Here is a 44,996-nt window from a genome sequence, read left to right on the forward strand (position 1 = left end):
AACGAGGCGACGATCGCCAAGTACATCAGGGAGCAGGAGTCCCACGACATCGCACTGGACAAGCTGAGCGTGAAGGAGTACGAGGACCCCTTCAAGAGGGGGTGATGCTGCCGGTTCGACCGGCGCGCCACGGGTCAAGATGCACTAGGCCTGGACGAAGTCCGGGCCCGCGCCTTTAGACGCGAGCCCGGGGCCCGTGGGTTATACCCTAAGAGCAAACCACCCTTTTTAAGGGTGGTTCTGATTTGGAATTGCGATTTGAAAAGGAGATCACCTCCCAGTTGGCGTTCAAAACCAACCGGGAGGATATACTCCGCGAGTAATCCATCCTACGGGATGGATCCCCTTACCCAAACGGAGTGCCATTCATTGGGGTGCTAGATCCCCTGCCCGTTCGGTGGTTTCCATAATAGACGAGATTTCACATATGCGTAATGGGAATCTACGATTCACACGGTTACAACAATTCGTGATCCGAGGGGGCGGCTGGACTTTGAGGCTCGATCGGGGAGAACGGATCCTCAGCAGTGGGAAAGACAGGGCATAAGGGCTGTTCCTCAAAATTGAGAAATTTTCGATTTTGAGGAACAGCGGGGGTTGGGTTCGGCGCATGAGCGCCAGAGGACGAGGAAAAGAATAATAAGAAAAAGATAAAGAAGAAAAAGAAGGAGGATAAGAAGGACAAGGAGAAGAACATTTCCGAGAAAAATTGAGACAAAAAAATAAGGTCGGGGTTGGAGCCCGACCTTATTCCTGAAATCCGCTTCGCTTGGAATCTCTACTTGGTTTAGAAGGATATAAGCAGAACGGATAGCGAAGGGAGAAAAAATAGCTCGGCGGGCACCGAGCTATCAATTCGAATGCACCTGCGTTGCCCGCGTTCCGAAAGTGTGACTACCTGAGGAGCGGGTTTCGCGGCGCGATTCGATTCTACTCGGTAGGTCATTTGTTTTGCAATACATGTCGTAATTTGAGGGACCGCTTCCCATGAACCCTACGAGGGTGAATAAGGGTCTTCTAGATTTCGCGCATGCGCTGCCGTAATCGCAAATGCGAGGAGGATTTACGTTCAATGGTAAAGGGATAAGGGGCGTTTGGAAACGGCGGTTTAAAATGGCTCTCGTTCGGTTTTTAGCAAAGTTAGATCGATGGCTACCTGATGTTTCTTACGAAACGAGGCGAGCGGGTCGATGAGGATATTTCCAATTGGCGGGGCGATGAGGCGAGGAGTCTTTCCGATATCGATGTGAGCAAGTCCATCCCCTTCATCAAAGATGGCGGCGATGGGTATTGTTCTCTTGCAGATTACAACCGATATCGATTTAGCGAAGCTATTGCCGATGCCGGCGATTTAATCGAGGCTCTCTATGAGAAGATGTATGGAAAAACCGTCGAGTTGTCAATCAAGGGCGGGGACTTGGTCGTGAGCGAGTCCGTCGGTTGCATCGGAGAGATGGAAGACCATATCGTTAAGCTCGTCGACACGGATTTCGTCAATGAGATTGAGAATCTCAGCGGCGAAGAGCTGGACAAGCTCTACGGCGAATACGGCTTCAGTGTAAATACCGCCCCTGAAGATGTCATCGTTGCCCTTGCAGAAGAGCAAGGACGTACACAGGATGTCGCGTCGGCAATCTGCGAGGTCTACGGTTGGGAGGTCGACAGTAGGGTATCGCAAAAAGTTGTCGAGTCGCTCGATGAGATCTGCGATGCGAAAAGCGCTGAGGCGGAGCTTGATTGCAGGGAATGTGAAGAGATTTCCTGTGAACAGGATAGAGGACCGAGATGCTAAAATGAGCGTCGAGAACCCCTTCCGAAGCCTAACGCCCTAGCGGAGTGCCATTCATTGAGATGCTAGAATATGAAGGAGATTCAGAGTTATCCGTACATGGCCCTAGCGGAGTGCCATTCATTGAGATGCTAGAATGTGAAACTTGCAGGCCTGATTGTTCACGCAGCCCTAGCGGAGTGCCATTCATTGAGATGCTAGAATGTCCTTCGAATTTATGACGCTATCGAGTAAGCCCTAGCGGAGTGCCATTCATTGAGATGCTAGAATACCCTCCGCTGAAAAAGCCCCTTTATCAGGGGCTTTTTCATTTTATAATTCTGTAAAACGGTATTTGGCACCCATAAACGCCTTTCAAGAAGGCCATTTTTCAGGAAAAGGTCGGCGGAATTCGGCTTCGAAATATCGTCTTTTCGGATGAAAATCGCCATCTCGTCTCAACCTTCCTTCCCTGTTATTCGAAAAATACTCAATCAAATATGGCGCATTGGTGAATAAAATCTGCCGATCAGGCAATAACATTATCGATTAGTTGTCTACATACGTAAAGACCCCGTCCATATCTCATAAGATACCAGGAAACGGAGCCAGCTATGTTATTGACGGTCACAATCAGCACCCCGAAGTACCTCTGCGTTCAGGACAAGTGCCTTGTCATCAAGGAGCGGCATGAGGATAAAGTCCTCGATAAAATACCCCTATCCGACATCTGGGTCATCATAATCGATAACCCCCAAGTCTCGATCACGGCCTCTCTTATGGGGCAAGTCAATGATGCAGGGATAGGTGTTCTCTTCTGCAGCTTCAATCATATGCCCAACGGTCTGGCACTCCCGATAGGCGCCCATTCAAGGCATGCGGAAATCGTGGAGCATCAGTTAGCTATCTCGAAGCCTCTTAGAAACCAACTCTGGGCGAAAATCATTCGCAGGAAAATTGAGAACCAAGCGCGTTGCCTTGAACTTTGCGGTGGTAAGGCATGCGATGTCGAGAAAATCCTCAGCTATGCCAGAGATGTTCAGAGCAATGATAAGACGCATCGGGAAGGTGCGGCCGCCGGCGAATACTTCTCCAAATTGCTCCCCTACGGACCGCGATGGACGGGCCCCATGACCGCGTCATTGAATTTTGGGTACGCAATCCTCAGGACGGGCATCGCGCAATGCGCCGTCTCGCATGGATGGCTCGTATCGCGCGGCATCCATCACCATAGCGCCGAGAATGCATTCAATCTAGTTGACGATCTCATCGAGCCATTTCGGGCCGTCGTAGACCTCATGGTGGTCAAAGAGAATATCTTGGCGCCGCTATCGAGAATGAACAAGGAAACGCTGACGAAGGTCACATCGGTTGTGGTTCTGTTGGACGATAAGGAAATGCCCGTCCAGACGGCTATCGACGTCTATTGCGAATCCCTGCGAAGGGCAATCGAACTCAAGGATTCCGATCAGCTTCTGCTGCCCACGCTCAACGGTTTGGAAATGGCAACACCGGATAGCATGAGAACGAGAGGAAGGCTATGAGAATCATGAGACTCCTGGTGATGTTCGACCTTCCCACGAAGACGAAATCAAACAAGGATGCCTATACCAAGTTCAGGCGGTTCCTAGAAGACGACGGGTACATCTGGGAGCAGAACAGCATCTACTCCCGCAATCTCCTCAGCAGGGCATCTGCGGAAGCCCATGCGGAGCAGCTGAGGAAAAACCTCCCGCCGGCGGGTCATGTCGTGGCGATGCAGTTCACAGAGAAACAGTATGTGGACAGGGAGATTCTTGTCAATACCGGATGCTCTGGACCAAACGGGAATGAGACTCCGGGAACGCAGCTCTTCCTTACGTTCTAAAACGAGAAGGGGAAGGCACTTCAGTGCCTTCCCCTTCCTATGGCTTTCCATTATCGGCTAGCAATGGGCCCTTCGATCGGTGAGGAATTCAAGCCAGCAGAGACCTAGGCAGTCCTCCTGCATGATCTTCAATTCGTTAGTCCACTTTGATAAGGTCGGGAATTTTTCGGTCGCTAGCGGTCCGGACTTCTGGAAGGAAATCTTTCCTCTTGTGTCGTACATATATACGGAATTTGTCGATATATGATAACCAAAATAACGACCTGCTTTGCCGTTCTGAACCAACACATCTCCGCATTTTAAAAATAGCTTGCGCTCACTTCCAGTCAGAGAAATCTTCTCCCAATAGTCAATAGAGAGGTCTTTCGAGAACTTTCGGATGAACGGCTTCTCGGTCTTTCGCTTCTGTACGTCGATGTAGTAAAGGGGATCCAGAAGCCAACGTGAGGTCGATTCGTCATAAACGGCTAGCAAGCCGTACTGCCCATCGTAAGCCCTGGCAGTGCCTTTGCCGTCCTTCCATGCGGTAGTACATGGCCCTGCCTCGCCCTTTTTCTTCTTGATGAGGTCTTTGCCCTTCTCATCAATTCCCTTGTAGGAATAGGCGTTCTCCTTGAATAACGCTCCTGTGGCATTACGAGTCGGTGAATAGGTAGGCACGATGCATGGAATCCACGCATCGACCTGATCTTTGAACTCGGGATAGGGCAAGGAGCGATTCAGTAGGCGGTCGGCATCTCGGTGCGTGGCGTGTTCCTCGCTGATGAGAGCGATGCTCCTGACCACCGAAGGCGTGCAGGCGGCAATCACTGCGGCATCAACGGCATGGTGACGGTCGTCATCTCGATCCTTTTTGCCGTTCTCATCAAGGATGCCGATACGCCAAACTCGACGCATAAAACCCGTCGCTGCGCCCGAGACGCAGAAGACGTGCCTGCGCCCATCATCGGGGAACGGAAGGCAGTCGGCGAGCCATTTTGCCACATCTTTGGACATGTAGCGGGTGTCGTTTAGGTTTCGACTGATGAAGGAGTCGATGTTATTCGTGAAGTTGACTTCCTTCAGCTTCGCGAGTTTCTGAGAATAGTAGTGCTTCGGTTCCTTGTCCTTAGCCCAGACATTCATGCGGATGCAGAATTCATCCCAGTTGGGCGCGGTCGGCTCGCCCGAGGTCATCCACTCGTAGGGCGTTCGGTTCGCCTTATCTCGGTTCGATTTCGTGAGAACAAGGACCTTGTTGGTTTTCGAGTTGTCGCACGAACGGGAGAACGGAAGGACGTGGTCAACCTCGACGTAATCCTTCTCGGTCAGCATGCGACCGAAATCAATCCCCTGCCCCGTGTAGGGATCCTTTCCGCCCTGCTCGTTGTAGAGACGGACCTTCTCCAAGTCTCGACCCCGCACGTGATCGGCATCGGAAAGGCCGAGATATTCTACGATATCGTCTTTGGCCTTCTCGTTTACCTTGCGGTTGTAGATGTTACCGCTCGTGATGAGTTTCTTCTCTCGCTTCGTGTGTTTAAGTTCATTCGCCACCTCTACGCGAATCGTATCGGGTAGACCGTAATGCCTGATTATCGAGTTGATGATCTTGCGAAGCTGGGCGCAGGAACGTAAGACGACTGGGTTGGTGCAGATCGGAGAGTACTTCGAGTAGGGTTTCAGGAGACCGTCATCGGGTGTATTGCGTTTAGCTGCGAGAGCCTTACGCGCGTCATACAGACCCGTCGCGACCTCGGCATCATAGAGACGTTTGATATTCGTGTCCTCGAATGCGCCGCGAAGCATCTGGAGCGCCTTCGGGCTCGTCGAGCCGTACCCCGTGAAGAGCTTCGAGCCATAGGGCAGCTCGAGGAGCGATTCCATGTCCTCTTTCGAGAGCCCATCGGTGAGCTCGGCAATTCGCGTGGCAAAGGCCTCCGATGAGGATGCAAACGTGGCAGCGGAACATATCGCATCTGCGAGGTCGATATCATCGTGCAGGCGATTGAGCAGGGCAGGATTCAGGTCATGTAGGGTCGAGCAGAGCGTGTTCCATGCGGGGAGTTTCACGCAGGCATCCTTGCCCTCGTCCGATTGGCGGATGCCGGCGAACGTGTCAGTGTCGGCAAGGTCGAGCTTCTTGCGCAGCTGGGACCACTTCAGCGGTTTCGGATTCTTGGAGACCTTGAATAGGTCGTGGACGATTTGGTTGCGGACTGAAGGCTCGATCTGCGTGGCGGGTGCGCCGATATGCTCGATTTTAACGTTCGCGAGCGTCTGGTAGGCGCGAACTATCTCGGATGAAATCGATGACTGTGGGGCGCGTTTGACCGGCTCGCCTAGGTAGGTGCAGTAGCCCACCTTTGAGTAGATGATTCGGTCCCTTGTGGTCGTATCCGTGAGCCAACGCAGGGCCGCAAGGTACTCCCCCTCAAGCGATTCCGTGGCAAGTCCGTTTCCCAGCTCGCGCTGGTGGCGGAAAATGGCATGAACCTCGTCCACCACCATGTCGATATCAATGCAATGGGTGTAGTCATCTTGACGGTTGCGAATCCTGGGCTGCGTCACGAGGTATTGGGCGAATGTCTCGTAGCCGTTGGCCTCCATAATCTCGGCGTTGACCTTCAGGGCCTTCTTCACCTTGCCGACATCTTTGTCGTTGTCGGCCTTGCCGTGGTCGATGTAGCCGCGGCGGTTGGCGAACGCATAGAGGACGCGGGCGAGTTCGCGGTTGCTGAGGACCTCGGTCAAGCCCTTCACACGCAGCTGGATGTTATCCTGTTCGCCCTTTCGGATGGAGAACCATTCGGCGGTCGCGCCCTCGGGGATGATGCCGTGCGCCATGAGGATCTCGCGGATGTGCTTCTTCCTCGCTGCGCGGCGGGCGATATTGCGGCGTTGCGAGCGTGCCTGACGCCTTGTAGACGCAAGACTCGTCTGGTCTTTCGGATTTCTCGGGCAATCGAACAGATGCGTAGCCATGAGGACGATCTCTTGGTTCAGCTCATCCATGAGGCAGATTCCGATGTCGGCGATTCCCATGTCGATGCCGAGAATCAATTTTCGGGGCTTGGAGCTGAATTGCTCGGGTGACATCAGGGCCGTCTTCACGAGCTCTGTGTCGAAGCCGAGTTCGCGCGGGTCTTCAAATGCTGCCATATTCACTTCCTGTCTTTCCGAGGCGCTTGGGGTACGCCTGCCGGTACATCAATAATAGTATAGCCTCCCGTAACGGCGGAAGGCTATATCAAGGTAAGGTTTTACGGCCGAATATCAATTGAAATCGACGACGGGGACGTTTACCGCGGACGGTGCGACTTTGTATTGGGCAACGCTGTCGAAGCCGAAGGGTTTGGCGATGAGGTTCATCGGGAAAGAGGTCACTTTCCTGTTGTAGCCCGCCACGTCGTCGATATAGCGCTTGCGCTCGACCGAGATTCGGTTCTCCGAACCCTCGAGTTGCGTCATCAGGGTCTTTACCTGTTCGGAGGACGCGAGTTCGGGGTAGCTTTCCTTGACGGCGGTCAGGAGTACGGTCGTCTGCGCGTTCAGCTCGTCATCGGCGGCCAGCTTTCCCGCTTGGGTATCGGATGTCTCGAACTGCTTGCGGCTCTCGGCAATCGACTTGAAGATCTCCTGTTCGTTTTGCATTTCGCCTTTCACGGATGCGACGAGGTTCGGGATGAGGTCAGCGCGACGCTGCATCACGTTCTCGACTTGCGCCCAGTCGGCGTCGACCGTCTGCCTTGAGGCGTTCAGGGAGTTATACATCCCGCCGCCGATTGCCATCCCCAAAAAGAGGATAACGACGATGGCAAATACCGCCACCATCCACGGCTTCAGCTTCGGTGTATTCGAGCTGCGCGGATTTGGCATCGCGATCGCCAACACGATGATGCCGATAAAGAGGATCCACGCAATCACGGTCGCGGCCAAATCGGGCTGTTCCTCATCTTGTGCGTTATCGTTGAAATAGGTATCGATATCGGTGTCGGGTTGAATTACATTTGCCACATCCCGCGCGAGGTCTTTCACGCCAGCTTTGATGTCGCCGTCTCGGTAATAGCCGTGGGCGCTGTCGAGAATCTTCGAGCAGACCGAATCCGTCAGCCTGTCCTCGAGACCGTATCCGACCTCAAGCCTATCCTAGTGGGTGCTTTTCACGAACGTGTAGAGTACGCCGTTGTCCTTTTTGGAGTCACCCGCGCCGAGCGCTGAGCCTGCTCAATCGAATAGTCCTCGATAGTCTGACCTAACGGCAGGTTGTCGATAGTCACTACGTATAGCTGTGCACCATCTGCTTGGCTCTCCAACGTCTCGTTTAGTTGCGTCAGGGTATCGGCAACGGAGTAGTCAAGGACATCGGCTCCATCATAGACATAGGGTGAATCGGGCGTGAAAGACGGCTGGCTCGCAGACCTTGCCGCAATAGATGACCACGCCGCAGCGGCGAGGATAATCGCCACGAAAGCAATCAGAAATGCTTCCCAATGCCTGCGGAAAAAAGAGGACCTGCGATTCGGAAATTCATCGCCCTCCGAGTACGTCCAGACTTTGATCTCCACTTCCCTACCTCGCATCCTTCAGCAGAGCCAGGGTGTCGGTGGAATCAATGGTTTGCAGGTTCAATTTAGCTGCGTACCAAGGCGCCGATTCGGTCGAGACGATGTAATAGTCGAAATCGCCTAAGGCGAGGTAGGACAGCTTTGCATTCTTGGATTGCATGCCGTCCACGTAGTCACGGTATGGGGAGACGACTCCCGCCGTACCCTTATCGTCCCAGAGCTCAGGTCGCAGGTCGAAAGGAACTTTCAACCCTTTCCATTCCAGGTAGTTGTAGATGACGGGATCATCGGCATAAATAACGGGGTCGTAGATGCCGCTTTTGACAATCTCCCTCACAAGGGAACCTGCCGAGCGTTCGGAGGCCTGCCAGCAGGACTGTCCTCCATTCGCGACACAGACGCAGCAGTTCGCAACAAGCGGGCCGATTGCGGCAAGGAGGGCAATCAAGGCAGCAGTTTTTGCCGCGTGATGCGATTTAGATACGGAAGGGTCTTCGGTTCCCGTCAGCAGGCTCGCGAAGACGAGGGCGGATGCAACCGAGAAGATCCAGACGTTTCGCCAATGGAGCATCGTCGCGACCAAGGCGGCAATGAGGATGGCCAGCAGCGGGACATCGATCCGCTTGCGCCCGATGGCGGCGGCAAGTGCTGTGGGAATGAAGCCGACCGCGAAGAAGACAACGCAGAAGCCGTTCGTCGCCTCGAAGGCGGGCTTCATCTCCGATATCACATTTGCGTAAGATGCAGCACCCATCGAGTCGATCACGTAGCGGACACCGTCGACGCCGTACGGGTTCACGAAGGCGGCGAGAAGCATCGCAGGCAGGGCGATGGTTAACGGGAAGATCTCGGCCAGCATCTCATCGGGGGTGGTGGTTTTGAAATCGGATAGGTCGCGGGGAAGAAGGAAGCAGCCGGCGAGGAAGACATCTAGGAGCCACATGGCCGACTGCATGTTCACATGCAGCACCGTGATCGCGGGCAGGGCGATGAGATAGCGCCAGTCACCGGTACGCTGCCAGCGGGTGCAGGCGCCGACGGTCAGCGCCATGCATGCCATCGACCATGCGGTAGGACGGACGGATATATAGATTCCCGCCCCGAAAAAGGCTAGGCCGATGCAGAACAGCAGGCGGGGCAAAGTCAGGCGTTTATCGCCGAATCCTTGGATTGCAAAGGCCAGCGCGAGGGCAACGATGGCGGCGAGGAGGACCTGATAGAGTATCGTGCCGGCATATCCTGCCAGGGTATACGAACCGTAGAGCAGCACATCATGGAGCCACTGCTGGATGACAATCGGCCTGTAGGACGCCAGTGACCAAGGGTTGGTGTACGGGATGCCGTTCTCGACGATTTGCTTTCCCGTTGCGAGCAGGAACCAGCCATCGGAGTCATACGATCCGTTTCCCTGCATGAGAAAGCCTGCAGTGGACATGACGCAGGCAAGCAGAATGAGGAACAGGCGGTCGCGCTTCCCGTCTTGCACGAAAGGTAGCAGGAAGACACGCAGAACGGGGATGCGGAACGGCAGGGCGAGCTGGGTGTCACGTTCAGTCGGCATTCTGCTCCTCCTCGAGTGGCATTCTGACAATCTGCACGCCCGAGCCGCGACGGCAGCGGATAGACGAGCCATCCTCGAAGCGGACTATCGGGGCGCGGCCGGTCGCGGTCGATTCGATTTCGATTGAGTTGACGTAGAGCTTCGCCCCATCGGGGAGGCGCAGCTTCATGTCTGGGACAATCACGATTCCATCGTCGGTCTGGGGCAGCTCAATCAACCCGCGGTCAACGGCTTCCAGAAGCGTCGAGGCCGTCTTTGCGTTCGCCTTCGCCTCGGAGTCCTCGTAGTAGTACTGGCTGCGGAGCTCTCCGTAAGCCGCGAGAAAATCATCGACGGCTTCTTCGAGCTCCGTCGTGTCGATCTGCCTGCGAAGCCGAGAGATAGCCTCGCTTACCTTGACGGCCGCCTTCATCGAGACCACCTCGACCAAGCGCTCATCTGGTTTTTCGTCTGGGTGTCGTTACGCTTCCGCAAACCTGTCATCTCCTGTCAGAACGTGCGGAGAGACGGTCCGAGTCATACCGAGTCAGTCAAGCGTAATCAAATTGGAATAGATAGCCGTGCCTCGCACGGTCGGGCGGTATATTCGTCTCTCCTGTTTCATGGCGCTTGGGGTCACGCCAACACATTCAAAATATCATGAATCCGACGGTCGTGGCAAATGTCAGACATCGAACAGAGAGTCCTCATCGTCATCGAATCCGTCATCATCATCGTCCACGGCGAAATGCTTTCCGAGGGAGGAGTTAGAGGTTGAATCGGAATGTTCGGGGGCGGCGGAATCGGAAGGATATTCCGAGTCCTCTCCATCATCCGATTCGATAAGTTCTGCACCGACTATTCCCTCGGCGTTCTTCGCCTCGTCCAGCTGAATCTCCTTGTATGCGTCGAGCGGGTAGCCAATAAGGTCGCAAATCTCTTCTTCGCTCATCAAGGGGTTAGCCTTCTTCATATACTTGAAGACGAACACCGCTTGGGAATTCATCGAAGTGACGTTGCTGTCCGTGTAGGAAAGCACGCGCTGAGCCTCGAACCTCGCCCCGTTGATGAGCCAATCGCCCGTACCCTGCCGCCAAAGGGCATCCACCGTCCCGTTCGCACGCTGTACGATGATGCGGGAAATCTGTTTGATGCCTTCTCGGGAGCAGAGAAGCACGGAGGTCCCCAAGCGTCTCGATGCAGAGGTGAGGCTGACGGGGTCCCCTTTCGAATCCGTGAGACCTGGAATATCGACCCGCTGTCCCTGGGGCGTTGCGTCATACCAATAGAAATCAAGTCTCAGACCAACCTCGTCTACGAGGTCGAGCCGTAGGTCGAGCTCGGTCATGACGTTTCGGGCCGTCTTGTCGCCCGCACTCATGGCGTTGGTGGCGGTGAAGGCGCTCGTGTCGAACTCCTTCATGCGTCCGTTCTTGTATTCGATAGCAACAATCATGCCTACTCCTTAGTGATGTTTGGTTTTCTGAATCTCGGTCGCATCTTCCTGATGCTGAGAATTGCCGGAATTGGAGGAAGTGCCCGTCGGATTGTTTGCAGCAAGACCGCCGTAGCCCTTCTCGTCGCGTACATCCGCCATCGCATCAAGGATCTCCTCCTCGGTCATCTTCTTGCGACGGCCATCACCGGTCGCGGAAGACTTGGGATACTCGATGCCGAGCGAGCTGGCAAGGGAAGATGGATACTCAACGTTAGAACCGCGAACTGTGCGGTCTCGCGGAGCAGCATCATTTTGCTCAATGGTTGTTTTCAGGCGTCCCATGAGTTCCGCTCCCTCACGGGTGCATGGTGTTGCCGCCTTGGCGATCGCCATCGCAGCGGAGCGCTCGTCCTCGTTCATCCAGCGCTCGCGACTGACGAGTCCTTGAGCTTTTTGGCGTTGGCTGGCGTATTTTTCTGCCATCGTCTGCTCTATCGATATTGCGGAATACTGCTTGCCCAACGTCGAGCCTTTGACTTTTCTGGATTCGGGGTCACTTGGATGGTGATAGACGATGTCACCGTTACGGTTGTAGTTGACTTGGATGCCGAGCTCGCCCAACTTCGATGCGAAGTCGGTCGGACCTTTGGAGATTCGCATTGCAATGTCTACGCGGTCGCGAATGTCGTCCTTCCAAGACCAGCCTTCTCGTTGTTCAATTTGGCGCTCCGCCATGGTATCCGAATCGCCAAAACCACGCGGGACGACTAGGCGCATGACGCGACCGTCTTCGGTTCTCATGGTCGTGTAGGACAGGCTGGCGGGCTCGTCGGAGCTAGACGGGTCAGTCATGTCGGCATCAGAGCGCGGGTTTGCAGCTGCGTCCGTGCTATAGGTCTCGGGAATCAACCTCTCGACTGGACGGCGCTCGTCCAGTCGGCTTTGCATTGCCTCGCCGAAATCCTCTACCTGAGCGCCTTTCGCTTCGTTGGCGAGAAGGTTGTCGAGCGCCGCCATGGCGCGGTCGAGCCTCTTGCCGCGCGAGACCTCCAAGCCCCTCGCATCCATTTCGGCTTGAGTGTACGACTTGCCGTCGGTGGCAAAAGCGTGCCAACCTCGTTCGAGTGACATGGTCTGCAAGTCAGCCCTCATAGCCTGGACGACCTTTGTCGTGAGTAGACCTGAGATGCGGCGCTTCGTCTCGAGCTCGGTATTGTTGATAACGATATGTGCGTGCAGGATGCCCTGCTTTCCCTGAACTCCACGCGCCTTGTTGTCATCGTGGTAGGCGATGGCTACCTCGAAGCGGCCGATGCCCTCCCCTTCCGGTCCTCGGGAGTCGAACCACTTTGATGCCCACTCATTTACGAAGTCGCGGAAGTCTTCGAGTTCTACGCCGTTGTCCTTTTCGTCGAGTGAGATGATCATGTGTTCGTAAGTGCGGACCTTGGTGTCCTTTTTGACCGGCACGTTGTTGCCGAAAATCTCGCGCGTTCGGTCCATCACTTTCGCCCAGTCGCGACCCTTCCAGTCGCGGTCGGTGAGGTTGAGGAAATCCTTATCGAGAGCGCGATCGTTCTTGAAGAGGTAGTAGCGAATCCATTTGACGGAGCTGTGACCGGAGAGTGGCTTCATATAGGTCATGAGTTGCCCCCGTCCTCAAATTGGTCGGGTCGGGGTGTGCCGTGTTTTTTGCCGCGAACTCGTCGGCGGCGCTCGGGTTCGGTTTTATTGACAGGGGCCTCGGTTTGAACCAAGCCGAAAGCAGTCAGGTTGACGGACGGTTTGGCGGACAGGGCCTCGGCATCGGATGCGAGAGTCTTGAGGCGCTCATAGATCGCCCTGTTCTGCTTTGAGAGGCGCTCATAGAGCTCAACAATCTCCGTTCGCTCATCCTGCGAGAGGGCGCGATGGTTGCCGTACTTCTTGATGATGCGATTTAAGGCACGGACAGCCTGGTTGTAGTTGACGCCGATGGCGCGGACCTCGTTGGAGATTGATTCGAGCATGCTGTCGGTAATGGCTTGGATTGCCATACTTTCAGTTTGGTTGCCGGAGAGTGCGAGGACCAGGTCTGGGCCGAGCGGACGGGTGAGCGATTCGGAGCCCGGCGTGGCATGGCGGATGGATGTAAGGTCGAGCATGACAGGGAGCGCGATGAGCGTGCGGAGGTAGTCGCTGCGGCTCGCGTTGAGGACATCGGCTCGGGCGTCCAGAGCAGTCAGGTCGGCAGTCGGGAGTCGGACCGTGACGCGACGGGTGGCGGGTTGTGAGGCGTTTGGAGGCGGCAAAATGTCGGACATGCTGGCCGTAGGCATTTCGTGTGGCTGGCTGGGCTGCGCTTGGGTCGACATGGAGGTCGGCGTTTGGGGCTGCAAAATGTCAGACATCTGAGATGCATCGGGGCTAATGCCTGACAAATTGGGCGTGGCAGTCTGGGATTCATTTTCATCTGTCGAAATGTCTGACATTTCGTATCTCCTTAACTACGGCCGATGGTGAGCTTCGCGAGCAGGCCGTCCGTCAAGCGGATCTAAATGTCTGACAGCCTGTCTGACATTTCGCTTGACGGGAGCGAGCGGAGCGACGCGATTACAGGCCGCTAGCGGCCCCAGCTGCGGCTTTGCCGCAGGTTCAATGTCTGACATTCCTAATGTCTGACGTTGAACGAAGCTGGCGTGCAAAATGGCCTTATGGGTAGTTTGGGGCACGTTTTTTGGCGGGCTCAGGTGTTGCCGCAGCGGCATCCACAATTGGCAAGGCCGTTTTGCACCTGCCGCCTGACCGCAGGGCAGGCGGCCGCGCCGCGGGGTAATCGGTCCCTGCTTGGGGCAATTTCTGCTATTCCGTGGCGTGTGGTCGGGACGTTGGGAAATGTCTGACAGGCTGCTATTGATTGCCTAGGTAATGTCTGACAATCCCACAGCCGAGGAGCGTAAATGTCTGACAGGACATAAGGTTCGTGATGAATGTCCGACAAAGAAACAGATGGGGAATAGGGCTAACAAAGAGGTTACGGACGATAAAAGTAGGTGTGTTCTGAAGATGCACTTGGCAGGAGAACGTAGTAATCTGCGATTCGGATCAGGTGGCGCACTTCCCTATTTGGTGAGTGGTTTAGTAGTCTGGGATCGAGTTCTGATGTGTGTGCGGCAATTAGTAAGTTATATACGAGTTCCGATTTGAACGAGACCGAGAATAATTCGACAACAAACTATTTGTAAGGTTAATCGGGTTCTAGCAATAAGATCTGAACGCTGATCTGGTTGTTGTCCGGGAGTGAAATCGATATTTGCAAATGCCTTTGTATTAACTTGGAAAATCGGTAAATGGATTCCGTGCAACGCAAAACGATGGTGCGAACGCTTCGTGTTTGATGATTGTTGGCGAAAAGAAAGTCAGTTCTTTCAATTTAGAAGCGCAAATTGACTACGTATTATTGAAGGGCGGGTAGCTTAAATAGAAAAGAAAAGCGCTTCGCGTACCGATTGATGCACACCGTAAATCAAAAACTGGTTGCAGTTCTGAGACTGAAAGCGTTATTCGATATAAAGGAAATCAAAAACTGCTGGAAGTTTTATTGCACAGAAATATGGGTTATTCAAGTCGGTTGCGAAGCTATTTTCGCCTTTGGATAAAAAGAATAAGAACAAATAGTGATACTGCGGAGTGCCATTCAAGGCACTCCGCTTGATTTGCAAATTGCTTTAAATCGCACGCAGGGTAATTCCCGTAACTATAAATTACAAACTGAAATCAGCGTGCGTAAAGGACGGAAGTAATTGCTGAAGATAATAAATGAGCGGTAAAAGCATGTGGACATGGGTGAGCTGATAGGCTTCCGTTCTCGCTTTTGCCTATGACTCAGGCATTAACTTCTGCCATATTTGATGGGAAGCAATGGCAATCCTAACGAGTGAGTAGATAGATTCCGTTTGATTCCTAAAAAGCAAACGGGCAAAAATACGCAGAATACAATCCCGAATAGGCTGCGCAATTCAAATGCATCGGCATTTCGGTGGAATTAAAAGAATAAGAATAATAACAAACAGCGATGCCGCGGAGTGCCATTCAAGGCACTCCGCATGCCTTTCAATTAGTCTCTAGTTGTTATTTGATTGGTTTCTGGACTGCAATTTAGAACTGAAATTCGGTCTGCCCTATAAGAATCTCAGCCCTACTGAATACATGTTCGCGGTTGTTTTGAAGCAAAAGCAGTGCATCGGCAATTGAAAATCTTTAGGACGGTGAATTGAAATCAAATAGCAAAGTAAATCTAAATCATCGTCTGAAAGCCTGTGAAGATGCTCAACCTATTCATGCATGAAACAGGCGGCAACAAAAATGTCGCACCTCGGCTGCGAAATTAAAAAAACTATCGGCCGTATATAGTCCTGCCTGGCTCTTGTGCAACGAGCCGATGAACATCAATTCAGCTATCAAGACTGCTTTTGAAGAAAGAAAATGGGTCAATCCAAAATGAATTGACCCAATAACTTGAGGCTGGAAATATATAAGAAGTGAGGGTACAGATAATCCTAAAGGAAGAACTGATCGTCCTTTTCTTCCTTTTCAGACTGTTCTTCAAGTTCGAAATCAACCTTCCAATCGCCGCGAACGACACGGACGATAATCAAGCCGATCGCAAACGCTACGATAACGAATACGTAGATCGCCTCGAACATAAACAGCTTTTGGAATAGATAAACGGCTGCAAGCGCTTCTGCCTTTGCCGCCGAAGCCATCCATTCATGCTTGATAACCTCAAAGAAGATGATAGATGCAATCGAGAAGACAATCGATCCGATCGATACGCCACTGAGAAGTTTGCAAAGAATACTCGTGCGTATCGCGGCTGAAATATCTTCGACCTGCTTCTCAAGTTTAGCATGGATGCTATCAATGAACTGCTTTCGTTTATCAGCCCGCCGCTGCTTCTTCTCGGCTCGCGCCTGCTTCTTTTTGAGGGCGTTTTCCTCTTTAATCTGCTTTGCTTCGAGTCGTTCGGCCTTTCTTTTCTCAATTGCTTCGGCTCGGAGCTTCTCCTCGTGGCGCTTGTGTTTGGCTTCGATTCGGTCGATAATCTCACGGTATTCATCATGTGAGACGATTTTTAGGTCGCTCGTGCCGGGGCGTTGTAAACCGGGGCGACAATCTGCGCAGGCCTTACCGCAGGAAAAGAGTTTCGTTCGGGAACAGCCACACTCACAGCGCTTGCATGGAGAATAGAGTCCGTCGCAGTTACGGTTCTCGAGTTCGGTTTCGACTATCGCCTTTAAATCCAAATCAACCAGTTTCTTGCGCTTCATCTGTTGCTACTCCACCTTGCTGAGGTCGATGCAGTATGGGGCGATTCGATAGCCGTTGGGCGCCTCTTTTGTTCCGACCCTGTCTTTGTATTTGAAGAGGAGGACACGATGACCGACCAGGTCACGTTCCCAAATCTTCTTTACCGCGCTCTTATGGTTGGAATCAACGCGCTCGGAACGGATCCTCTCCTCCTTTTCTCCGTTGTCCGCTTGGAACTTAATCAGGTAACGCTTCGAAGATTCCTCGAACTCAATCGAGTTAATCGTTGCTGCGATTCGCACTGAATGAGCAACCATGGACGGCAGGGACCGCTCTGCGGTGAGGCGATCCATTTTCAGCAACTCCTGAGCGACGGCAAGCTCAAGGTCGTCGTACTTTCGACCACTCAAGAGCAGGGCGAAATACGCCATGCGAATAGCTGACGGGTCGAATTGGGTGTCGTTATCCATCTGTCCTCCTAATGTTGGAATTGGCATCTACATCTTGGGACAGCCTGTATATATTCAAAACGATTTGCCGCTGCGGCAATCTCACGAGCGAACCGAGGGCGATTGAGGGACGATTCGGCACTGTTTTCAGTGCTTTTGGCAGTGGTCGGGCAACGGCCGATCGCATTGTCGCGTCTAGGAAATAGCTAGAATGGCTATAATCGGAATAGACTATCGTATATCTGAAAGAGGTATCCAGTGCTTGAACGAATTGGTTCGTCCGACGCCATTCGCTATATGGTTCAAGATTGCGGCATGACACTGCAGGATGCATCGATTAAAACCGGCAAGCAGAAGGGCAGTCTGTCGACGCGCCTGCACAACAATACGCGATTCACCATCGATGAGTTTGTCAAGATCTGCGATGCGTGCGGCTGGCAGCTCGTGCTTAAACGTGGAAACAAACAGTTCGACCTGCGTGGGATTGACGAGAACAAACCGCGTGCCGATGTGAAAAAGTAGCGCTCGGATCAACTTTCATCGCGCTTCTTCCAGTAATTGCATCGGTTTGAATGGGCAGTCTCGAACTCATGGCCGTCCCTGCGGTGGCATATGTACTCAACTGTTGTATCTTCGGGACGGTGCAAATCGTCCCGAACGTTTCCGTTGCAAGTGCAATAGAGGCAGTCCGCGCATTTACGTTTTGCGTTTTCGGCTTGTTCCAAGGAGCGCCATTCTGCTCTGATCATTCCATCACTTATGGTCATAGATTGGTCACTTTCCATTCATCATCCAATAGAAGCGATGCCGCAGCATGCTTCGCGCTGGGTCTAGCCATTGGGTTGCAACTGTTTCAGCCCACAGGACGGTCTTAGACGTATGCGAAATCTACAACAGTCTTGCCGTCGGCCATGAGTCGCTTGGAGGCAGCCAGGGCTGCAAGGTTGTCGATACGTTCCCGTTTCGAAAGGGTTCCGAGACGGGTCATAGGGTGATACGGCATCGGATTGGGCTTGCTTTCGAGAAGTTCGGCGGTTCGGTACTCAATCGCATCAGCGTAATCCTCCAGGAAGTCCCATGCCTCATCTACCGGCAGCATTGTGTCGCGCTTGGGGTTCTTCCAGTCTTTTACCGAACGGCCTGTAATGCCCAATCCCATTGCAATCTCGGACGTCGGCACTCCCAAGATATCTGCCCAGGCTGAAAACTCGGCCTTAGGGTCGAGGTCGGGGAAATCATCCAAGTGCTGCTCAATCCATTCATCATCGCGGCACGCATAGACAAATGAGTACTCTATATCTTTAGCATCAAGTTGGTCGGCGACGAGGTGACTCGCTAGATTGTAGAGACCCATCGGTTCGGTCTCGGGCAGATCCTCGTCGCGATACCAGCGAAAGATATGTCGGCCGAACTTCTCGGCAGACTCATTCGCCTCGTTCAGGCAATGCATTGTAAGGTTTCCGAGCTTCTCGGTTTGGTCGTAGACCCAATCAAAGGCGTCCTTGACCGGAACGCAATCGAGCTCGGGGTCGAGCCATTTGCGCACGCTCGACACGCGAACACCGATGCCTCGTGCGAGGTCTTCGGGCTTGAGCCACAAGTTATCAAGCTGGGCCTGCATTGAACATTTGAAATCGAACATAATCGTTCCTTCCTGTAGCGGGGTCGCATGACTCGTTGCAGTCATGCATATCGTCTAATTCTATCAGTACGATGGCGAACCAACTCCACTCAAATCGGCGCTAATTTTCCTATGGCCATATATAGGAAATGGATGGGGAGGGCATCACCCTCCCCTATTTGGTGTCGGTCACTATGCGCAGGATGCGATGCGGTCGCCCTGACCGAAGCTGTAGCCGTCTTGCCTGCCGGCATCCTCGATTGAGTGATCGGAGGAGACGGTAATGGGGCGGGGCTTCATCTTTTTGCAGTTCAGTTCGTCATTCATGTAGCGGTTGACGCTCTCGGGCACCACGATCGCCAAGGCCATGGTCTCGTCCTGCTCGAGCTGCTCGCGGTAGGAGTTCTCGAGCCCCTGAATGAAACCGAGGCAATAGCTGTTCTTGACGCCCGCACGGCGCCCAATCTTGGTTCCATCCTGCTCGAAACGTTTGTCGCAGAACTTCTTGAAACACTTCTCGATCGCGTGCTTGGTGGCGCGGAAACAACCGGCTGCGACCGTGGCGTCCTGGGACTCGCCGACGAAAACGAAACAGGTGCCGGTCACGTTGCGACGGCCGCTCCAATAGTCATATGCGCCATGGCTCGTCTGCATGTAGCAGCGGCAACGGTAGTTCTTCGCGATGACGTATGCGAGGACCTTGACCCACTCCGGCACGCGCTTGCCGAGGTCTTCGGCAGACTCGTTGACCTCGGGGACATTGTCGTTGAGGTCGATATCATCGATGGTCATGTTGTTCGCGGCAAGGAGGCGCTGGAGGGCAAGGGATGCCGCCCTGGCTTCGCCCTCGGACGTCGCGCCGTCAATCATGGCGAGAATCTTCTTGAGCTTGGAATCGATAGGGTTCATGGGGTATCTCCCTTCGGGTGTGCGAAACGCCTTTCGTTTCGCTTATCGAGATATAGTATAGTTGAATATGGATAGGGATGCAAGATCTATTGCGAAAAACGAGAACAAAAAAGCGGTCGCGAAACCGCCTTTGGGTTAACTTTGGTGCGGTATCATCGGTAAAACGAACTTAGACAGCTCGGTCAATTTGATATAGGCGTAGGGATCCCAATCGTCCTTTCCGTCCCTGCATGCAAGCAGTTTCTTGAGCCTGGTTTGGGCTTTTGCCTGTACCTCACGCCGATTGTATCCATAGTCATCGCAAAGGTTCCCGACAATATCGAGAATCTCACGTCTCCCAGTCGCGCGATTCTCGAGATCTTGAAGCATTTCGTTCTTCAATTCGATCCCGTAGAGCTCATCACCGAGAAGTTTTACCAGCGCGTCTTTCTTGAGAACTAGCATCAGCTTAGAACCACCTTTCTGAAACATGCAAAGTCTCCCGCATGCACGCCCGTATCGTTCAATTCACGTTTGATTGAGGCTGTCGACGAGGGGAGACGCCGCCAAGTCGATATAACGGCGCCTCCCCTGCGATGAAACCTAATACAAGTCTGCCGCTCGGAATTGGGACTCGGCGAGCCAATAGCCAGCCGATTGACCTAGCTCCTCGGCGGCCTGCCTTGCGACACGCATGGCACCGTTCTTAGCCGTGCTACTTGCCGCTCGGTCGCCTGCATCGGCGGCGTCCCAACTCTCGACTATGTAGGCCGCGATTGTCTCGATATAGTCCTGTTTTAGCATCGGAAGTGTCTCCCTTCGGGCTTGCGGAACGCCTGTCGTTCCGCTTGTGGAATATATTATAGTTGTATTTGGGGCGGATTGCAAGATCTAGCTAGGAGAATAGCATGAAAGAGGCGATCTTTCGACCGCCTTATATCTATGCTGCGTCCAAAACAATTTCTTTGCCAGTGTCTGTTTGCTTACAAACAAACGGTCGGTCGGAATCATAGTTATCGGTAACTCCCCAGCAACTGAAGCACAGACCATTCTCGTCTGCTTCTTCACTCAATACGTCCTCGACCAGCGCTTTAAAATTGGGAAGTGCCGTCTCATTCGCCGTATCCTTATCTGCGTCCAAGATTTCTTTTCTCTTGGCGATGCACTCAGAAATATACTGTTCTGCCAAGGCACAAAAAGCATCTGTGTATCGAACGTAATTCAACATATTCAATCCTTCCAAATTGGTTTGCGGAACGCCTGTCGTTTCGCTTGTTGCATATAGTATAATTAAATTTGGATTTGGATACAAGATCTAGCTGGGAAATGATATGGAATAAACGGCTTTGGGAGCCGTCCTTTCCGTTCTATTGTGCATGTTCTGTCAAGGAGGTCAGTACGATTTTTTGGTTCTCCCCTTTCAGCTCTCTTTTGGCTATCGAGCGGAAGTCCTCGGTATAGTCGGGGTCGTTCCCGCTGCGCCAGTCCTCCGGCATCTCTTACCAGGCACTCTCATAGTCATCTGACGTGCAATCGTCTATATAGAAATAGAAACCGTTCGTGTCTTTCAGCGCACGCATGGTCTTATCGAGATCTGCGTCCTTAGACATATCCAAATCAAAGAACCATGTCCTGGTCTCGGTGTACATCACGGTCTTCTTCATTATCGGTTCCTCTCAAGGGGCTGGAAACTTATGTGATCGCTACCGAACTAATGTAATTCCATTAGTTCGGTTCATGCTGCATGTTCATGCCGTGACCGCATATGCGAGGCGGTCACGGGCAGAGGGGCATCGGATAAGCCGATGCCCTTTTCTCTCGATATCGGAGGAATACCACTTCCTCAGCGCTCTCTATTCCCTGTCGGGATTATTTCGCTCGAAGCGGTGGAAAGCCTGAAAGACGGGGCTTTCCCCGTCTACGTCAGCTGTGCGCCCATCAGCAAGGGCAGCTGCGAGCTCCCTGACCCCATCAATGAGTTGATTTGCAGTCGAAACGCCGTATATGTCGTAACTCGAGAGGCAGTTCCATATCTCGAAGCGCTTATGCCATGGCATCGACGTGGTTTGACTATCAACGAGCGCTACAGCTTCGGACGCGATTTGCTCGCCGAAATCTTCGGCGGCAAAGGCGAGAAATGCGTCTCGAGTATCCGACACGAAATCCTCGGCTGTGTAGGTCGACGTCACGGAATAATTGGACTCAACAATACCGGTCTCGCTATCTTTTGTTTCGGTAAGGATGCCAAACACAAGCTCTGGGGCGGCTATATCCTCTAGACCGCGTCGGTTGCAGAATACGACTTCGTGTCGGTAGATGGTCTCCGCCAGGCGCTGGTACCCGCGAAGCTCTCGCCTCGCGAAGTTCAGGCTCGAGCGAAACTCGCCGCTTCCAAAAGCCCCGCTAACCTCCCGATCGCCGATAAATGCTGTTGCCAGATAGCTTTTCGTAGCCATGTCAATTCCCTTCTACTAAGGTCTGCGAAACGCCTAACGTTTCGCTTGTTGACATATAGTATAGTTGCTATATGATAGGGATGCATGATCCTCTAAGAAAAATATAAGGAGTACCGAGGTATCGATACTCCTAGCAACTATTCCTCTTCAAAATCGAATGCATCGGCAAAGTCTCTGTCCAGCAATACAGCTTCCTCCTCGAGCGCCAGATGAAGGTCTGTTTTGGACAGGGCCAGATTAACCCCGCAAAGGGCCAGCATGTCCGCATCGACCGGAATAGCATAGGCATCAAACTTCTCAAGTAAATCGAGGTCACCGGCCGCCAATGCCTGGAAGTCCTGTGCTGCCTCGCGTCCCCGCCCCGGCAAATACCTCGAACAGCGGCGGAAAACCGAATCTCTAGAATCAAAGGGGTAAATTGCCGCGCCCACGTAAATGCTTCCGTCCTGTGATTTATAGGCGACGACATTTGCTCGGCTGTAGGCATCCGAATATTTAAAATCAACTACCATACGTACCGCCAATCTATAGACTGCTGGATAATTCCATTGCGAAAAAACGCGGAACGGCTATCGTTCCGCCAGTTGCATATGTCAAAAGGCGGGCAATCTTTCGACCACCTGCCTTTTGGTTCCTACTGGTCTCGACGCTGGGCCATGAATTCGATATCCTCGATGACCACCTCGAGCTTGGTACGATGCTGTCCTTCCTTCTCCCACTGGGTGAAGCGGAGCTTCCCCTCGATGGCAATCTTGTCGCCTTTCTGCATGTGCTTGGAGACTGCCTCGGCGCGGGTTCCGAACATCGAGCAATCGACGAAATTGGGGTAATCCTCCCACTCGCTGGTCTGCGCGTTGCGACGGCGGTCGTTGACGGCAAGGCCGATCGAGAGGACGGGGGTACCGCCTGCGGTAGCGCGGAGCTCGGGGTCACGGGTGAGGTTACCGGAAAGCAGAACGCGATTGATAGACATGGTGTGTGTTCCTTCCACTAGGGTCTACGGGATGCCTTTCATCCCGCTTGCTGACATATAGTATAGTTGAATATGGGCAGGGATGCAAGATCAAATCGAGAAAAGATCGAAAAAGGTTTGGAGTAATCGAACTGAGCTCAAGGGTTCAAGGTAGTGTATCTAATGGAAGAGGGCGAGCACTACCGATCGCCCTCTAGACTATCTATGCAGTCCTCGTGTGTCCTACCTATCCAATCACAACGCACTTGGGAACACGGTAGTAAGCGCAGTCCTCATCGGTAAGCACGCCGACAAGATCGGCAAAGGTTGTGTATCCATCGTTTTTCTCCGGGTCATTCGGTGTGAAAACACGGGGGACATAAATCATATTACCCTCCGCGTCAGTCGACAATCCCACAGGCATCCTCGCTATAGACTTGTCGATAGAGATCAGTTCGTTCAGCCTGGACATCAGCTCGCGCACCGTCATGGGGCGGATCAGGCCGTCGTCCACCCTGGTCACGTACCTGGAAATATCGTTCGCGTTGGACATTTGAAGTTCCTTCCTCTGAGGCTTACGGGACGCCGTTCGCCCCGCTTGTTGACATATAGTATAGTTGTATATGGATAGGGATGCAAGATCAACCGGGAAAATAGGATGAAAAGGGCACAGGATAGGCCGATGCCCTTTTGTTGGGACTAATTGCCAAACAGGTCGCGGTAGCTTTCGTCGTTCCACTCGGCAATCGGGTCATCGCAGCTGTCGTCGGACTCGACCTCAGTCTCGAGCGAATACTCGCCGCAGTTCTCGAAGTCATTCCAGAAAGCATCGCTCTCTATGATTCGACCCAAACGCTCTAGGGCATCATTCTCGTCCTTGCCCTCGACAACGACCAGACCTTCACGATGCTCGGTGACCTTGATGGTGAAGTTCTTCATGGGGGTATCTCCCTTCGGGTTTGCGGGATGCCCTTCATCCCACTTGTTAGATATAGTATAGTTGAATATTGGCAGGGATGCAAGATCCAACTGGGAAATCGTTCAGAAAAAAGGCGGCCGCGAGACCGCCTTTTGTGTGAAATGAAGTTATTCCAGACCCCAAACGCACTCCTCACCGAGTTTTTTAAGCATCTTGCGGGTTAAGTCGTCCTTTGCGTAATCGAGTGCGCCGTGGATCTCCGAATTATCGTATCCAGGCTGCTGGCAGGCCTGATACTCGTAGCACTCGATGCAGCCGTACTTCTCGCCGAGAGTGAAGGGCTTCCCGTCCTGCTTCTGCGTGAGCTTGAACTCATGGGCGCGGGTATGCTTGCCGTAGTACTCGTTGACGGAAGCGTAATTGGCATCGAGAAGCATCTGCCCGACAATCTGGCCGCAAGTCGCGGGGTTGTACTTGACGCCCGACTCCTCGTCCTTCAAGCTCGCCGGCTCGAAATCGGTGTCTGCCATTGCGGCGACGATTGCGGAAATCGTGAGATCGGAAACGACGTAGCAGCTCATTTAAGTACCTCCAAAAGGGTCTGCGGGATGCCTTTCATCCCGCTTGTTGACATATAGTATAGTTGAATATAGAGTGAAAAACAAGATCGATTTCGAAAAATGGCATGAAATAAAGCGGCACGGAAACCGTTTATCAAAGTACGATTTATTCGCTATCACGCAGCGATTTCAAAACCAAATCTCGAGCCTCTCCCTCGAGTTCCCTATCCGCGACCTTTCGAAAATATTCGGTAGCATGATCGCAGCATGTGCGCTTTTCGCCTGATGATAGTTCATCCCACTCGCTCTTATATTCATCCTCGGCGCGGTCGGTCAGATAATAATTAAAACCCTCGGTTCCAACCAACGCCGACAATGCCTCCTCGACCTGTGCCCCCTCGTCAACATCGAGCTCGAAGTACCAAGAACGAGTTTCAGTGAACTTAAAGACTTTCTTCATGCCTGTTTCCTTTCCAATACAAGGCGTTCATGGAGATGGATGAGCGCCCACTAAACCAGATGCCCTTTAAAACTCCTGTATCTGCGAGAGGTCGATTAGGGTGTCCAAGACGCCGATCTGGTCTTCCAGAATATCCAAGTCATGCTCCACCTTCTGGAATATATACTCCCCAAAATCACAGTCCTTGGAGTGCAACCTGACCTCAAGCAAAAGCCCGATTCTCTCCATGGCCAGACGCATCCGCTCGTAGTTCACAAGGATGCGATCTCGAAAAACGCCCTCCTCAGGTTCCTCAAGCACTTTAATCTTACCGATCATGCGATGCGCCTCGTGGTTCAAGCCTCGAACCCTGGCAATCGTCTCGATTTCCTTTCGATTCGGTTGCATCATATCCTCCTTTTACCCGTGTGCGCCAGAGCGCACACGGCCATCAATCTACTCGTCGGTTCCGAACATCAAGGCACCGATACCTGCGGTGTAGTGGGAATCGAACCAGCGCCAGACACCTTCGACTAGCGGTTCGCCCTGCTCGAAGATGAACCAATCCGTCCCCAAAACGCCGTCCAGCTCGTCAGGGGTGTAGTCAATCGGAACGTTTCCCAGCTCGCGCCATTTGCGCTCGAGAAGCTCATCCGTGTAGGCAGTCATTGGGTACCTCCAAAAGGGTTTGCGGGATGCCTTTCATCCCGCTTATTGACATATAGCATAGTTGAGTATGAGCAGGGAAGCAAGATCGGTCAAGGTAAAAGACACGAAAAAAGGCGATCTCGCGACCGCCTTTTGTTCGGAGCTAGCTGTTATCCTTGAGGACCTCCACAGCATCGTAGATGATGGCCGAAATATAATTGCCGAATCCGGTCATCTGATTGCCATGGAAACAATGCCTCGGCAGGCGCTCGAGGTGCGCGGCGAGGCATTCAAGGTTCTCGATTTCATTCGCGCGAATGAGACGCTTCTCGGCTTTAGACAAGGATTCTTCGAATTCAAGGTTCTTGTCCCTCATGAGCGTGTCGAGATCATAGCCTTCACCGGGCTGGCTCGCCAAATATTCAGCCGCTTCCTTGCATTCCTTTGCAACCTCATCCAGGCTCATCATTTCCTCAGTCATTGTTGTTTCCTTTCTCTGTAGGGTAATAGTCGATAAGGTAGGGAGCGCCGTTGCACTCCCCCTGTCGGCGGTTACAGCGAGCAGCGGTAGGCTTTGACTACTTGGCTGGCGCACTCGATGCCGTATGCGGCAATAGCCCAAGAGATGGGCAATACGATGCAGTTCAGATAGAGGTAGTAGAACTGGCTGAACCATGCACCGAAAGCAAACGCCGCCGCGCCGATCAGCGCCATGACAATCCTCGGGAAGTAGAAGAGGAAGTCATCCAATTTGCGATCCATAGGGTATCTCCCTTCCGGGTGTGCGGAACGCCTTTCGTTCCGCTTGATGACATATAGTATAGTTGAATGTTGGCGAGGATACAAGATCAAAATGAGAATAATAACAAAGAGATTTACGAAAAGGGCATCCATTAAAGGATGCCCTTTTGAGTATGACTAAATGTCAAACTATATGTCTCAAAGGAGGCCGATACGGTTCCAAGGCAGGTAGCGCATGACGCAGATGCCTATCACGCTGTCCTCTGATATCGGGCCGAAATAGCGGGAATCTGCGGAATTCTCCCTGTTGTCGCCCATGACCCAAATCTCGCCCTCGGGAACTTTATAGGGGTAGGATATATGCTTGCCCTTTCCAAGGTACAGCGGATAGGAATCGCCCTTCGCGTAATCCTCCGTGATTTTCTTCCCATCGATATATACCGATCCGTTTTTCATATCGACCGTCTGTCCGGCGCAGGCGACAACACGCTTACATAGGACGTCTTTCTCGGAGCCCTTTTCGGGGTTCTCGAAGACGATAACGTCCCCCGCAGAGGCGGTTTCACCCAACTCCAGGGTAATCTTCTCAGCTAGCACGCTATCGCCGACTCGAAGCGTATCGCACATCGATTCGGTGGGGATGCTGAACGGCTCAATAACGAACGACCTTATCAGTAGAACCGTGCCGATAGCCGCTAGGATTATCGCGGCGTAGATAACGGCGCCCCATGGAATAGGTAGGCGCGTCTCGTTTCCGGGCTCTTCCAAAACAACCACCTAGTCCATAAGGCCTTTCATGCCGATTGCAGTCAAGCCGCCTGAGCCCGTGCTTTGCTTTAAGGCGCTCTGAACCACCTGTTTTTCATTGAGGTAGCTGGCCGAGTCGGCCGGGCTGTGACCGCAATCGTCCTCAACATCCGATTCATGGAAATAGACATACGTTCTCCGAGCCATGACCGAAGGATGCATCCTATATCCAACGGCCTTCGCTTTTGGCGCGAAACCGCGATTGAGCCACTGGTTCAGCGTGCGGAAGCTCGCCCCCAGGTCAGCAGGAAGGTGGTTCTTGATTGGGAGCTCATCCTCCGCATTGGCAGTCACGTCGCGCCCCATAAAAGTCACCGTTGTGTACATGTATGAATCTCCGTTCTGAAATCAAATCAATTTACTTTCGTCGCTTCGCCCGTGGCGTAATCAATCCTGTAGCCAGGCTGAACGTTATAGCAGTAGACATCGAAATCGATGCTCTTGCCCTTATCCGCCAAGGAGTACGCCTGGATGCGGACACCGCGTGCGACCAATTCGCCGTCACGGAAATCGGGGGTCACCTTGTAGTAGACGCGACCGCCGCCGGCAAAGATAAAGTCGCACACCTGCATCTCATAGGGCAGCATGCCCTCGATGTTCATATAGCGGGTTCCCGTGATTAGGTTGCGCTTCTCGGCGTTCATGCCAGACAGGCACCAGGCTACCAAGTGGCAGCGATTGTACAGATACTTGCCATCAAGGGAATCGTCGCGAACCGTGTGCCAACCGGAGGGCCTCACCATTCCGATTGAGCCACGCTTCTCCCCTCGTGCGGGAGCCGTCTCGAGGGAGATAACCATCTCCACGGAGCCGCATCGACCGGTCGAATCGAGATCTGGGAGAATCGGATCAGTAGGTGCCGTTTTAGGTGACAAACCACTCGTATCCGAAAGCGTTACAGACGGGTTGCCGGTGTAGCCAGGAATCGAAATCGGCTGACTTGCGGTCGAGGTTACATCAGAAGAATGGGGAGCCGTGACAAACTGATTGGCAGCGGAGACACCGAAGAATCCAGCGCCTTGAGCCAAAAACGAGGTGCCTACGGCAAAGAAGAGCGCGATGCCGAACTCTAGCAGCCGCCTGACTTTCGAGTTAGAGATTTTCACGGGCGCCGCTCATTTCAGTTGGTCGGGTCATTGGTCTCGCATCCTTTCCTATCGATAACCAGATGCGTCTCCCCGGCCTACTGCGCGACTCTTCGGCAGGGCAACGCCTGCCTGCAATTCCGACGCAGCACGAAATGTCCTTCCGGAACTGCGCCTAGTCTTCTCCTGTCCGATGCGTCTTGGGGAAACGCATTAACTGACGTTGATTTTAGCACAGGAAAACGGCACGCCGTCAGTTTCCGTTGCAGATAACGGCATGCCAACAAGATGCGTCCATGAAATTATGGAATCGGTGAACCTTGGGGAACGTCAATTCTGACTAGCCTGATCGGATTGTCGAACTCTTTTGCAAGAGCGAAACTCTGGGCGGTGCCTTTGCTGTGTCCGTCCCAAAAGGCGATAACGCCTCGCTCGGGAAAGGTCGAGATGTAGGCATGCATCTCGCGGTTCCTTACGTAACCTGCTCGTTTCCCATATCGGGACCAATCGGCGGAGAAAATCTGCAACGGGTAGCCATGACTATGGGCATAGCGCTCGGCCAGCGCATCGGCACCCGAGCAGCCGCCCGAAACGATCTCGATATCGGTCTTGTCGGCGAGAAGGGCATCGCACTTCGCCTTGAAAGCGTCGTAGTCGGTATAGCCCCTGCTCCCGATTATCATGCAATGGAATGTCATTTGGAAACATCCCTCCATATGGGATTGCGGGACGGAAGACGTCCCGCTTCAGTCATATAGTATAGTTGAATACGAGCAGGGAAACAAGATCCATGCGGCAAAAGAACATCAAAAAAAGCGATCTCACGACCGCCTTAGAAAACGCCCGATCACGCTGCCTGCGCACTAAGAGAAATCATACTCACCCTGGGTGATGCTACCTTGCGGGACGTGTATTCGTGTCTCCTGCCTGCTGAAAGACAACTGATCGCGCGACCATTCGCCAACTATGGGCAATGCATAGTTTAAACGGACGATTTCATAGCTATTGACCGTCTCGACTCTCGCATCCTCGGCATCCGCGTCCTCGTACACTACCACCGTTTTGGCAGGGTAGCATCTTCTCCGATAACCCCCATCATCTTGCTTCACCATCAGGACGTACTCATCGGTTGAGGTAAGGTATCCGAAAGAAAGCGCCGTTGCGCCCGATAGGCTAGATTCCGTCTTGAGCGAGGCAAGGGAGTGGGTCCCTGCAACCTCAGTTTTCTCCCCAGCCGATTCAATACTTGTCGGAACTAGAGCCTGAAACAGAACGCAGATAATCGCACCCACGGCAACGACCGATGCGATATATATGCGGAAACGTCTATCGGATGATTTTGAATCGGGTGCGAGCAGACTAAGTAAACTGACTGCGCAGACGAGAATCAGTGCAAGAAATACGTATCTAAACCAATTCATCCGCGCCCCTATCGCTCGGGGTCCATCTTGCGTTCCATTGACGAATCAACAGAATCCGCGCGGTGTCCTCAGCATCGTCTATTGAGTCGGCAATGCCGTCTGGGCCAATCATGTGCATGTTGCAGTCGCCGCAGTTCATTATCATGCGGACGTCGTAGACAGTAACGCCGTCCGTGCCGTCATACATATCGACGTCGTAGCGGCTCGGTTCTATGTCAGAGTTGCCGCAGAAAGGGCATGGGAGTATATCCAAGACTTTCTCCTCTCAACAGGATCTAGATTGAGAGACAATCTTCCGCAGGCGGTTGGAAACGTCGTTTCCCGTCCCGCAGATAGACTTGCCCTCCCAGTAGACCACCGACGTTATCGATTCAAGGTATTCGGCAAGGTCAATGAGCACGGCGGGGTCGACGACAACGGCATCGCCATGCGAGCCGCGAATACGATTCTCATCATCAGTATTCAACATTTTCCAGTCCATCCACTATCTCGACAAGCCGACCATCCTCGTACCTGTAGGCCATATATCTGCAGCACCACTCACGCCAGGCTCGGTAAAACGGTTGGCTATTCTGCGAGTCAGCCCAGCCGCAGAAGCCTATGAAGCCGTCGGATTTGAAACTCACCGCCTCGCGACCGTTCCACTGACCGGGACAGTCGATTTTCAGATATGCCTTAGCAATGCCGCCATCGGGGTTCATCTTGTAGCAGAGGCTATCGTCCTTGCGCCGAGGAATCGTGTAGCGCGGAGTCTCGCCCTTGCGACATGATTCGGCGCACGCGAGGGCAATATAGCCCTGCAGGGCATCGAGGTCATATGGCTCGATGTCCGCATACTTCAATTTGAGGATTTCCCATAAGTAGCGACATTCCATCGACGTCATGTCAGCAGAACTATCCAACATCGTTACCCCTCAGTCTTTTCAATCACTCGGCCGCAGATGGGGCAATGGCGGTAGAAATAGGCGCCGTACTCCCCCTCGTCATGGCCGCATTTGTCGCAAAACCATACAGGACCCTCGAAGTTTTTCGATTCGTCATCCTGCCCGCGGACATATCTGCATGTCATCACGTCAATCTTGTCGGCTAGGTCTCTTGCGGCACATTGCTCGACTGCGGGGTATTCCTCGTTGTAATACTTCACGTCCAAGCCAAAAGCCTTGGCGAGGTCGCAAAGGTCCAGCAGGCCTCGTCGGCCCAGAGTATCGCCGTCCGATATTTCCTCGAAGACTGCGTCCGAGACTGCGTTGCGGAGGGACATGGCGATATCGAGGCGAGCATGCCGTGCGAAGCCTGAATCACCCACAGGGCGATCGATATAGTCTGCAAGTGTGAGCGCGTCGCGTCTCTCAATAAGGAGTTCCCCTTCGGCACTGTGGCATTCAATGCCCAGCTTAGACAGCGCAGCGGTGACATTGACGTATTCACTGACAGGCTTGGGACCTGCAAGTGCAAGGGAACGGAGCGCGTATGCCATCTCGCGGTTCACGTTGGTTAGGTTATCCATATAGAGTCTCGTCCTTCTTATCAGTCTTGACGGGCTTTAGTGTCGCCTGGAATTACCTTCAAAAGCGTTCTTTTGGGCATCACGACCTTGCGTCCGCAATAGGGGCAGTTCTTTAAGAGTTCGACTCTCCATCCGCCCTCGCAGCTATCATCGGGCAGGCGGACCTTGCCGAGAGGTCCGTCCGCCCCGCAAGCGGAGCATGTGAAATGTCCAGTCTGCGGCCCATTAAGGTTCTCGCAGATGCCGGGGTCAATCATGTTCGCGAGCAGGTCCAGCGTATCCTCATCGGTAAAGGGCATCTCGTCGGCAACCGTCTCCTCTATAATGCCGGCGATTGAAGCGGGACCGATAGGTATACCCGCCGCGCCATGACAGTGCGAGTTGTAGCGGAGCCTTGCGGCAAAGTGGATTCGGGTGTCGCTATCAGGTAGCGGTGTCTGCGATTCGTAGATATTCATTTCGGCTACATCCTGTCCATCGAAACGCTTGGGGAACGTTCGCATTAACTATAGTTATTATAGCTAATTCTTGCCGCAAGAGTCGGCAGAGCGTAAATCAATTTGAATATAACCGGTAGGCAGTACCTAGGGGAGCGGGTGCCGATTGTCTCGGGGTTGAAATTGGGTTGCCCACCACGGTCTATCGGACGTGCCTTCATGAGGATTGGGAAATGACCGGTAGACCTCAAGCTCCCACTGCCTACGATCCGACTTCGCCACCGCATCCAGAATCAAACCGGTGGCAAGCGCCAGGGCGCAGAGAAACATCAAGGCCGCGGCGAGAATCGCGGTCGGGAAACGCGGCACGATGCCAGTAGCGGCGAACTCGTGAATGACGGGGAGACCCAGCGCCATTCCAACGATGAAAAACAGAAGCGCAACCAGGGAAAAGAACCTCAGGGGTCGGTAGTCCTTGAAAAGGGTGCCGACCATTGCGACGACCTTAATGCCGTCGGACAGGGTATTCAGCTTCGACTCCGATCCCTCGGGCCGGTCCCGATAGTCTACGGGGACGCTTTGGATGCGCCACCGGCGGTCGACGGCATGTATTGATATCTCGGTCTCGATTTGGAAGCCGTCTGAAAGAACGGGGAACGTCTTGACGAAGGGCTTGGACATGGCGCGGAAACCCGTCATGACGTCGGCGTATTCGTAGCCGTAAATCCACTTGATCATGGCGCGGACCAAATCGTTGCCAAAGCCATGGAACGCACGCCTATTCTCCTTGGCGTACGTCCCGTTGGACAGCCTGTCACCGACTACCATATCGGCTCGTCCGCTTAGAATCGGTTCACAAAGGGCTTTCGCTGCCTGGGCAGGGTAGGTATCATCGCCATCCACCATGAGGTAGCAGGCGGCATCGATATCTCGGAACATCTGCCGGCAGACGTTTCCCTTGCCGTGGCGAGGTTCGAATCGGACGGTCGCGCCGTGCCCCATTGCGATAGCGGCGGTCGCGTCAGTCGAGTCGTTGTCATAGACGTAGATCGTCGCGGCTGGCAGCTCGCGTTTGAAATCGTCGACCACCTTGCCGATGGTCTGGGCCTCGTTATAGCAGGGAATGATGACTGCAATCTCGTCTTGATCCACCCAGAGCACTTCCCTATTTGATATCGAGATAGACACACGGAGAACTCCATGCGCCGCCCGCGCGAGTTGCGATGTCAATATAGCTGCGCTTTGAGCGGATAACCTCAGCCTCGGCTATATCGAGCGGCAGGCGAAATAAATCCTCGTGGTCGATATAGGCCGAGCACCTCACCCGTCCGCCAGCTCGGATAATCACGAGTTCGTAGACCCTGGTCTCATGTCGGCAGTATTCGATAACGGTCATGATCAGCCTCCTTTAACTTCCCTATTTGATATCGAGATAGACGCATGGGGTATCCTCTAAACCGCCTGACCGGTTCGCGAGGCGAATCCAGCCGCGCTCTGCGCCGACAACCTCGGCATTGGCTATATCGGGCGGCAGGCGTAATAAATTCTTGTGTTCGATATAGGCCGAGCACGTCACCCATCCGTTATCTCGGATAATCACGAGATCGCGCCACTTGGCCTCTTCGCGACAATACTCAATAACGGTCATTTATCTATCCTTTCGAAAATTTCGCCCGCAAATCGGGCAATAGTTGATGGGAATATAAGCGCAGTCGATGCCGTTGTCGTGGGACATGCTCAAATGCACCCCTTGCGGGTCATTGACCTCGAGTGCGAGCTCTATCCCCTCAATCAGGTCCATATCCCCACAGACATCATCGATATCGTTGAGGAGCTTGGCGCGGTACGGGCTGCACCACGGGCAATAGTCGTTCGAAAAGACCCCGCGCGATGTACGGTAGGAGTATGCGCTGTGGTTCACCATTCGGAACAGGAGCTCGGAGACGGATGCAATCCGGCTGCTCCCCGGGCCGATCCCGAGGTCGAATTTTTTCTGCAGACGCCCGCGGGCGTCCGGGCAGAAGACCGCCGCGTCCTTGGGGAGCTGTCGGGTCTCATAGAGCGTCTGGGCGAGATCAGGCGGGCAGACGAGCCAGTTCGCATCGCCCCGGAACGTCAGGCCGTGTCCGCTCTTGAAGTCATTCATACACGATTTGACCTCGACGAAGACGAATTCACCCCGCTCGATGGATGATGGGAACGGTGAGTTCCGCGCGGGCCTGAAACCGACAAAATCGACGCGATGGACATCGTCCACCCACACCTCAGACGAGACCAGGGAATACTCGCGGCGCAACCGAGCCAAAACGCGCTCGGACAGCTCCTCTGTCGTCTCTTCACGCTGTCCCAATTTATGCCTCCTTATTCCGCATGGCGTGTATTCCAAGTCTTGAGGGCTGCGATACAGGCGTTGTATTCATCCTCGCCCTCGATAATCGATTTGCGCTGGGGACCGTCTATCTCGGCGGTGCAACCTCGACATTTGCAGGTGGCAGATGAAAAGTAGAGCGTAGGTACGCCCTCGACATACGAGGTGGCTCCCTGTCCGTAGGGATAGATAGTCACCTGCCTGCTACCGCAGAACGGACAGGCTTTAGCATCGTCGACATCCATGTAGGAGGTATTGCGACAGCCGATAAAGGCCGTCCGTTCCAGTTTGTATCTACGCTTCGGCATCACTTGCGTCCCTGTAAATCATGGTAGCCGAGTCATTAGGGCGGCGGGTATCCCATGCCCGCTGCAACTGCTCAAGGGAGTCGTAGCCGCCCATCTCGATCGGACATTTGGCGGCGACAGCCTGCTCGATATCGGTGTGCTCGATTTCCCAGCACGGAGCCCCGTCCATCCATGGAGCCCAACGGGGCGCCACCGTGCCGCCGCAGAAGGGGCAAGTCTTGAGCTTTATGGCGTTTCGGCGCTCGCGAAGCTCCTCGGGCTCCATGCGGGGAAAGGGATCGATCGGGTTTGAATTCGGTTCCATTCGGATACTGCTTTCTATAGGGGGAATGGCTATCAACTTGCGTCCCAACGTATGCCGTCCCAGTGGGTGGAGCGGCGCGGCGGGGTCGGCTGCGTGCGATTAGATGCTGAAAACGGCTCCGCAGCCCAGGCAGTACGCGGCGAAGCGGGTGTGATATGGGATGCCGGTACCGCAATTCGAGCAGGAGGAATGTCCGTTTTTCGACTCGATGGTCGCCGTCGGGCGGGCGATATACGCTGCAAGCAGTTCGTAGCAGCTGCGCTGGCTCATTGGGTCGAAATCGTCGTCGCAGGTCTCCTGCAGGATGTCCTCAAGGGGACGAGGCGCGGAACTCGATTCGGATTCCTCTTTGAGGACCTCTGCGAGTTCAAATCGGTCGCTATCGGAAATATCGACAGCAGTCAGCTGACTCATATCGGATCACCAATCTTTTTTATAGGGTTAGGGAAATTCGCCGGTATGCCCGCCGCGGGGGACTCTATGGCGTGTCGAAGACCATTGTCTGTAGGGAGGGTGAAAAGGGGGTGTGGGGAGTAATGGAATTCAACAGAGTCCGCCGCGCCGAGCATGCCGGCAGCTATATGGCGAGGGGGCTGCGGCGCCGTCTTCCACTCAGGCACGTGTCACATAAGGAAGGAAAGGAGTCAACAAAGGGGGTGTCGGGAAAGCGTGAACCCCGACCCGTGAAATAGAATCGATCAAATACGAGGGAGACGACGCCGCAGCCCCTTCGCCAGCCAAGGACAAAGGAGCAGGGCCATGGCGGCGGCATAGCCTGATATGACCGCCGCGAAATAAAGAAATGTCGCAAGCAGAGAAGGTGACGGAACCCTGGCGAACCAAATCGAGCAAGGCCTTGCGCTCCTTTCGGACGGCTGTAGCCTTCTCAAGGTTCGCGCGGCGCTGTTCATCGGTCAGAGCGGGCAGCTTGTTTGCAGAATCGGACATAGGGTCACTCGCTTTCGAATAAATCTTGGTATTGCTCGGGCGTCAACTCGCAGATGAACGCCTTAATTTCAGCGCGGTTCTTGCGAGAGACGGTGATAAAGGCATAACAGGGAGTCTCGGGGTCATCGGGATTGGGGGCGGTCGCTACCGCGAGTAGCTGACCTGCGTGCCGCAGGGTTTTGGCGATTGTCTTCATCCCCTTCGGAATGAGAGCGTCTTTGGGCTCCAAGACCCGCTCGACCTGCCAATCCCGAAGCGAGGTTCCGGTAATATCCTCAATCTCGTCCATTTAAATCCCTTCCCTATCGAGTTCATCGAGTGCTTGGATGACGATATCGGTCGCTATCGCCCAAAGATCGCGCATGCGGATGTGGTGGGTGACGGCTGCGACCTTCATGCGGTCTACTGCCTTGGAATCAATCTTGAAGGAGACTTGCGTCTGGCGCGGGAAATCTGCCGCCGCATACTCCTTGGAGTAGGCCGCTTTAATCGCAGCCGCCATCCCCTTCACGCATTCATCGCCAAAGGGATAGGGGCCTGCCTGCCTGGCAGTCTCCGCGGGGCGTGCGGACGCACGTCCCGAATGGCGGTTCAGCATGGCTCGTTTCGCGTCAGCCGTGAGGTCCATGCGATTCTTCGATGGTGCGGCCATGGCTACTCGCCGCCCAGATACTCGTCCACAAACTTGCGGAACTCGGCCACGGCGGCATCGTTGGGGCGGAAGCCGAACAGCGGCTCCTTGTTGTTCGCCGCGTCCTCAATCGCCTTGTGCTTCATCGGACGCGCCGCGTAGAGCTTCGTGTGGCCAAGCTCGGCGATTGCGGGAAGCTGCTCGTCGGCGGCGCGGGATGCAACCTCGTCCTTGCTGTACTTGTTGAGCAGGATGCCGTCGATATTGAGGTCGGGGTTGAACGCATAGTCGGCTTTGATGGACTCGACGAGGTCGTAGACGTTGCCGAAACCGTTAATCGAGAACATCGACGGCTCGGTTACGATAACCACGTCATCTGCCGCGACGAGGGCGTTCAAGGTGGAAAGACCGAGGGACGGGGGGCAATCGATAACGATGTAGTCGTAGACGTCCATCGCAGGTTCCAAGGCTCGCTTCAGGCGAAACTCGCGGCCGAGGCCTTGAGAGAGGACCGAATCGAGGTCCTTCATCGCGATATCGCCGGCGATAATGTCGCACCCGTCCATGAACTGGACGCAATCAGAGAGGGATGTCTTGGGCTTCTCGAGCAGATTGAAGACCGTGGGGACGGCAGGAGCGGTCTCGGCCTTCATCCAAGTCGTGATGTTCGCCTGGGCATCCATATCGATCAGGAGAACGTTGAACCCGCGCTCGGCCATGCCCTCGCAGAGGGCCTTGCTTGCGGTGGTCTTCCCAACCCCGCCCTTGTTGTTGATTACTGCAATCGTCCTTGCGACCTGCGCCACGCCATCGGCACCCATCATCGGACTCCCTTCGGATTCGTGCGACCCCGAACGGAATTACGAACATAGATAGCCTAGGTGATGGGCAGCACGCCGCCCGTCACCTTACGATATTTATAGATGTCGCGTAGTCATCTTCCTGTCCGTCATCCAGCGCTTGGGGAACGCTTTTGACTTAACTATATGATAACAGCCTATCGGCATAATGCAAGCATTATCTGAGAACTATCGGCGCGTCGTTAGTATTTGCGTGGGATGGGTCACATCGGCAAAGAAAAGCCCCCGCAACCGTTGTGGCGCGGGGGATAAATGATGCGGGTACTATAAGCGATACGGGTGCACCCGTGAAGTTAGAAGAATATGAGCCAGACCGTACCCAAGAGCAAGGAAATATATCCTGCGGTCGTCACAAGGAGATCTAAAAAGGCAAGGACGGTCAGCGTGTTGATCTGTGCGGTACCGCAGAGAGCCAAGCTCGTAGCGAAACCAAACAAGGGATAGATTGCACAGACTAGGCAGATTGATTCAAGACCTGCCGTCAACAGGGGGTTCACCCCCGTCAGCTCATCGCGATGCAGCAACCCCATCAGGACGGCAACGATGGCGAGCGCCAGCCAAATCAGAAAGACGCCCGCTTTGATGCCCCTGGTGTCCACTATCCATGACAGGGGCATCGCGCAGCCAAGGAAGTCGAGCAGCAAGGCCGAGACGACCAGCAAGATGGCCATCAGTCAACTGGGCTTTCTGCAGGGTCGGTATCGGTATCGGAGCTCGAGATCAGGCCGTTCAGCAGGGACGGCAGGTCGATTCCCGTGCTGTCCTTCAGGCCAGATGCGACCTGGTCGACAATCGAGGTGGTCTCCTTTACGAGCTTCTGGGCGTTGCCCGATCCGTACATCTTGATGGAATCGACGGCGGTAAGGGGCTTCGCGACCTGCTCGGCCACCTTGGGCATGATGTCGATATAACGGTTGGCGAGCAGATAGGGGTTCTCCATGCCGTTGTAGGCCTGTGCCTGGGCCTTCACGCCGGCAGCGATGCCCTCTCCCCTGCTCTTCTCGGATGCGCCGTCAGCCTCGCCCTTCAGGCGCGTGGCCTCGGCCTCGGCGGTAGCCTTCGCCTTGATGCCCTCTGCGTCCTTCTGGGCGGAATACAGTTCGGCATCAGAGGCGTTCTGGCGCTCGATGCGGGCGGCTTCGGCCTGCTTCGTGCGCTTGTAGAGGTCGGCTTCCGCCGCCTGCTCTGCGGCGTAGCGGTCGGCCTCGGCCTGCTTCTTCACGGTCGCGTTCAGCTCGCGCTCCCTCACGTCCGCCTGGCGCTCGGCGAGCTCGACCTTCTTGGTCTCCGCGGCGATCTCGGCCTCCTGCTGGGCGATATAGAGCTCGCGCTGCTTCTCGGCCGTCACGGTGGCCTTCACCATATCGGCCTCGGCCTTCGCCTTGTCGGCCTGCTTCTTGAGGTCGGCCTGCTTCAAATCGAGCTGGTTCTGGCGGATGGCGACCTCCTCGGCCGCCTTGATCTGCGCCAGCTCGGCCTCCTTCTTGATCTCCGCGGCCTGGTCGGCGCCCATGGAGCGGATGATGCCCTGGGAGTCGGAGAAGTCCTGAACGTTGAAGGTGCGCAGCTCGAGGCCGAGGTTGGCGAGGTCGTCCTTGGAGCCGTCGAAGACCTTGGCGTTGAAGCTCTCGCGGTCGCGCATGAGCTCCTTCAAGTCCATCTGACCGATGACCTCTCGCATCTTACCCAGCATCACTTCGGTGACCTGGCGCGTCATTTCCTCCTTGTCCATATTCAGGTAGTTTTTGGAAGCGGTCTCGATCAACTCGGGGGTTTGGCCGATCTGGAAGTTAGCGACCGCGCAGGCGTGGATGAGGATTGCATCCTGAGTGGGGATCTCGTTCTCGGTAGTCAGTTGCACCTGCACGGCACCCAAGGACAGGGTATCCACGCGCTGGAGGAGCGGGATAACGAACGTACCCTTACCGGAAACGCTGCGCATCTGCCCGAATCCAGATACGATCATCAGTTTGTCCGGTGGGCATTTGCGCCAACAGCTCTCGAACACCATCGCCACGACCAGGATACCGACGATGATGGGGAGCAGGTTGAAGATTACAGATTCGAAGAGCATGCAGCTTCCTTTCTTCAAGGGCGGCTCTGACAGGGGCCGCCCAGTTATAAACAGTTGTATGTCAGGGGATTACGCCAAGAACTCAATCAGGCGTACGAGCATCATGACGAGCGTGGCGATGCAGGCAAAGACGCAGAGCGCGAGCGAGAAGGTCCATACACCGTGTAGGATCTCGACCTGCTCGAAGCGGCTCAGGCTATTGAACCCGCCGCCGTACCTCGTCCAAATGTCGCGAAGTTTCTCGATAACGTGCATCTATCACTCCTGTGAAACTAGAAGGAATTCGAGGTCAGGTTGTTCAGAACCACGAGAAATGTGACCATACATGCGAGGACGCCACCAAGGAGAACGAGGATCGATGCGCTATGTATGAACTCGTCCAGCTCGTAAGGGCTCAGACTATTGAACCTGCCGCCGTATCTAATCCAGATATCCCGAAGTTTCTCGATAACGTGCATCTGACACTCCTGTGAAGCTAGAAGGTGTTCGGGCTCAGAGTGCATCACGATTATTCGCCTCCCGCGCTCATGTTCGTGAGCAACTGGTGGGTCCAAAACCACTGCCAGTAAGCATTGTTCTGGCGCTCAGCCGCCTGGGATTTGGCAGAATCTGCTTCGGTGTTGTCGGCTTGCTCTTGAGCCTCATCGGTTTTGACGGAATCGGAATCGGTCAGCACGATCGGGAAATCCGCACCGACCGCGGCGGCGTTGTACTCGGCTAGGGAAACCTCGTGGTCTGCCTGGTGACTACCGTTTCGGACGGTGACGTAGTAGCTCTTGCTGAAGCCCGCCGAGTCAATATATTTGCCCTCGATGGTTCCCGTCTGCGTCAGCTCGACGTCAGGCGAATCGCGTCCGCCGCGAAATCCACCGTTGTCCAGATACGTCATGATGAGAAAAGCAAACGCTATTATCAGCATGACAGCAAATAAGATGAATTCGATTGCCGCCTGACCGCCTACCGAGCTCTTGTTGAATCGCAACGAACCCACGCCCCTAGAAAGGGATATCGTCATCGAAGTCATCGACGACGGGAGACATCGGGGCTTGCGGGGCAGGTGCCTGCGCGGGCTGGGCTGCGGACGGTCGAGTCGCCAAGAACTCGATGTTAGCGACAATCAAATCGAGTTTGGAATGGCGCTGTCCGTCCTTGTCCCATGTCGAGTAACGGAGCTCGCCTGCGATTGCGACTTTCTGGCCCTTCGCGAGATAGCGCGACAGGGCCTCGGCACGCTTGCCGAAAATGGTGCAGTCGATGAAGTTGCTGCGTTCATCCCACTCGCCGGTCTGCCTGTTTCGAACCGAAGTGTTGAACGCCAGGGTGAACGACAGGAGTTGCGTACCGCCCGCGGTCGTACGCAACTCGGGAGGTCGCGTCAGGCGGCCGGTCAGGGAAACGCTGTTGATATCGGACATGTCGGTTCCTCTCTCGAAACGCTAATCGATAAGGTCTGCGATGAAGTTCGCACGCTTTGCGCGGCTCGCGTGCCGCTGCGCCTTGCTGTGGGATGCCTCGATTCGGCGCACCGCGGTGGAAATCTGGTCGGATATACAGGCACCGCTTGAGATATCGGCATAGCGGACACTTACGACAAGCCCGCGCTTGTGGCCGCTCACTCGGCGGCCAATGAAAAATGCGGGGTATGCCTGGGTAATCTCCATGCGCACGGTTTCCATGCCGCGTGCCTTGAACGGGGACGGCATAGCGACATCCACGACCTCGCCTACCAGCGACTGAACCGCCTCGTAGACGAACGTGCCGTCATCATGCGGCTCGTCCTCGAAGTAGAACATTCGGCTTCCTATAGGTTTTTCGCTTCGCAAAAGGGCGGAGGCGGACTTGAATCCGCCTCCTGCAAACAGAGTGTTCAAATCGTCATCCTATCTGTCCGGCAGGTCGTTTGGGGTGCGGCCTGACAGCTAGGATAATAGCATAGTTAACGGTGTGCCGTTATATGTTTCCTATGTTATCGGTAGACGGTATGCAATTGCGGACATCTGGGGGCGTTTTCGGACATTTTTGGGCTGTTTTAGGACATTGTCCGGGAATGTCCGTAAATGTCCGAAGCGGCGACAGGGCTTTCGATTCGAGAGCGCGTCTGTGCCTTGCGGTGGAAACGGACAGGACGCCCTTGAAGCTCGCGATGGATGCGTTGATCACTTCCGGTGACAGTTCCTGCGAATCCACAGACGAGCAGAGGGACTTGAGGTGCCTGCGATATCGGATGAGCGTAATCTGGGAGAGACGGCGGCGAGGATGACCATCAGGACAAGAGAATCGGATTTTGAGAAACGCCAATTCCCGATCAAGACGGGAAGAGAAGCAGGCCTTCGCATTCGGCTGAAGCCCCAGGGATTCAATACCCGCTAGGAAGAGATGGCGGATGTACGGCAGGTCTTTTTCAGAGCAGAAAATGTAACCATCATCCATATAGCGGCCAGCCCCGCCCTGTCTGAGACGCTCATGGAAGGCATGGTCCAACCTATTCAAGTAGGCAATCGCCGCAAGCTGGTTCACCTGGTTGCCCAATGTCAGGAAATCCGATTCGCGGCTATAGAGGGCGGCGATATCGAGGAGGCGTGACATGGAGTCCAATTCAGGCCGCCCGCAAAAGGACTTCAGGATAATTTCAGACAGGACGGCATGCGCCCGAACCGAGGGGATACTTCCGAAATAGTTCCTAACATCGTATTGGAAAACCCGAGCGTCTTGGCCAAATCTCGCCCGTGCAGCAAGCATGTCCCGCTCGAAGCGGCTGCGTGCGAAGGAGGTCCCCTTGCCCTTCAGGCTCGCCGAGTTCGAATAGACGAGGCTTCGCGACAGCATCGGGACGATAAAGCGATCGCATAGGCAACGCTGGATGACGCGATCTTTGTAGCGCGGCCCCACGATATGCCTAACCTTGCCCCGCTCGCAGAGGGTGAAGCGGACTGGTGGCTGGCGGCGATACCTACCCGAGAGCAGGTTCTCGCGCAGGCGGATACAGTTGATGGCGCGGTACCTGTCGAACTTCATCGCAGCCGATTTCCATAAGGTACCCTTCGCGCATATGCGAGCCGCCTTATATAGGTTTCCGAAAGAGAAAACGTCTTCAGGTGTTTTCGGTACCGTCGCAAGCGATCGGCGGCCCAGCTCTCGGCGGCGCCTCTCTCGGCGTTCACGCCGCCTTGCCCGATGGGAGCGGTTCAAGGAGCTTTCTCCTTTCGTAATTCAACAATAAGCCCCGGCTGCACCCCTATTCAGGGCGCCGATTCCGATGTGCCTGAAAATCGCCGGAGCGATCCAGATGCCGTCTCTTTCGAGAGGCAAGTCCGCCCATCTTGCATCACCGGGGCCTGTATTCGCAGCGCCGGATGGGACGCCGACCGGTGGGTATCCCCTTTTCTCCTTTACCATTCCGCTTTCACGAGATGCGCTACTCAGACCAAATGGAGAAAATCGGGACAGACGCAATTCGAGTTCGTCGCGTTGTTGTTGTTCGACGGATCGCCGTTGGTGTTGACATTGAGGAAGTTGTTGGAGTTGTTCGGATTCACCGAGCGCTCCCACCAATTGCTACCAATCTACGGATGCCCACCTCTCGGCACTCCACAGGGTGAGCATCGAGAGGTAAACAGCCTCGGGAAGTTAGGAAAATTCTCTATTATCCGTCTCGCCTGTTGACGCAAATTGCTTCAGGCGATGCCGTTCCGACTTTATCGCGCCTTTGGTTACCTTCATGGCATTGGATACGGATCCAGCGAGCGAGATGAGCCTTTCCATCTTCACAAACGGCTTCTTGACTTGAATTTCGGCACCATTCTGGTCTCTTTCCGTGTAGACAACTTGGGGCATATCGTCCAGCCAGGCATCGATGAACATCGCAATCAGGCAAAGCCGTCCGTAGGCATCATTCAGGCAGGAAAGCCTCTGGGCACTCTCGACTTGAGTCATCGCGTAGATTCCATCGGCCTCGGCCGTTGCCTGCATCAGATCGTAGCCGGCGCGACAGATGTACTGCGTCTCGGTGAGGGCGCGGGATTTCGGTAGCTTCTTGGCTATCGAAATGAGTTCACGCCAGACAATCCGCGCCTGTCTGAGATATTCAGTCGAGACTGATTCAGTCTGTTTACTCTTGGGAACCATGAGACCTCTAGATAACGTAAAGGAACCTCTCCAGCAAATGCCGGAGAGGTCCATGTGCGAAGGTTAGAAGGAGAAAGCGGGACAGACGCAATGCGAGCTCGTCGCGCTGTTGCTGTACGACGGATCGCCGTAGGTGTAGACATAGAGGAAGTTGCTGGAGAAGTTCGGACGCACCGAGCGCTCCCACCAATAGCTACCAATCTTCAGAGATTCATTGCCCGAATAGTTATTCGTCACCTTGCCCTTGAACGCCTCGTACTGGGTACCCTCGGAGGAAGTCCAGGGATAGCTGGATGCCCAGTAGGAGGTGGGGACGATCTCGGAGTAGCTGAGCAGGAAGAGCTTATCCGAGGTAGCCGTGACTGCGGCGTTCTTATCGGTTCCGTTGACGTTGTTCGTGAGCTTGGTGACGGCCTTCACCTTCGACTGGAGGTCGGACGGCATGAGTTTCCAGATCTCGCCGGAGTTCATCTTCTGGCGCAGCTCCGACTTCTCCCAGCCGCCGGTGTTGGAATTTTCGGCATTCATTCGGGAGTTGATGGTCGTCGAGGTAGTGAGGAACGTCAGGCCAGCCTTGCCGGAACCGTCCGCCAGGTCGTCGTGGTTGATGCCAATGATGCGGTATTCCAGCGTCTGGCCGTTCGTCAGTTTGGTGGAGAACTTCGTCCCGGCATCCATGGCAGCCTTGGCCTTGGCGTAAACGACCGAGGACGTTCCATTCTTGGCGATGTCGGTTGCCGCGGCCTTCTGCTCATCGAGCGTCCAGTCCTTGGCATCCTTGTTCACAACGGTCTTCATCGCCTCCTGGTAGGCCTTTTCCTCCGCGCTCATGAAATTGCCACCGTCGGTACCGGAGTCAACCGTGTTCGTCACCTGGTTGAACTGGTTTCGGATGGCACCGGCGACGCCGGGTCCGGCGAACACGATCACCAAGCCGATGAGGGCGATAATCAGGACGTACTCGATGATAGATTGGCCTCGGAGACGGGCACTCCTAGGAGATACCTCTCCCCGTGGCGAAAATGCCGCTGCATGCATATGCGGCTCCCTTCGCTCAGGGTTGGTAGAAACAGATCGAGCGTAGGGGCGGCGCGGGTTTTTGCGGTGGTCTTGCCGCTGCGGCAATGGCGTTTTCGACCGTGCTGGACTGCACGCCTACCGAGCTACATAACTATCTGCCTGCACAGCTACACTGGTAGTCAAACGGAAAATATGGAAGCATCACGGTGCGCTCGCGCGGGGTACTATCTAGGGTCTCCCCTATCGTGAAAGCATACCCCTAGACGCAACGTAGGTATCGGCAGTGTTGTTCGGGATGTCCTGCGGTGTGTATCCCCTGCCAGACGAAACGCTATACCACTTACCATCGGCACCGGGGATGGTGCTGGCTGAAGGAGTCGGAAGATATGAGTTAGCACCTTCGCCATCATCACAGATGACCCATTTCCAATTTAGACCAAGGGAAACTTTCGATAGGGATTGGCAATGGCCGAACATCTTGTTGGCATTGACCGTCGAAGCGAGATCGAAGCCCGAAAGGTCGAGGGCTTGCAGGGATAAGCAGTCGAAAAACATCCCGAACAGCCCTGCTTTATCAGGGTGCGCAGACCAACCTCGAATATCAAGGTTCTTAAGCGAATGGCACTCTTGGAACATGCAGTTGAAGTTGTATGTACCCGAGACATCCCATGAGGAAAGATCGAGTGACTGCAACTGTGTCGCCATGAAGAAAGTATCGGCCATCTGGGTGCATTTGGATGTATCAAGCCGTGCGACATCAACGGACTTGAGCTTAGTCATGTTCGAAAACCAAACGCTTACGCTTTTAGGGGCGATGCCATCATCTAAGATCTTGACCGCCTCAATCTGCGATTGATGCGCCGCCCAGGGAGCGGTTGACGAGCCATATCGGTTGGTAGGAGTCTCGACAAGCGTATACGCCCCCGTCTCAAACCCCGTGTAAACATCGGTCACCCTGCGGTAGTTGAACATGTCTCCC

63 protein-coding genes, 2 pseudogenes and 1 CRISPR repeat array are annotated in these 44,996 nt (G+C 54.3%); of the genes and pseudogenes, 5 read left to right on the forward strand and 60 right to left on the reverse strand.

Translation table 11 applies throughout. From position 1 onward, the window contains the following. From DWX63_RS09370 to cas2, 4 genes and pseudogenes are all read left to right on the forward strand, one after another. Positions 1 to 105, forward strand: a pseudogene (locus DWX63_RS09370) (IS200/IS605 family transposase); the annotation flags it as partial. A gap of 1,054 nt (positions 106 to 1,159) precedes the next feature. Continuing rightward, the gene (locus DWX63_RS09375; RefSeq protein ID WP_117843541.1) at positions 1,160 to 1,792 is read left to right on the forward strand and encodes a hypothetical protein; all 633 of its coding nucleotides are present in this window, start codon (positions 1,160 to 1,162) and stop codon (positions 1,790 to 1,792) included. A 33-nt stretch (positions 1,793 to 1,825) separates the two neighbouring features. Beyond that, a CRISPR array of direct repeats spans positions 1,826 to 2,059; the repeat unit is 36 nt; unit sequence GCCCTAGCGGAGTGCCATTCATTGAGATGCTAGAAT. A gap of 323 nt (positions 2,060 to 2,382) precedes the next feature. Continuing rightward, positions 2,383 to 3,312, forward strand: coding sequence for a type II CRISPR-associated endonuclease Cas1 (gene cas1, locus DWX63_RS09380; RefSeq protein WP_117843542.1), 930 nt, complete (start codon positions 2,383 to 2,385; stop codon positions 3,310 to 3,312). Then, on the forward strand, positions 3,309 to 3,635 hold the full coding sequence (gene cas2 / locus DWX63_RS09385; RefSeq protein ID WP_117843543.1) for a CRISPR-associated endonuclease Cas2: 327 nt from the start codon (positions 3,309 to 3,311) through the stop codon (positions 3,633 to 3,635). Before cas1 ends, cas2 begins: the two co-directional genes overlap by 4 nt. Positions 3,636 to 3,692: 57 nt before the next feature. Here cas2 and cas9 read toward each other — a convergent pair whose 3' ends face one another. From cas9 to DWX63_RS09435, 11 genes and pseudogenes are all read right to left on the reverse strand, one after another. Then, positions 3,693 to 6,776, reverse strand: a complete 3,084-nt coding sequence (gene cas9 / locus DWX63_RS09390) for a type II CRISPR RNA-guided endonuclease Cas9 (protein WP_117843544.1) — start codon at positions 6,774 to 6,776, stop codon at positions 3,693 to 3,695. A 114-nt stretch (positions 6,777 to 6,890) separates the two neighbouring features. Continuing rightward, entirely contained in the window at positions 6,891 to 7,493 is a 603-nt protein-coding gene (locus DWX63_RS09395) for a LemA family protein (protein WP_370445879.1), read from the reverse strand. Positions 7,494 to 7,634: 141 nt separating this feature from the next. Continuing rightward, positions 7,635 to 7,748: pseudogene (locus DWX63_RS11625) on the reverse strand (hypothetical protein); the annotation flags it as partial. 29 nt (positions 7,749 to 7,777) lie between these two features. Further along, positions 7,778 to 8,182: a TPM domain-containing protein gene (locus DWX63_RS09400; RefSeq protein WP_158559670.1), complete on the reverse strand. Its 405-nt coding sequence runs from the start codon at positions 8,180 to 8,182 to the stop codon at positions 7,778 to 7,780. Positions 8,183 to 8,186: 4 nt separating this feature from the next. Next, on the reverse strand, positions 8,187 to 9,743 hold the full coding sequence (locus DWX63_RS09405) for a hypothetical protein (protein ID WP_117843547.1): 1,557 nt from the start codon (positions 9,741 to 9,743) through the stop codon (positions 8,187 to 8,189). Continuing rightward, complete coding sequence (locus DWX63_RS09410; protein ID WP_117758914.1) at positions 9,733 to 10,155, reverse strand: hypothetical protein; 423 nt, start codon at positions 10,153 to 10,155, stop codon at positions 9,733 to 9,735. The genes DWX63_RS09405 and DWX63_RS09410 overlap by 11 nt, the downstream gene beginning before the upstream one ends. A 252-nt stretch (positions 10,156 to 10,407) precedes the next feature. Next, positions 10,408 to 11,178 carry a hypothetical protein gene (locus DWX63_RS09415; protein ID WP_117843548.1) on the reverse strand — a complete coding sequence of 257 codons (771 nt, stop codon included), beginning with the start codon at positions 11,176 to 11,178 and terminating at the stop codon, positions 10,408 to 10,410. A 9-nt stretch (positions 11,179 to 11,187) separates the two neighbouring features. Beyond that, entirely contained in the window at positions 11,188 to 12,804 is a 1,617-nt protein-coding gene (locus tag DWX63_RS09420; protein WP_117843549.1) for a relaxase/mobilization nuclease domain-containing protein, read from the reverse strand. After that, positions 12,801 to 13,463: a hypothetical protein gene (locus DWX63_RS09425; protein ID WP_158559671.1), complete on the reverse strand. Its 663-nt coding sequence runs from the start codon at positions 13,461 to 13,463 to the stop codon at positions 12,801 to 12,803. Before DWX63_RS09425 ends, DWX63_RS09420 begins: the two co-directional genes overlap by 4 nt. A gap of 2,235 nt (positions 13,464 to 15,698) precedes the next feature. After that, positions 15,699 to 16,469, reverse strand: coding sequence for a hypothetical protein (locus DWX63_RS09430; protein WP_117843551.1), 771 nt, complete (start codon positions 16,467 to 16,469; stop codon positions 15,699 to 15,701). A 6-nt stretch (positions 16,470 to 16,475) separates the two neighbouring features. Beyond that, a complete protein-coding gene (locus DWX63_RS09435; RefSeq protein WP_117843552.1) occupies positions 16,476 to 16,919 on the reverse strand; it encodes a hypothetical protein in 444 nt (147 codons plus the stop codon). Positions 16,920 to 17,156: 237 nt separating this feature from the next. On the opposite strand from DWX63_RS09435, the gene DWX63_RS09440 reads away from it, so the two are divergent. Then, on the forward strand, positions 17,157 to 17,420 hold the full coding sequence (locus DWX63_RS09440; RefSeq protein WP_117843553.1) for a hypothetical protein: 264 nt from the start codon (positions 17,157 to 17,159) through the stop codon (positions 17,418 to 17,420). Between the two features lie 349 nt (positions 17,421 to 17,769). Here DWX63_RS09440 and DWX63_RS09445 read toward each other — a convergent pair whose 3' ends face one another. The 49 genes from DWX63_RS09445 to DWX63_RS09675 all read right to left on the reverse strand — a co-directional run. After that, entirely contained in the window at positions 17,770 to 18,540 is a 771-nt protein-coding gene (locus DWX63_RS09445) for a hypothetical protein (RefSeq protein WP_117843554.1), read from the reverse strand. Positions 18,541 to 18,711: 171 nt separating this feature from the next. Beyond that, positions 18,712 to 19,428 (reverse strand): DUF2786 domain-containing protein, encoded by a 717-nt coding sequence (locus DWX63_RS09450; protein ID WP_117843555.1) that lies wholly within the window; start codon positions 19,426 to 19,428, stop codon positions 18,712 to 18,714. Between the two features lie 135 nt (positions 19,429 to 19,563). Beyond that, positions 19,564 to 19,899 (reverse strand): hypothetical protein, encoded by a 336-nt coding sequence (locus tag DWX63_RS09455; protein WP_117843556.1) that lies wholly within the window; start codon positions 19,897 to 19,899, stop codon positions 19,564 to 19,566. A gap of 111 nt (positions 19,900 to 20,010) precedes the next feature. Further along, a complete protein-coding gene (locus DWX63_RS09460) occupies positions 20,011 to 20,211 on the reverse strand; it encodes a hypothetical protein (protein ID WP_117843557.1) in 201 nt (66 codons plus the stop codon). Positions 20,212 to 20,347: 136 nt separating this feature from the next. Beyond that, entirely contained in the window at positions 20,348 to 20,635 is a 288-nt protein-coding gene (locus tag DWX63_RS09465; protein ID WP_117843558.1) for a hypothetical protein, read from the reverse strand. 271 nt (positions 20,636 to 20,906) lie between these two features. Continuing rightward, a complete protein-coding gene (locus tag DWX63_RS11315) occupies positions 20,907 to 21,071 on the reverse strand; it encodes a hypothetical protein (protein ID WP_158559672.1) in 165 nt (54 codons plus the stop codon). A gap of 189 nt (positions 21,072 to 21,260) precedes the next feature. After that, positions 21,261 to 21,863: a hypothetical protein gene (locus DWX63_RS09470; RefSeq protein WP_233514529.1), complete on the reverse strand. Its 603-nt coding sequence runs from the start codon at positions 21,861 to 21,863 to the stop codon at positions 21,261 to 21,263. A 137-nt stretch (positions 21,864 to 22,000) separates the two neighbouring features. Beyond that, the gene (locus DWX63_RS09475) at positions 22,001 to 22,375 is read right to left on the reverse strand and encodes a hypothetical protein (protein ID WP_117843559.1); all 375 of its coding nucleotides are present in this window, start codon (positions 22,373 to 22,375) and stop codon (positions 22,001 to 22,003) included. Between the two features lie 122 nt (positions 22,376 to 22,497). Continuing rightward, positions 22,498 to 22,836 carry a single-stranded DNA-binding protein gene (locus tag DWX63_RS09480; RefSeq protein WP_117843560.1) on the reverse strand — a complete coding sequence of 113 codons (339 nt, stop codon included), beginning with the start codon at positions 22,834 to 22,836 and terminating at the stop codon, positions 22,498 to 22,500. A gap of 226 nt (positions 22,837 to 23,062) precedes the next feature. Continuing rightward, a complete protein-coding gene (locus DWX63_RS09485; protein WP_117843561.1) occupies positions 23,063 to 23,368 on the reverse strand; it encodes a hypothetical protein in 306 nt (101 codons plus the stop codon). Between the two features lie 146 nt (positions 23,369 to 23,514). After that, entirely contained in the window at positions 23,515 to 23,754 is a 240-nt protein-coding gene (locus DWX63_RS09490) for a hypothetical protein (RefSeq protein ID WP_117843562.1), read from the reverse strand. Positions 23,755 to 23,901: 147 nt separating this feature from the next. Beyond that, complete coding sequence (locus DWX63_RS09495) at positions 23,902 to 24,315, reverse strand: hypothetical protein (RefSeq protein ID WP_117758932.1); 414 nt, start codon at positions 24,313 to 24,315, stop codon at positions 23,902 to 23,904. Between the two features lie 145 nt (positions 24,316 to 24,460). Beyond that, positions 24,461 to 24,754, reverse strand: coding sequence for a hypothetical protein (locus DWX63_RS09500; protein ID WP_117843563.1), 294 nt, complete (start codon positions 24,752 to 24,754; stop codon positions 24,461 to 24,463). A gap of 66 nt (positions 24,755 to 24,820) precedes the next feature. Continuing rightward, entirely contained in the window at positions 24,821 to 25,141 is a 321-nt protein-coding gene (locus tag DWX63_RS09505) for a hypothetical protein (protein WP_117843564.1), read from the reverse strand. 48 nt (positions 25,142 to 25,189) lie between these two features. After that, a complete protein-coding gene (locus DWX63_RS09510) occupies positions 25,190 to 25,402 on the reverse strand; it encodes a hypothetical protein (protein ID WP_117843565.1) in 213 nt (70 codons plus the stop codon). A gap of 142 nt (positions 25,403 to 25,544) precedes the next feature. Further along, on the reverse strand, positions 25,545 to 25,862 hold the full coding sequence (locus tag DWX63_RS09515) for a hypothetical protein (RefSeq protein WP_117843566.1): 318 nt from the start codon (positions 25,860 to 25,862) through the stop codon (positions 25,545 to 25,547). Between the two features lie 71 nt (positions 25,863 to 25,933). After that, the gene (locus DWX63_RS09520; RefSeq protein WP_117843567.1) at positions 25,934 to 26,143 is read right to left on the reverse strand and encodes a hypothetical protein; all 210 of its coding nucleotides are present in this window, start codon (positions 26,141 to 26,143) and stop codon (positions 25,934 to 25,936) included. A gap of 177 nt (positions 26,144 to 26,320) precedes the next feature. Next, a complete protein-coding gene (lepB, locus tag DWX63_RS09525) occupies positions 26,321 to 26,890 on the reverse strand; it encodes a signal peptidase I (protein ID WP_158559673.1) in 570 nt (189 codons plus the stop codon). 9 nt (positions 26,891 to 26,899) lie between these two features. Beyond that, positions 26,900 to 27,256, reverse strand: a complete 357-nt coding sequence (locus tag DWX63_RS09530) for a hypothetical protein (protein WP_117758938.1) — start codon at positions 27,254 to 27,256, stop codon at positions 26,900 to 26,902. Positions 27,257 to 27,282: 26 nt separating this feature from the next. Beyond that, on the reverse strand, positions 27,283 to 28,035 hold the full coding sequence (locus DWX63_RS11540; RefSeq protein WP_233514530.1) for a DNA/RNA non-specific endonuclease: 753 nt from the start codon (positions 28,033 to 28,035) through the stop codon (positions 27,283 to 27,285). Positions 28,036 to 28,316: 281 nt separating this feature from the next. Beyond that, the gene (locus DWX63_RS09540) at positions 28,317 to 28,697 is read right to left on the reverse strand and encodes a DUF2493 domain-containing protein (protein ID WP_158559674.1); all 381 of its coding nucleotides are present in this window, start codon (positions 28,695 to 28,697) and stop codon (positions 28,317 to 28,319) included. Positions 28,698 to 28,877: 180 nt separating this feature from the next. After that, a complete protein-coding gene (locus DWX63_RS09545) occupies positions 28,878 to 29,306 on the reverse strand; it encodes a hypothetical protein (protein WP_158559675.1) in 429 nt (142 codons plus the stop codon). Positions 29,307 to 29,421: 115 nt separating this feature from the next. Then, entirely contained in the window at positions 29,422 to 29,688 is a 267-nt protein-coding gene (locus DWX63_RS09550; RefSeq protein WP_117843571.1) for a Lar family restriction alleviation protein, read from the reverse strand. Positions 29,689 to 29,700: 12 nt separating this feature from the next. Beyond that, positions 29,701 to 29,904 (reverse strand): hypothetical protein, encoded by a 204-nt coding sequence (locus DWX63_RS09555; protein ID WP_117843572.1) that lies wholly within the window; start codon positions 29,902 to 29,904, stop codon positions 29,701 to 29,703. Next, positions 29,891 to 30,340 (reverse strand): hypothetical protein, encoded by a 450-nt coding sequence (locus DWX63_RS09560; protein ID WP_117843573.1) that lies wholly within the window; start codon positions 30,338 to 30,340, stop codon positions 29,891 to 29,893. Before DWX63_RS09560 ends, DWX63_RS09555 begins: the two co-directional genes overlap by 14 nt. Before the next feature lie 2 nt (positions 30,341 to 30,342). Next, positions 30,343 to 30,942 (reverse strand): hypothetical protein, encoded by a 600-nt coding sequence (locus DWX63_RS09565; protein ID WP_117843574.1) that lies wholly within the window; start codon positions 30,940 to 30,942, stop codon positions 30,343 to 30,345. A 20-nt stretch (positions 30,943 to 30,962) separates the two neighbouring features. After that, positions 30,963 to 31,400 (reverse strand): hypothetical protein, encoded by a 438-nt coding sequence (locus tag DWX63_RS09570; protein ID WP_117843575.1) that lies wholly within the window; start codon positions 31,398 to 31,400, stop codon positions 30,963 to 30,965. A gap of 126 nt (positions 31,401 to 31,526) precedes the next feature. Next, positions 31,527 to 32,531, reverse strand: a complete 1,005-nt coding sequence (locus tag DWX63_RS09575; protein WP_199411187.1) for a glycosyltransferase family 2 protein — start codon at positions 32,529 to 32,531, stop codon at positions 31,527 to 31,529. A gap of 13 nt (positions 32,532 to 32,544) precedes the next feature. Next, positions 32,545 to 32,775, reverse strand: coding sequence for a hypothetical protein (locus tag DWX63_RS09580; RefSeq protein ID WP_117843576.1), 231 nt, complete (start codon positions 32,773 to 32,775; stop codon positions 32,545 to 32,547). Between the two features lie 21 nt (positions 32,776 to 32,796). After that, positions 32,797 to 33,027: a hypothetical protein gene (locus tag DWX63_RS09585; RefSeq protein ID WP_117843577.1), complete on the reverse strand. Its 231-nt coding sequence runs from the start codon at positions 33,025 to 33,027 to the stop codon at positions 32,797 to 32,799. Next, positions 33,028 to 33,729 (reverse strand): hypothetical protein, encoded by a 702-nt coding sequence (locus DWX63_RS09590; RefSeq protein WP_117843578.1) that lies wholly within the window; start codon positions 33,727 to 33,729, stop codon positions 33,028 to 33,030. It abuts the gene before it with no gap. Between the two features lie 11 nt (positions 33,730 to 33,740). Next, positions 33,741 to 34,055: a Lar family restriction alleviation protein gene (locus DWX63_RS09595; RefSeq protein WP_117843579.1), complete on the reverse strand. Its 315-nt coding sequence runs from the start codon at positions 34,053 to 34,055 to the stop codon at positions 33,741 to 33,743. Beyond that, complete coding sequence (locus tag DWX63_RS09600) at positions 34,042 to 34,359, reverse strand: hypothetical protein (protein ID WP_147336092.1); 318 nt, start codon at positions 34,357 to 34,359, stop codon at positions 34,042 to 34,044. The genes DWX63_RS09595 and DWX63_RS09600 overlap by 14 nt, the downstream gene beginning before the upstream one ends. Before the next feature lie 99 nt (positions 34,360 to 34,458). Continuing rightward, the gene (locus tag DWX63_RS09605) at positions 34,459 to 34,773 is read right to left on the reverse strand and encodes a hypothetical protein (RefSeq protein WP_117843581.1); all 315 of its coding nucleotides are present in this window, start codon (positions 34,771 to 34,773) and stop codon (positions 34,459 to 34,461) included. 198 nt (positions 34,774 to 34,971) lie between these two features. Further along, complete coding sequence (locus tag DWX63_RS11165; protein WP_147336093.1) at positions 34,972 to 35,307, reverse strand: hypothetical protein; 336 nt, start codon at positions 35,305 to 35,307, stop codon at positions 34,972 to 34,974. A gap of 4 nt (positions 35,308 to 35,311) precedes the next feature. Then, on the reverse strand, positions 35,312 to 35,596 hold the full coding sequence (locus DWX63_RS09610; protein ID WP_117843582.1) for a hypothetical protein: 285 nt from the start codon (positions 35,594 to 35,596) through the stop codon (positions 35,312 to 35,314). Continuing rightward, the gene (locus DWX63_RS09615; protein ID WP_117843583.1) at positions 35,597 to 35,959 is read right to left on the reverse strand and encodes a hypothetical protein; all 363 of its coding nucleotides are present in this window, start codon (positions 35,957 to 35,959) and stop codon (positions 35,597 to 35,599) included. It abuts the gene before it with no gap. A 2-nt stretch (positions 35,960 to 35,961) separates the two neighbouring features. Beyond that, positions 35,962 to 36,762 carry a ParA family protein gene (locus tag DWX63_RS09620; protein ID WP_117843584.1) on the reverse strand — a complete coding sequence of 267 codons (801 nt, stop codon included), beginning with the start codon at positions 36,760 to 36,762 and terminating at the stop codon, positions 35,962 to 35,964. Positions 36,763 to 37,091: 329 nt separating this feature from the next. Next, positions 37,092 to 37,469 (reverse strand): hypothetical protein, encoded by a 378-nt coding sequence (locus DWX63_RS09625; protein WP_117843585.1) that lies wholly within the window; start codon positions 37,467 to 37,469, stop codon positions 37,092 to 37,094. Then, positions 37,469 to 38,872 carry a flotillin family protein gene (locus DWX63_RS09630; RefSeq protein WP_117843586.1) on the reverse strand — a complete coding sequence of 468 codons (1,404 nt, stop codon included), beginning with the start codon at positions 38,870 to 38,872 and terminating at the stop codon, positions 37,469 to 37,471. Before DWX63_RS09630 ends, DWX63_RS09625 begins: the two co-directional genes overlap by 1 nt. Positions 38,873 to 38,941: 69 nt before the next feature. Beyond that, positions 38,942 to 39,127: a hypothetical protein gene (locus tag DWX63_RS09635; RefSeq protein WP_117843587.1), complete on the reverse strand. Its 186-nt coding sequence runs from the start codon at positions 39,125 to 39,127 to the stop codon at positions 38,942 to 38,944. A gap of 17 nt (positions 39,128 to 39,144) precedes the next feature. Continuing rightward, positions 39,145 to 39,330, reverse strand: a complete 186-nt coding sequence (locus DWX63_RS09640; protein WP_117843588.1) for a hypothetical protein — start codon at positions 39,328 to 39,330, stop codon at positions 39,145 to 39,147. Between the two features lie 50 nt (positions 39,331 to 39,380). After that, entirely contained in the window at positions 39,381 to 39,854 is a 474-nt protein-coding gene (locus DWX63_RS09645; RefSeq protein WP_117843589.1) for a hypothetical protein, read from the reverse strand. 13 nt (positions 39,855 to 39,867) lie between these two features. Continuing rightward, the gene (locus DWX63_RS09650; protein WP_117843590.1) at positions 39,868 to 40,287 is read right to left on the reverse strand and encodes a single-stranded DNA-binding protein; all 420 of its coding nucleotides are present in this window, start codon (positions 40,285 to 40,287) and stop codon (positions 39,868 to 39,870) included. Between the two features lie 21 nt (positions 40,288 to 40,308). Beyond that, positions 40,309 to 40,665: a hypothetical protein gene (locus DWX63_RS09655; protein WP_117843591.1), complete on the reverse strand. Its 357-nt coding sequence runs from the start codon at positions 40,663 to 40,665 to the stop codon at positions 40,309 to 40,311. Positions 40,666 to 40,822: 157 nt separating this feature from the next. Further along, entirely contained in the window at positions 40,823 to 41,887 is a 1,065-nt protein-coding gene (locus DWX63_RS09660; RefSeq protein ID WP_117843592.1) for a hypothetical protein, read from the reverse strand. A 612-nt stretch (positions 41,888 to 42,499) separates the two neighbouring features. Continuing rightward, positions 42,500 to 42,997: a hypothetical protein gene (locus DWX63_RS09665; protein ID WP_117843593.1), complete on the reverse strand. Its 498-nt coding sequence runs from the start codon at positions 42,995 to 42,997 to the stop codon at positions 42,500 to 42,502. 63 nt (positions 42,998 to 43,060) lie between these two features. Then, complete coding sequence (locus DWX63_RS09670) at positions 43,061 to 43,927, reverse strand: DUF6273 domain-containing protein (protein ID WP_233514531.1); 867 nt, start codon at positions 43,925 to 43,927, stop codon at positions 43,061 to 43,063. 330 nt (positions 43,928 to 44,257) lie between these two features. Continuing rightward, positions 44,258 to 44,996, reverse strand: a 739-nt coding sequence (locus tag DWX63_RS09675; RefSeq protein WP_147336094.1) for a BspA family leucine-rich repeat surface protein, incomplete at its 5' end; no start/stop codon positions are given.

The organism is Collinsella sp. AF20-14LB (genome assembly GCF_003459505.1).
In the GTDB taxonomy this organism is placed as follows: domain Bacteria; phylum Actinomycetota; class Coriobacteriia; order Coriobacteriales; family Coriobacteriaceae; genus Collinsella.

Bases quoted from the DNA above. Each gene is read 5' to 3' on its own strand.
- DWX63_RS09375 (WP_117843541.1), top strand. From the start codon at position 1,160: ATGTTTCTTACGAAACGAGGCGAGCGGGTCGATGAGGATATTTCCAAT.
- cas1 (WP_117843542.1), top strand. From the start codon at position 2,383: ATGTTATTGACGGTCACAATCAGCACCCCGAAGTACCTCTGCGTTCAG.
- cas2 (WP_117843543.1), top strand. From the start codon at position 3,309: ATGAGAATCATGAGACTCCTGGTGATGTTCGACCTTCCCACGAAGACG.
- cas9 (WP_117843544.1), bottom strand. From the start codon at position 6,776: ATGGCAGCATTTGAAGACCCGCGCGAACTCGGCTTCGACACAGAGCTC.
- DWX63_RS09395 (WP_370445879.1), bottom strand. From the start codon at position 7,493: ATGCCAAATCCGCGCAGCTCGAATACACCGAAGCTGAAGCCGTGGATG.
- DWX63_RS09405 (WP_117843547.1), bottom strand. From the start codon at position 9,743: ATGCCGACTGAACGTGACACCCAGCTCGCCCTGCCGTTCCGCATCCCC.
- DWX63_RS09410 (WP_117758914.1), bottom strand. From the start codon at position 10,155: ATGAAGGCGGCCGTCAAGGTAAGCGAGGCTATCTCTCGGCTTCGCAGG.
- DWX63_RS09415 (WP_117843548.1), bottom strand. From the start codon at position 11,178: ATGATTGTTGCTATCGAATACAAGAACGGACGCATGAAGGAGTTCGAC.
- DWX63_RS09420 (WP_117843549.1), bottom strand. From the start codon at position 12,804: ATGACCTATATGAAGCCACTCTCCGGTCACAGCTCCGTCAAATGGATT.
- DWX63_RS09425 (WP_158559671.1), bottom strand. From the start codon at position 13,463: ATGTCCGACATTTTGCCGCCTCCAAACGCCTCACAACCCGCCACCCGT.
- DWX63_RS09430 (WP_117843551.1), bottom strand. From the start codon at position 16,469: ATGAAGCGCAAGAAACTGGTTGATTTGGATTTAAAGGCGATAGTCGAA.
- DWX63_RS09435 (WP_117843552.1), bottom strand. From the start codon at position 16,919: ATGGATAACGACACCCAATTCGACCCGTCAGCTATTCGCATGGCGTAT.
- DWX63_RS09445 (WP_117843554.1), bottom strand. From the start codon at position 18,540: ATGTTCGATTTCAAATGTTCAATGCAGGCCCAGCTTGATAACTTGTGG.
- DWX63_RS09450 (WP_117843555.1), bottom strand. From the start codon at position 19,428: ATGAACCCTATCGATTCCAAGCTCAAGAAGATTCTCGCCATGATTGAC.
- DWX63_RS09455 (WP_117843556.1), bottom strand. From the start codon at position 19,899: ATGTTTCAGAAAGGTGGTTCTAAGCTGATGCTAGTTCTCAAGAAAGAC.
- DWX63_RS09460 (WP_117843557.1), bottom strand. From the start codon at position 20,211: ATGCTAAAACAGGACTATATCGAGACAATCGCGGCCTACATAGTCGAG.
- DWX63_RS09465 (WP_117843558.1), bottom strand. From the start codon at position 20,635: ATGTTGAATTACGTTCGATACACAGATGCTTTTTGTGCCTTGGCAGAA.
- DWX63_RS11315 (WP_158559672.1), bottom strand. From the start codon at position 21,071: ATGAAGAAGACCGTGATGTACACCGAGACCAGGACATGGTTCTTTGAT.
- DWX63_RS09470 (WP_233514529.1), bottom strand. From the start codon at position 21,863: ATGGCTACGAAAAGCTATCTGGCAACAGCATTTATCGGCGATCGGGAG.
- DWX63_RS09475 (WP_117843559.1), bottom strand. From the start codon at position 22,375: ATGGTAGTTGATTTTAAATATTCGGATGCCTACAGCCGAGCAAATGTC.
- DWX63_RS09480 (WP_117843560.1), bottom strand. From the start codon at position 22,836: ATGTCTATCAATCGCGTTCTGCTTTCCGGTAACCTCACCCGTGACCCC.
- DWX63_RS09485 (WP_117843561.1), bottom strand. From the start codon at position 23,368: ATGTCCAACGCGAACGATATTTCCAGGTACGTGACCAGGGTGGACGAC.
- DWX63_RS09490 (WP_117843562.1), bottom strand. From the start codon at position 23,754: ATGAAGAACTTCACCATCAAGGTCACCGAGCATCGTGAAGGTCTGGTC.
- DWX63_RS09495 (WP_117758932.1), bottom strand. From the start codon at position 24,315: ATGAGCTGCTACGTCGTTTCCGATCTCACGATTTCCGCAATCGTCGCC.
- DWX63_RS09500 (WP_117843563.1), bottom strand. From the start codon at position 24,754: ATGAAGAAAGTCTTTAAGTTCACTGAAACTCGTTCTTGGTACTTCGAG.
- DWX63_RS09505 (WP_117843564.1), bottom strand. From the start codon at position 25,141: ATGCAACCGAATCGAAAGGAAATCGAGACGATTGCCAGGGTTCGAGGC.
- DWX63_RS09510 (WP_117843565.1), bottom strand. From the start codon at position 25,402: ATGACTGCCTACACGGATGAGCTTCTCGAGCGCAAATGGCGCGAGCTG.
- DWX63_RS09515 (WP_117843566.1), bottom strand. From the start codon at position 25,862: ATGACTGAGGAAATGATGAGCCTGGATGAGGTTGCAAAGGAATGCAAG.
- DWX63_RS09520 (WP_117843567.1), bottom strand. From the start codon at position 26,143: ATGGATCGCAAATTGGATGACTTCCTCTTCTACTTCCCGAGGATTGTC.
- DWX63_RS09530 (WP_117758938.1), bottom strand. From the start codon at position 27,256: ATGTACACAACGGTGACTTTTATGGGGCGCGACGTGACTGCCAATGCG.
- DWX63_RS09540 (WP_158559674.1), bottom strand. From the start codon at position 28,697: ATGATAATCGGGAGCAGGGGCTATACCGACTACGACGCTTTCAAGGCG.
- DWX63_RS09555 (WP_117843572.1), bottom strand. From the start codon at position 29,904: ATGTTGAATACTGATGATGAGAATCGTATTCGCGGCTCGCATGGCGAT.
- DWX63_RS09560 (WP_117843573.1), bottom strand. From the start codon at position 30,340: ATGTTGGATAGTTCTGCTGACATGACGTCGATGGAATGTCGCTACTTA.
- DWX63_RS09565 (WP_117843574.1), bottom strand. From the start codon at position 30,942: ATGGATAACCTAACCAACGTGAACCGCGAGATGGCATACGCGCTCCGT.
- DWX63_RS09570 (WP_117843575.1), bottom strand. From the start codon at position 31,400: ATGAATATCTACGAATCGCAGACACCGCTACCTGATAGCGACACCCGA.
- DWX63_RS09580 (WP_117843576.1), bottom strand. From the start codon at position 32,775: ATGACCGTTATCGAATACTGCCGACATGAGACCAGGGTCTACGAACTC.
- DWX63_RS09585 (WP_117843577.1), bottom strand. From the start codon at position 33,027: ATGACCGTTATTGAGTATTGTCGCGAAGAGGCCAAGTGGCGCGATCTC.
- DWX63_RS09595 (WP_117843579.1), bottom strand. From the start codon at position 34,055: ATGCCGAAGCGTAGATACAAACTGGAACGGACGGCCTTTATCGGCTGT.
- DWX63_RS09600 (WP_147336092.1), bottom strand. From the start codon at position 34,359: ATGGAACCGAATTCAAACCCGATCGATCCCTTTCCCCGCATGGAGCCC.
- DWX63_RS09605 (WP_117843581.1), bottom strand. From the start codon at position 34,773: ATGAGTCAGCTGACTGCTGTCGATATTTCCGATAGCGACCGATTTGAA.
- DWX63_RS11165 (WP_147336093.1), bottom strand. From the start codon at position 35,307: ATGTCCGATTCTGCAAACAAGCTGCCCGCTCTGACCGATGAACAGCGC.
- DWX63_RS09610 (WP_117843582.1), bottom strand. From the start codon at position 35,596: ATGGACGAGATTGAGGATATTACCGGAACCTCGCTTCGGGATTGGCAG.
- DWX63_RS09615 (WP_117843583.1), bottom strand. From the start codon at position 35,959: ATGGCCGCACCATCGAAGAATCGCATGGACCTCACGGCTGACGCGAAA.
- DWX63_RS09620 (WP_117843584.1), bottom strand. From the start codon at position 36,762: ATGATGGGTGCCGATGGCGTGGCGCAGGTCGCAAGGACGATTGCAGTA.
- DWX63_RS09625 (WP_117843585.1), bottom strand. From the start codon at position 37,469: ATGGCCATCTTGCTGGTCGTCTCGGCCTTGCTGCTCGACTTCCTTGGC.
- DWX63_RS09630 (WP_117843586.1), bottom strand. From the start codon at position 38,872: ATGCTCTTCGAATCTGTAATCTTCAACCTGCTCCCCATCATCGTCGGT.
- DWX63_RS09635 (WP_117843587.1), bottom strand. From the start codon at position 39,127: ATGCACGTTATCGAGAAACTTCGCGACATTTGGACGAGGTACGGCGGC.
- DWX63_RS09640 (WP_117843588.1), bottom strand. From the start codon at position 39,330: ATGCACGTTATCGAGAAACTTCGGGATATCTGGATTAGATACGGCGGC.
- DWX63_RS09650 (WP_117843590.1), bottom strand. From the start codon at position 40,287: ATGTCCGATATCAACAGCGTTTCCCTGACCGGCCGCCTGACGCGACCT.
- DWX63_RS09655 (WP_117843591.1), bottom strand. From the start codon at position 40,665: ATGTTCTACTTCGAGGACGAGCCGCATGATGACGGCACGTTCGTCTAC.
- DWX63_RS09660 (WP_117843592.1), bottom strand. From the start codon at position 41,887: ATGAAGTTCGACAGGTACCGCGCCATCAACTGTATCCGCCTGCGCGAG.
- DWX63_RS09665 (WP_117843593.1), bottom strand. From the start codon at position 42,997: ATGGTTCCCAAGAGTAAACAGACTGAATCAGTCTCGACTGAATATCTC.